Here is a 57,671-nt window from a genome sequence, read left to right on the forward strand (position 1 = left end):
GTTACTCACCCGTCCGCCGCTAACCATCAGGAGTGCAAGCACTCCATCAAGTCCGCTCGACTTGCATGTATTAGGCACGCCGCCAGCGTTCGTCCTGAGCCAGGATCAAACTCTCCAATAAAGTTGAAACTTTATTCGAAAGAGCAATTAGCTCAATCAGTTACTGACGAGAATTTTAATTCTCATTTAATACTCACTCGTTGTTCAGTTTTCAAAGATCAACTTTTTGCTATCAACCGATCTCTCGGCGACAACTCTTATACTATATCATGTCCGGCGTTATCTTGCAAGCATTATTTTTTTCTGCAATTTCTTAGCTGACTGTCATAATGCCTACGAATAACGACCGGATTTATAATATACCACCTTTTTCGGGATGGCGCAACCTATTTTAGGGCTTTTTATTCATGCAAATATATCCATACACCGTCACCCAAAAAAAAGGAGCCCGGCCATAGCCGAGCTCTTAGTCAAAACCAAAATCGATTAAACCTCTGACCGCATATGCGGGAACAGCAGCACGTCGCGGATGGAAGCCGAATCAGTGAGCAGCATAACAAGGCGGTCCACCCCGATACCAAGCCCGCCGGTTGGCGGCATTCCGTATTCCAATGCACGAATAAAGTCTTCGTCCATTTCATGAGCCTCGTCGTTCCCTTTTTCCCGTTCCAGCAATTGAGCCTCGAAGCGCTGGCGCTGGTCGATCGGATCGTTCAGCTCAGTGAACGCATTGGCATGCTCGCGCGCAACGATAAACAACTCAAAGCGGTCGGTAAAGCGCGGGTCCTGCTCATTTTTCTTGGCCAGCGGGGAAATTTCCACCGGATGTCCGTAAACAAACGTCGGCTGAATCAACGTCTCCTCAACGAATTGCTCAAAGAACGCATTCAGGATATGGCCAAACGTCATATGCGGCTCGACTGGAACTTTATGCTCCTTGGCCAGACGATGCGCTTCTTCGTTGCTCATTTGTACGCTGAAGTCGACACCGGTTACCTCTTTGACCGCATCGACCATCGAAACGCGGCGCCATTGCGGAGTCAAATTGACCTCTTGCCCCTGATAGTGAACCACTTGCGTTCCCAACACTTCCTGGGCGATATGGGCGATCATATTTTCCGTCAAAGCCATAATATCCTTATAATCGGCGTAAGCTTCATAAAGCTCGATCATCGTAAATTCCGGGTTGTGGCGCGTCGAAACCCCTTCATTCCGGTACACGCGGCCAATTTCGTACACCTTTTCCAAACCGCCGACAATAAGCCGCTTCAAATGAAGCTCAATGGCGATCCGCATGTAAAGCTGCATATCCAAAGCGTTATGATGCGTGATGAACGGCCGGGCCGCAGCTCCGCCGGCGATGCTGTGAAGGGTTGGTGTCTCCACCTCCAAATAGCCTAGCGAATCCAGGTAACGCCGCATCGATTGAATAATCCGCGAACGCTTAATGAACGTTTGCTGCACTTCCGGGTTTACGATCAGATCAACGTAACGCTGGCGGTAGCGGAGTTCGACGTCCTTCAAGCCGTGATATTTGTCCGGCAGCGGATAAAGCGATTTGGACAGTACCTCCAACTCTTTTACCTTGATCGTCGTCTCCCCGGTTTTGGTTTTAAATACTTCCCCGGTTACCCCGACGATATCGCCCAGATCGAGAATATTAAACGCCGCATATTTGTCTTCAGGCACGCTGTCCTGACGCACGTAAAGTTGAATTTTGCCGGACAGGTCCTGAATATGCGCAAAGCTGGCTTTCCCCATGACGCGTTTGGCCATAATCCGGCCGGCAACCGACACCTCTACGTTCTTTTCTTCCAGTTCTTCTTTGGAAAGCCCGTCATAGTCCCGGATAATGTCCCCGGCCATCGCGGTGCGTTCGTATTTTTTGCCAAAAGGATCGATTCCGAGTCCGCGCAGCTCGTCCAATTTATCGCGGCGAATCTGCAGCAGTTCGCTAACTTCTACGGTTTCCTGATTGTTGAGTTCCTCGCTCATGCCTATCGCTCCACTCCTTAAAAGAAACTTATATTTGATAGCGGCCAGAGGAAACAGTGAAAGAAGCTTCCGCGGGGGAAGCTTCTTTCGTCGCTAATTCCGGCTTTATTTCTTAATATCCACAATTTTGTATTGAATCACGCCCGCCGGAACGTTGACGTCGACGACTGCGCCTTTTTTCTTCCCGAGGATTGCTTTGCCCACAGGGCTTTCGTTGGAAATTTTGTTCTGCATCGGATCGGATTCCGCCGTCCCGACGATCGTATATTCCATCGTGTCGCCGAACTCCAAATCTTCCACCGTTACGATCGAACCGATGCTGACCGTATCCGTATCAATTTCATCATTATTGATGATCCGGGCGTTGCGCAGCATTTTTTCCAAAGTGATAATTCGCCCTTCAATAAAGGCCTGCTCGTTTTTGGCGTCTTCATATTCCGAGTTCTCACTGATATCCCCGTACCCGATCGCAACCTTGATCCGCTCCGCCACTTCGCGGCGTTTTACGGACTTCAGGTTCTCCAGTTCTTCTTCCAGTCTTTTAAGACCGTCTTGGGTAAGAATTACTTCTTTATCACTCATCTCAACCGATTCTCCTGTCATGGAAATAATTTTTGCACCTGGTGTAAGGCGCCCCTGCCTCTTCCGTTCTGGCAACATCCATGTGCATGCAAGCTTCACCCGAGTATATCTTATGCGATCTTATGGAATGGTCAGACCACCACAATTTACACATTGTGGCAGTTAACTCCTGAGGCGAATTTTATATTGTGAAATTATAGGTGAACGATCCCCAAATGTCAATGACACCAGCTTTTACAAATGTAAACGTTTTAAAAACGCCTATTCTATGTTCGCCCATAAAAAGCCCCTGAAAGCATAAACTTAAGCCGAAACCTCTTCGCGGGATGCGCCTTCGGACAATTCGGCGACAAAATTCTCAAGAATCCGGACCATTTCATCGCGCCGGGTTTCTTCCATGATAAGATCTTTGATGCTGGCCGAACCTTTGAGCCCTTTCAGATACCAGGCCAAATGCTTGCGCATTTCGCGAACGGCCACGTGCTCGCCTTTTAGCGCGGCCAAACGGTCCATATGGAGGATGGCGATCCGGATTTTTTCGTGCGCGTCCGGTTCCGGAAGCAGTGCTCCCGTTCTGAGATATTCTACCGTGCGGTACAACATCCAGGGATTCCCGAGCGCCCCGCGTCCAATCATAACCCCGTCACAGCCGGTTTCGTCCAGCATGCGTCTGGCATCCTCCGGCGTGACCACATCACCGTTACCGATGACAGGGATCGATACGGCTTCTTTGACCTGCCGGATGTAACTCCAGTCCGCCTTGCCGGTATACAGCTGCTCCCGCGTCCGGCCGTGCACACTGACGGCTTTGCCGCCCGCCGCCTCCACCGCTTTGGCATTGTCAACCACATAAATATGGTCGCTATCCCAGCCAATCCGCATCTTTACCGTGACCGGTTTGCTGACGGCAGCCACCACTGCGGACACCATCTCAAAGATTTTATTCGGTTCCAGCAGCCAACGTGCACCCGCATCGCATTTCGTCACTTTCGGCACTGGACACCCCATGTTGATATCAATGATATCGGCATTGGTGTCCTGGTCAACCACCTTAGCCGCCTCCACGAGGGATTCCCGATCACCGCCAAAAATCTGCAGGCTCAGCGGTTTTTCGCGCTCATCGACAAAAAGCATTTCCTGCGTGCGCTTGTTGCCATGTATGATCGCTTTATCGCTAACCATCTCCGCGCAGACAAGCCCGGTCCCAAATTCCTTGGCAATCAACCGGAAAGCCGGATTGCATACGCCCGCCATCGGGGCGAGCACGACCTGGTTTTTCATTTCAATATCGCCGATCTTCAGCAAGATGGTTCCCCCCTATACAAAATAATGTTGGTAAACTTCAAATGCTTGTTCAAAAAGGTCGGTTTTCAATTTATCCTTCCGCCAACAACTCAGCCAACTCGACGCCGAGAGCAGCGGAAATTTTGTTTAATAATGTCTCATCCGGCCGGCGGTTGCCCCGTTCTACAGCCCCAAGGACCGCGAGGGACACCCCGGTTTTCTCGGCAAGCTGCTGTTGCGTCAAGCCTTTCAGTTTTCGGAAAGCGCGGATGCGCAGTGCCAGGTGTAGGTTTTCCAAAACCGGACGCCTTCCTTTCCTTCTATGGAGTCCAAAGCCGTTTGCATGCGCTCATAAAGCCCGGAGGACTCCCCCTTCGGGACGATATCGGCAAGGGGAATCAGCACAAACGCCCTTTCCATCATGCGCGGATGCGGCAAAGTAAGCAGCGGCGTATTCATTTCCCTGCCTTCGACCCACAGCAGATCGAGATCCACTGTGCGCGGACCAAACCGGATTTTGCGCTCCCGTCCAAGCTGGAGCTCGATGTCCAGCATTTCCGACAGCAGCTGCTCAGGGTCCAGCGTCGTCTTCAGCGCCAGCGCCATGTTCAAAAAACAAGGCTGATCCAGATAGCCAACCGGATCGGTCTCGTACAGGTGCGAACAGCGCAGCACTTCGATCGCGGGATGCGCCTGCAGCCCGGCAATCGCCTGCGTCAAGGTCGCTTCGCGGTCGCCCAGATTAGCCCCTAAAGCAATATAAGCCTCTGAAAAGTCAGAGGGAGATGGTGTGTTCATAGCGGCTTCTCACTTTCTGGAACGGTACAACTCCACCGTCACGCCTTCAAAATGAATATCAAACGGAGGGTGCGGTTTCGTCACCTTTACCGTTAAGGCATCTACCATAGTATAAGTGTCCAAAACGGAGGATGCAATATGTTCAGCTAGCGCCTCGATCAATTTGAAGCTTTTTTGCTGGACAATTCCTTGCACGAGCTCATGGACCTCGGCATAATTTACCGTTTTCGCCAGATCATCGCCGGTTCCTGCCTCCCGCAAATCAAGCTCCAGCTCCAGATCAACGTAAAAACGCTGGCCCAGCTTGCGTTCTTCCGCGAACACCCCATGATATCCGTAATATTCCATGCCACGCAGCACTATTTTATCCATTCAGTATACTCCTTTTACTGGAAAATAAGTCAAGCATAAACGATCGCATCGCACATTAGTACGGTCCGTTTGATTTCTTTGACGTCGTGAACGCGGACGATTTGGCACCCTTGCGCGATGCCAAGCGCCACGGTGGCCGCGGTTCCGAGAACCACTTCGTCTACCGGCAAATCCAGGGCCGTGCGGATAAATCTTTTGCGGGAGGTGCCGAGCAGCATGGGATACCCCAACCGGACCAGTTCGTCCAGCGCCTGCATCACGCGCAAATTTTCCGTATAATCTTTGGCAAACCCGATCCCCGGATCGAGAATGATTTTGTCGTCGCTGATCCCCGCATTGCGGGCAAGTTGTACGCATTCACGCAAATCCGCGGCGACATCCTGCAGCAGATCGCGGTAATTCCGGTCGTGGCGATTGTGCATCAAAATGACGGGGCAAGCAAATTCCGCCGCCACCTGCGCCATTTCCCTGTCCGCCTTAAAGCCCCACACGTCATTGATGATATGGGCCCCTGCCTGCAGCGCTTCCCGCGCCACACTGGCTTTATATGTATCCACGGAAAGCGGCACCTGCGGCATTTCGCGATGCAGAGCTTCAACGACCGGAATGACCCGTTCAAGCTCCTCCTGCTCATCTACCGGTTCGTGCCCCGGACGGGTCGATTCCCCGCCGATGTCGATCAAATCCGCCCCGTCCTCCACCATTTGGCGGGCATGCTCCAGAGCCAGGTCCACGCGATTGTAACGGCCTCCGTCGGAAAAAGAATCCGGCGTTACGTTCAGGATCCCCATCACCAGCGTCCGTTCGCCCAGCGTAAGCTCCGCGCTTCCAAGCCGATAGCTCCGATGATACAACGTAGGCTTCATGTAAAATTCCTCGCTTTCTGTCGATACTTGTCCAACAGCCTTTGCGTGACCGGCCCGATTCGTCCGTTCCCGACCTTCACCGCGGGTGTTCCTGGGCCAATGAGCTCCGTCACCGGAACGATTTCCTGAATGGAGTTGGTCACAATAACCTCCTCCGCCTCAAGCAGCCTGTCCCACGTATAGTAGCCCTCTTCCCGTTCATGGCCGCATTCCGCAGCCAACTCCAGCACCACGGCGCGGGTAATTCCCGGCAGGATGCCCGTACCGATATCTGGTGTATATAATTTCCCATTTCGCACAAAAAATAAATTGCTGACGATCCCCTCCGCCAGCCAGCCTTCAGCCGTCAAAAGCAGCCCTTCTCCCGGGGCGGCGTTATGCGGCGCAAAAGCAGAAACTCCCGCCTCCCGTTCCAGGCGCGTAAGTTCACGTTTGGCCAAGATGTTGTTCATATAGTGCAGCGATTTAAAGCGGACCTCGCCTTCCGGCGTGTTCCGCCGCGTCTCGAGCCGCCAGAGCGGTTTGCCGGCGGAATACAGCGACGCCGGCGTTTCGGGGAGCGGCTTGACATAAATAATCGTCGCCGGCTCCCCGTAGTCTCCGGCCGGCAGCCCCAGCGGTCCTTCCCCGGCCGTAACCGTAATCCGGATGTACCCTTCGGTCAATCCGTTAAGCTCGAGCAGCTCGGCGATTTGCCCGCGAATGCGGTTTATGTCGGATTCTCCGGAGGCGCTGTCCAAGCGGATACCCAGCGCCTCGCATCCCGCCCGCAGCCGCTCCATATGCCGCTCCAGCAAAAAAGGCCGGCCGCCATACGTCCGAAGCGTCTCAAACAGGCCGATACCGTACATGAAGCCGTGATCCATTACGGATATCACGGCTTCGGCGGCTGGGGTGGGAACTCCATTAACCCCGATGTAGTTCATGCTTTCGCTTCCGCCTTCCGGCTTAGAAAATTGCGGAGCATTTGGTGGCCGTGCTCGGTAATGATCGATTCCGGGTGGAATTGAACCCCTTCGACGGCATATTCCTTGTGACGCAGTCCCATAATTTCGCCTTCCTCCGTCTCGGCCGTGATCTCCAGACAATCCGGGAGACTCGCACGTTCGACGATCAGCGAATGGTAACGGGTTGCGGTAAACGGCGACGGCAGCCCGGCAAACACCGACTCCCCGCGATGATAAATCGGGGACGTCTTGCCGTGCATCAGCCGCTCGGCGCGGATCACCTTCCCGCCGAAAGCCTGGCCGATCGCCTGATGGCCCAAGCAAACGCCGAAAATCGGAATTACGCCTTTGAAGCGTTCGATCAATTCGAGCGTTATTCCGGCTTCATTGGGCGTGCAAGGCCCCGGTGAAATCAATATATGATCCGGCTGCAAAGCCTCGATACCCGCAAGATCGATTTCGTCGTTGCGGCGGACAGTCACTTCCTCGCCAAGCTCGCCTAAATACTGTACTAGGTTATACGTAAAAGAATCATAGTTGTCGATAACCAAAATCATGTCTCGTCTCATCTCCTGTCCCCAGCTTTGCCCGGACGGTTCTCGCTTCTGCGAACCGCCAAAGCGACCGCCTTGGCTTTATTATGGCATTCCCTAAACTCGCGATACGGAACCGAATCGATTACGATGCCGGCTCCCGCCTGAATATAACCTACGCCGTCCTTCACGACCAGCGTACGTATAATAATATTTAATTCCATATTCCCGTTATAGTCAATCCATCCCATGGCTCCGGTGTAAGGACCGCGTGTGACCGGTTCAAGCTCTTCGATGATCTCCATCGTGCGCACCTTGGGAGCTCCAGTGATCGTCCCCCCGGGAAAGACGGCGGCAATCGCGTCATAAACCGTCTTGCCGGGCGCAAGCCGCGCCTCCACTTCGGATACCAGGTGCATCACATGCGAATAGCGTTCGATGGCGAACAGCTCGCTGGCCCGTACCGATCCGTAATCGGCGACGCGCCCCAAATCGTTGCGCAGCAGATCGACGAGCATGATATGCTCGGCCTGTTCTTTTTCATTTGTGAGCAGTTCTTCCTCCATTTTCCCGTCTTCTTCCGGCGTTCGCCCGCGCCGCCTCGTTCCGGCAATCGGCCGGGTACTCACCCTTCCCTGCTCGACCTTGACCAGCAGCTCCGGGGAAGCAGAAACTAGCTGAAAATCCGGGAACCGGAGCAGCCCCATGTAAGGAGAAGGGTTCAACCGCCGCAGCTGCTCATACACTCCCTCAGGCGTCCCTTGCATGGGGAAGGCATGCCGAAGGGACAAATTCACCTGAAACACGTCGCCCGCTGCGATGTAATCCTGTACCCGCGTTACGGCGGCCTCAAAAGCCTCCTGCGTCATGGACGCCCCGGCAGCCCCCAAATCGGCCTCGAGCGGGTCTGGGCAGGGTTGGCCGGTCCGTATCCCTTCACCGCCTGCTCGTCCCGCTGCCGCAGCCTCGGCACCAAGCTGGACAATCTCCGCCCAACGCCGCTCCATTTGCTCCGCTCGCTGTTCCGCCTCTTCGTACAGAACCGCCAGTTCGGCATCTCTGGCTCTCACGCCATCATCGTCTGTTTGAGCCGCACCCCGTTCTCTCGACAGATCTCCAATCCCCGGACACGCACGATGAACGATATAGTAAACGTCGCCCAGCTCCTGATCGATGACCCAAAGCTCCTCCACACGCATCCAGACGTAATCATCGAGGCTCAAGTCATCCTTGGCCAGCTGCGGCAGCCGCTCCAGCGAACGGAAGACATCGTAGGCAAGAAAGCCGACGGCCCCGCCGCAGAACTTGGGCAGCCCGGACAGCGCCGGAGACCGGTATGGAGCCATCCAGGCCTGCAGCAGCTCCAGCGGTTTGCCCTGAAGCTTAGTCTCGGCTGTTCCGGAGGCTATAGATCCAGATGCCGTAGACCTGGATGCCATTGATCCGAATGCCATATCAAGAACGACGGCCTCCACTCCTTTACCGCGAATAACCGAAACCGGCTCCAGTCCGAGAAACGTGTACCGTCCCCCTTTCCCGCTCTCCAGCACAAATGAATACGGATTGGCCCGCTTCCAGGCCTGCACCCAATCCTCCGGCAGCATCACCGCGCCCGCTTTGACTTTCCTGGCGTACGGCAGCAGCGTCCACGTTCCTTCCGCGGCCCAAGTCTGCCACTGCTCCCATGTCGTTATCGTCTCTATCATCAGCCGCCAATTCCTCCAGAACAAATTGCGTCTATTGGTAGCTAGTATACTAAAGAACCGTTGCAATTTTAAATATATTTCAAAAAAAATAATCCAGCGAAAAACATAAGGACAAAAAAGGTCGTTATTCCCGCGAGATCCCCCATTGAGCAAAAAATAAAGGAAATTGTTGTCGCTATTTTCTCGAATCGCTGGAAAACGCCCTCGATCTCCATCATTCACGGGAAAATAAGTACAAAAAGTTCCGCTAATGGGGTTAGACAACCTCATCTCCGGATAATAAGACCATAAAGTTCTGCTATTTTTGCAGGACGGGTGGTAGAGTGGGTTGAGACGACGGATAGTTGATCCAGTGCCGGCCGTAGCCGCCGATTTTTAGGATGAGTCTCTTTTTGCAAAAAAACACCCCGCCCCGTCCCTTCAAGGACGGCCGCGGGGCCTTGTAAGCTCCGAAACGGAGCTTTACGCTTCAAAGTTGTAAAGCGGCGTGCTGAGATAACGTTCGCCGTTGCTTGGAATGATGGCGACAACGCGTTTGCCTTTGCCCAGCTGTTTGGCCACTTTCAGCGCGGCAAATACCGCTGCGCCGGAAGAAATCCCCGACAGGATGCCTTCCTCCTTCGCCACAATGCGCGCTTGTTCGAACGCTTCCTCATTTTCGACATGAACGATTTCATCATAAATTTCCCGGTTCAAAATTTCCGGGACGAAGTTGGCGCCCAGCCCTTGGATTTTGTGAGGGCCCGGTTTGCCGCCCGACAAAATCGGGGATGCCGCCGGTTCAACCGCGTAAATTTTTACGTCTGGAAAGCGTTTCTTCAACACTTCGCCGGCGCCGCTGATCGTCCCGCCCGTACCGATTCCGGCTACGAACGCATCCAAACGGCCGTCCAGCGATTCGATCGCTTCGACGATTTCCGGACCGGTCGTTTCACGGTGGATTTTCACGTTCGCCTGGTTCCGGAATTGATCCGCCAGGAAGTAGTCCGGATTGGCCGCCAGCAGTTCCTCGGCTTTCTTCACCGCCCCGTTCATCCCTTCGGCTCCCGGCGTGAGCACCAGCTCGGCGCCATAAGCGCGCAGCAGATTGCGGCGTTCAAGGCTCATCGTTTCCGGCATCACGATAACGGCTTTATATCCTTTAGCGGCGGCTACCATCGCCAGTCCGATCCCGGTATTGCCGCTTGTCGCTTCAACAATCGTACCGCCAGGCTTCAGCTTTCCTGCCTTTTCCGCTTCCTCCACAATGCTTAACGCAATCCGGTCCTTAACGCTGGAGCCCGGGTTTTGGTATTCCAGCTTCACGTAGATTTCTGCGCTGTCTTCCGGAACAATCCGATTCAACCGGACCAGCGGCGTATCGCCGATCAGCTCCGTTACATTGTTTACGACCTTTGCCATATTCAATATCCTCCCTTTTGGATAAAAAGATAACCCTAATCATGTCGCGATGTGGCGCACCTGATGTCAATGATGTCCGATGTCATGCTGCGTGCTGCGCCTAATGAAAGCCGGTTCGAAACTATAGCATACGCCGATCCATCCGCTTTCATTTATTTCCGAGTAAATAAGTTGGTTTTATTACTATTATCTTAACAATCCCGACCTGTGTTGTCAAGAAAGTCACAAAAAATACTTTGCTTTCCCGGGCATTTTGACCCAGGTCCGCAAAGTATTCCATCGTATGATTAGAGGATATCGGTTATTTCTCCGTTTGAGCGATTAGTTGATCAAGATCCTGTGGAGTGAAATGATACACCTCATTGCAAAAATCGCACACGACCTCGGCATCCTTCCCCTCGTCCCGCAGCTCCATCAATTCATTTTTCCCCAAGCTGATCAGCGTACGCTCAACTCTTTCCCGGGAACAGCTGCAGGAGAACACAATATCCATCTCCTCCAGCACCTTGAAGTCGGGCACGAGCCGGCGCAGCAGCTCCTCCAGCTCCAGCCCTTCATCCAGCAGCTTCGTCACCGGCGGAAGCTGGCCCACGGCTTGCTCGATCGCATCGATTTCCCGGTCGGTCAAGCCCGGCAGCAGCTGAATGATAAAACCTCCCGCCACAATGACGGAATTGTCGACGTCGACCAGGACCCCCAGACCGACGGCGGAAGGCGTTTGCTCCGATACGGCAAAATAATATGTAAAGTCCTCGCCGAGCTCGCCGGAAATCAGCGGAACACTTCCTCTATACGGCTCTTTGAGCCCCAGGTCCTTCGTTACGTTGATAAAGCCGGTCGTACCGACCACGCCCCGTACATCAAGCTTGCCTTGGCTGTTGCTGGGCAAATGCACGTGCGGGTTTTTCACGTAGCCGCGCACTTCCCCCTTGGCGTTGGCATCGACCACGATCGGTCCGATCGGCCCGTCGCCCTTGACCTGAATGGTCAGCTTCTCCTCGCCTTTCAGCATGGCGCCCATCATCGCCCCCGCCGTCAGCGTTCGTCCGAAGGCCGCCGTCGCGGTCGGATACGTATCATGCCGGCGGCGCAGCTCCTCCACGAGCCGCGTCGTCCGCACGGCAAACGCGCGGACTTTGCCGTCCAAGGCGATGCCGCGGATTAACCGGTCTTGTTTCTCACTTATATCCATTTAACGAAAGCCCCCTTTCGACTAAGTATGCCCACCACAGGCTTATTGATTTCGCTCGTAAATAATCCGCAGCCCCTCCAGGGTCAGCCTCGGATTCACCTCTTCAATCGAGCGCGCCTCGCTTGCGATCAATTCGGCCAGCCCGCCGGTCGCAACAACCTTCGGTTTGACGCCCATCTCCGCCGCGATCCGCTCCACGATGCCGTCCACCTGGCCGGCGTATCCAAAAATGATCCCCGCCTGCATCGCGTTTACCGTGTTGCGGCCGATCACTTTTTTCGGCTTCTCCAGCTCGATCCGCGGCAGCTTGGAAGCCCGCTGATACAGCGCCTCGGTCGCAATGCCGATGCCCGGCACGATCGCGCCGCCCAGGTAATTGCCCTGGGCATCAATGCAGTCGAACGTCGTGGCCGTGCCGAAGTCGACGACGACAAGCGGCCCGCCGTACTGCTCGATCGCGGCCACCGCATTGACGATCCGGTCCGCGCCAACCTCGCGCGGATTTTCGTAGCGCAGGTTGAGGCCGGATTTGATCCCAGGCCCGACGACCAGCGGTTTGCGCCGCAAATATTTCTCGCACAGCGACTCCAGCACATGCATCAAAGGCGGCACCACCGAAGAAATAATCACCCCTTCGATGTCTTGCACCTGGATACGGGACATTTGAAACAGGTTGTAAATCAGCACCCCATACTCGTCCACCGTCGCCTGCCGGTTCGTGCCGATCCGGAAATGATGGAGCAGCTCCCGTCCCTTGTAAATCCCCAGTACGATATTCGTATTGCCTACGTCGACGACAAGGAACATTCGCTTACCCCTCCTTTTTACCGTTCAGGTCCAGACTGATGTCCAGGCTTTCAAAAGAATACGTCAGCCGCCCGACGGAAATGATGTCTACCCCGCTCTCGGCGATGCCGCGGATCGTCTCCAGCGACACGTTGCCCGAAGCTTCCGTCTTCACGTGCGGCGCCCGCGCTTTAATTCGTTTCACCGCTTCCTTCATCAGCTCCGGCGGCATATTGTCGAGCATGATGATATCCGCTCCGGCCTGCAGCGCTTCTTCCACCTGCTCCAGACTTTCCGTCTCCACCTCGATCGTCATCGTATGCGGAATGCCCGCGCGGGCGCGGCTGACCGCCTGGGCGATGCCGCCCGCCCCCTTGATGTGATTGTCCTTGATCATAACGGCGTCGTACAGTCCGAAACGGTGATTCGAACCGCCGCCGATACGGACGGCGTACTTTTCCAGCATCCGGTGGCCTGGCGTCGTTTTCCGCGTATCCACCAGCCGGGCCGGCAACCCTCCAAGCGCATCGACGAACGTTTTCGTCCGCGTCGCGATGCCCGACAAGCGCTGCAGCAAATTCAAAGCGAGCCGCTCCCCGGTCAAAATGCTGTGCGTGCTGCCCTCCACTGCGGCCAATATCGTTCCTTTTGCCACGAACTGGCCGTCTTGGACATGCGCCGTAAACGTAAGGCTCGGATCCACCACCTCGAACACGAGCTGAGCCACCGGCATCCCGGCGATCACGCCATCCTGTTTGGCATGGATGATCCCTTTGGATTCATGCCCGGACGGAATCGTCACCGCGGTCGTCACGTCCCCGGACCCGATGTCTTCTCTTAGCCAGCCACGGATCGCATCGATCAACCCTTCGTTATATCCGTTAAACATCATCGTTTGCTTCCTCCAACATTCCTTTTTCCCGCTGACACAAAAGATGCTTGCGCCATTCCCCGTCACTGCGCTCCGGAAAATCTTCGCGGTAATGGCCGCCCCGGCTCTCCTCGCGGGCCAGCCCCGAGCGCATTACGAGCAGTGCACAGGTCAGCATATTGGCGTATTCCCACTGTTCGCGCGTATCCAGCGCCTGGCTAAAAATCGCCTCAAGACGCTGCAGCTCCTCAAGCCCATGCGACAGTCCGGCCGCCGTCCGGCGTAATCCCGCACGGCGCACCATGACTTTTTGCAGCTCCAGGCGGCGCTCCGCGATCGAAGGCGCATCGGCAGCTTGGCGTTGCTCCCGATAGGCGATGCCTTCCCCGGTTTTGCCCAGCGGCGGCAGCTCCTGTATCCGCTGAATGATCCGCCGGCCAAACACGACCGCTTCGGAAAGCGAATTGCTGGCGAGCCGGTTCGCACCGTGAACCCCGGTCGACGACACCTCGCCGCAGGCAAACAGGCGGTATACGCTCGTTTCGCCGTGATGGCCGGTCCGCACGCCTCCCATCATATAATGCGCAGCCGGTGCAACCGGAATCCAGTCGGCCGTTAGATCAAGCCCATAGCCGATACAGGTTTCGTAAATCGTGGGAAACCGGCGTTTGACCGTTTCCGGATGTTCGTGCGTAATGTCCAGATAAACGAAATTAGCGCCAGCCCCTTCCATTTCGCTGACGATCGCCCGGGCCACGATATCGCGCGGGGCCAATTCCAGCAGCTCATGATATTTGCTCATAAACCGCTCGCCTTTGATATTCCGCAGCACCGCCCCTTCCCCCCGCACGGCCTCGGAGATTAGAAAACGGGGAGCTCCGGGGTAACAAAGGGACGTCGGATGGAACTGAATGAATTCCATATCGCGAATGACCGCTCCCGCGCGGTAAGCCATCGCAACGCCATCGCCTGTGGCGACCTCCGGGTTGGTGGTGTACCGGTAAAGCTGCCCCGCTCCGCCCGAACACAGGATGGTGGCGTTCCCCCGCAGGAAAATCCGTTCGCCATCAGGACGCTGCACCAGCGCGCCGAGACATTCGTTGTTTTCGGTAATCAAATCAATCACATAATGATTATCCCATATTTCGAGGTTCGGATGAACCGCTGTCTGTTCCGATAACGCCCGCGCAATCTCGTAGCCAGTAGCATCCCCGCCCGCGTGCAAAATCCGGCGGTGGCTGTGCGCCCCTTCTTTTGTCAACGCCAGTTCGCCGTTCTCGACATCAAACGCCGTGCCCAGCTCCATCAGCTCTTTAACGGCGTCCGGCCCTTCATGGACCAGAATGTTCACCGCTTCCGAGGAGCATAACCCCGCGCCGGCGAGCAGCGTATCCTCACGGTGGGAGGCCGGAGAATCGTCTTCGGAAATGACCGCCGCAATCCCGCCTTGCGCATATCTCGTGTTGCTTTCCAGCAGCGCTTTTTTGGTAATCATGATTACGCGCGATTTTTCACTAGCCTTGATGGCGGTGAACAGGCCGGCAATGCCCGAACCGATGACGATCACATCCGTATCGACCACCGGGAGCTTAGCCAACTCAAAATCAACCAAATATTGTGGTATCACAGTCGTCACCTGTCTTGAACAAGAGAGTAGCGCATGCTACTTGACTTGTAACATGCGCTCTAAAGAAAGTCTTGCTTTGTCGGCAACGACGGGCGGTACGTAAATCTGCGGCTGCATCGTTTCCAGACATTTGACCAGTTTTTTCAGATTATTTACTTTCATATTCGGACAAACGAGAAACTTGGTGGCAAAATGGAACGTTTTATCCGGGCTGTCTTTGCGCAATTGATACCCGGTTCCGTCTTCGGTCCCCACGATGAACTCTTGGGCCGGCGAGTTTTTGCAGTAGTCCAAAATCGCTGTCGTGCTGCCCACGAAATCGCCCATCTCCACTACTTCCGGACGGCATTCCGGGTGAACGACAAACTCGGCGTTCGGGTATTTGGCCTTCATCTCCACCACATCTTTGACCGTCAGCATGTCGTGCGTATTGCAGTAGCCTTCCCAGATGATCAGCTTCTTGTCCGTATGCTGCTGGACGTAGTGACCGAGGTTTTTGTCCGGCACCCAGATGATTTCGTCGGCGTCGATCGAATTGATGACCTTCACCGCGTTGGACGAAGTGCAGCAGATATCCGTTTCCGCCTTGATTTCCGCCGAGGAATTGATGTACGTCACCACTTTGGCATTCGGGTGCTGCGCTTTCAGCTTCCGCAATCCATCGACGTTCACCATGTCGGCCATCGGGCATCCCGCCCGTTCGTCGGGGATCAGCACCGTTTTGTCCGGCGCCAAAATTTTTGCACTTTCACCCATAAAATGCACCCCGCAGAACACGATCGTTTCCGCGTCGGTTGAAGCTGCCTTTTGGGCCAGCAAAAAGGAATCGCCGCGGAAGTCGGCGACCTCTTGAATTTCATCGCGTTGATAATAATGAGCAAGTATAATTGCATTCCGTTCCTTCTTAAGCTGGAACAGTCTTTCCTTCAGTTCCCGGTTCATTTCCGCTTTCCGCTCCAGCGCTAGAGCCTCCACCCGATTTCCTCCCCCTAGAACGTATCAAATTTCACACGGTGTTTACCAACTAATTTACACAAGCTGAAAGACGCTGTCAATGAGGCAGAGCGCCGAGCATAACGCCGAATCCCAGCGATTTATAAGGCAAATTCACCGTTAAAGGGAAGATTCGTTAAAATTTTAATTTTAAGAAAAACGTCTGTCGGCGTCCTTTAATGGCTCTGACTTCTACATTGGAGCAATTGGAGGGATGGGTACAGGTAGAACCTGGCTTCCCCTTCTTTCATGACCAGAAGCAGCGAGTACCTCGGCCCTTTCCAATTTGTGGACGCTGCTCTAACGGACACCAGCGACCTTATCCGCCCATTTCCCGGGTATTTCCCAACCTAACGGACCCACATGACCCTATTTGGCTCAAAACCCGTTCATCCGGGCCGATTTGAGGTAAATAGCGGCATCTCAGTCCGTTAAAATTTTCGCACCTCTGTTTTTCCGCAGATAAGGTCTCTGGTGTCCTTTAGCCTCTAGCTTCCTCTGCTTCTTCTTCTCCTCCCCTCCCTACCTGCGCATCATCCTCTACCCGCTGGAAATTTTATAATTTCTTATAAAGTTAAAAACCCCCGGGAAACCTTCCGTTTCCCAGGGGGCTGCATGCGTAATGCTAAGTTTACACGGTTGGCGGGTTGCCTCCGTTGTTGTCCGGGCCTTTGTCGGGCTCACCTTCATCGGATTTGCCCGGCGTGTCGCTGACGGTGCCTTGCGGCGCATCGACGACCGGATCGTTGGTGCGATCGTTTGCCGTACCGCTCGGCACATCGTTCGGGATATCCCCGACGATCGGACCGGATGGCGCCGGATCCTCGGTTTTGCCTTGGATGCGGACGCGAACATCTCCGATGTTGTCGACGGTCGCTTCGCCTGGCTCCGCAGGACCGCTGCCATTGCCGCCGTCTTCACCGGTTCCTTCCAGCGAGCCGGTTTCGATCAGCTGCTTGATTTGCTCAAGCTCCAGCGTTTCCACCTCAAGCAGCGTTTCCGCCACAAGGCGAACCTCACGCTCGTGCTCGGTCAGCAGCTTTCTGCATCGTTCATACGATTCGTTGATGAAGCGCTGCATCTCCTGATCGATTTCGTAAGCGATCTGATCGCTGTAGTTCTGCTCGTGCCCGATATCGCGGCCCAGGAACACCTGGCCCTGCGATGTGCCGAACTGCATCGGTCCGAGCTTCTCGCTCATCCCGTATTCGACGATCATGCTGCGCACGATGCTCGTCGCTTGCTGGAAGTCGCTGTATGCTCCGGTGCCGATTTCACCGATGTATATCTCCTCGGATACACGTCCGCCAAGCAATCCGGTGACTTTATCCAGCAGCTCGTTTTTGGTAACGAGCATCCGGTCTTCCTTCGGCAGCATAATGACGTAACCGCCGGCGCGGCCGCGCGGAACAATCGTCACTTTGTGGACCATATCGGCATGCTCCAAATAGTAGCCGACGATCGTATGCCCCGCTTCGTGATAAGCGACGATCCGTTTCTCGCGTTCGCTGATCACGCGGCTGCGTTTCTCCGTACCGACGATGACGCGGTCGATCGCTTCGTCCACTTCGCGCATGGAAATATCTTTGCGGTTCCGCCGTGCCGCAAGGAGCGCCGCTTCGTTCAGCAGGTTCTCCAAATCGGCCCCGGTGAACCCGGTCGTACGTTTCGCGATGACGTCCAGACGGACATCCTTCGTCAGCGGCTTGTTGCGGGCGTGAACCCGCAGCACCGCTTCACGGCCTTTGACGTCCGGACGGTCGACCGTAATCTGCCGGTCAAAACGTCCCGGCCGCAGCAAAGCCGGATCAAGAATATCGGCGCGGTTCGTGGCCGCGATAATAATGATGCCTTCGTTGCCGCCAAAACCGTCCATTTCGACGAGCAATTGGTTCAGCGTCTGCTCGCGTTCGTCATGCCCGCCGCCGAGACCGGCGCCGCGCTGACGGCCCACCGCGTCGATTTCGTCGATAAAGATGATACACGGTGCGTTTTTCTTGGCGTTTTCAAACAAATCCCGTACGCGGGACGCCCCGACCCCAACGAACATTTCCACGAAATCGGAACCGGAAATGCTGAAGAACGGAACGCCGGCCTCGCCGGCCACCGCGCGAGCAAGCAAAGTTTTACCGGTACCCGGAGGGCCCACGAGCAAAACGCCTTTCGGAATCCGCGCGCCCACGGCGGAAAATTTCCGCGGATCCTTCAAAAACTCAACGACTTCAACAAGCTCTTGTTTCTCTTCGTCTGCCCCCGCCACGTCCTCGAACGTGACCTTTTTCTTCTCTTCATTATAGAGACGGGCCCGGCTCTTGCCAAAGTTCATCACTTTGCCGCCGCCGCCCTGCGCCTGGTTAAACAGGAAGAAGAACAAAATGAACATGATCGCAAGCGGTACGATGGAAGTCAGGAAGGTGACCCAGATGCTTTCGCCCCGCATCTTCTCCCATTTCACCTCAAACCCCTTCTGCTCGCTCAGGTCCGTAATTTCCTTCAGGACATTCGTGTCGTAAGGAATATAGAGAGAGAAGTTCTTCGTCTTTTCGTTCCCGACGACATCTCTATACTTACCGGTTACCAGATAAGCGTAACCGTCGAATTTACCGGTGATTTCAGCAACCTTGTTATCCTTGAGCTGCTGGCGCAATTCCGTGTAACTAGGGGTGACGGTTGCTTCTTGTCCGCCGTTGAGGAATTGGACGATGCCCACCACGACTAAGAAAAGTATCAAATAAAAACCAGAATTCCGGATGAACCGACTCATCCCCTACCTCCTCTCAGAACCTTAAGTTATTTTACCATAGCCGCACACGCCATTTCAAAAATCAGGCGAGGTGGTCTTTCGTCCGAAACGGGACGACGAAATTAACTGGTGTAAATTTCCGGCTTCAGTACTCCGATGTATGGGAGGTTGCGGTATTTCTCGGCATAGTCCAGACCGTATCCCACAACAAAAGCGTCCGGCAGAACAAATCCCGATAAATCAGCTTCCAGTTTCACCGTACGCCGAGCGGGTTTGTCAAACAGCGTAACGATTTTCACCGATTTCACTTTCCGCCGTTCCAGCACATCGATCAAATAACTGAGCGTCAGCCCGCTGTCGATAATATCCTCCACGATCAGGATATCCCGCCCTTCGACGGAGTTATCCAAATCCTTGATGATTTTCACTTCACCGGAAGAACGGGTCGAAGCGCCGTAGCTGGAAACCGCCATAAAATCGAGTTCGATCGGCACGGTAATTTCCTTCACCAGATCCGCCATAAAAATAAAGGCCCCTTTAAGTATACAGATCACAAGGGGATTGCGTCCCTCATACTCTGCGCTAAGCTGTTTTCCCAGCTCCTTGACCTTGGCTTCGATCTGTTCCCGGGTAATCAATATTTCCTGAATATCGTTCTGCAAAATAAGTAAACCTCCTACGTTATACTATGAATGCCGGTCTTTCGCTAAACCTTAGGGAGTTGCCAGATTTGCCGATTTAATCCCAAACCATGTGCAACGCCACGGACGTGTGCCGGCTCACTGCGGCATGCGCGGAACGGCGAACGCCGGGAATCCATAATATCCGGCCATCGGCATCCGTCACCAGCGGGATGCGGGAGCGAAGGGATGGAGGTATTTTCTCGTCGATGAAAATATCTTTTACCTTTTTGCTACCGTTTAGTCCCATGACTTTCATCGCGTCTCCCGGGAGCCGGGAACGCACTGTAAGCGGACAGACCAGCTCATCCGCGTCAAATAAAGCTTCATCGTTGCCTGCTGCCTTTGCAATAGCGGTATTCATGCCGGCCGGCAGCCGCGTGATCCGCAGCGTCCGGCCTAAGCCCGGAATCGTCACTTCCGCAGGGAATTGCTCCACTGAATATGTATAGTGAGGAATCTGACTTTCCGCAGCGCCGGAGACAAAACGGATCGTGCCGTACTCGCGCATGGCACGCCAGCCGCCGCCAAGATCAAGGCTCCATGTCGTGGGCCGGTCCTGAACCGCCCCGTTGCGAACCGCTTCAATCTTGATAAAATCGCTTTCTTCCGTGCTTAAAGGCAGATAATTTAATATTAGTTTAATCAACCTCCGTTGTAAAGCGACATGTAAAGAGGCAAAAGGCGCAATTTCGAACAATGCCCCTCCTTTGTCCGCACGGACGATTTCGGCGTAAGCCTTGGAGGCTTCTTGGACCAAAAAATCATCCTCCGCCCCGGCCACCTCGGCCAGCCGGTTCAGCGATACCGCCAACTGATCATTATATTGCCCCAAAAAAGGCAACACATCCAACCGCAGCGAATTTCGCGTATATTCCGTGGACAGGTTGCTGCTGTCGGTCATATATGGGATGCCGGATTCCTCGCAGGCCCGGAGCAAATCCGTCTTGTATATACGCAGCAGCGGACGGATGAGTTCCACATTTTTTTCCCGGCGCTTGAACCGCATTCCCGCCAGCCCCGAAGGACCGCTCCCCCGCAGCAAACGCATGAGGACCGTCTCTGCCTGATCGTCGGCATGGTGGCCCACGGCAATCGATGTTGCCTCGTACCCCACGGCGGTGCGCCGCAGGAACTCGTATCTTTTTTCCCGCGCCGCCAGCTCCAGGCCTTTACCCGATTCCTTCATATAAGTAAGCACGTCGGCATAGCCGAGTTCAAACGGGACGTCAAGCCGCAGCGCCAGCTCCCGGACGAAGTCCGCATCGCGGTCCGCTTCGCTCCCGCGCAGGCCGTGGTTCAAGTGAGCGCAAATCAGCTCCAGCCCCTCGCCTGCGGCAATTTCTTTCATTATATGTAAAAGAGCCGTCGAATCCGCTCCCCCCGACACGGCCACGACGATCCGGTCCCCGCGGGACCACAGCCGTTCCTGCCGCCCGGTGCGCCGAACGAGCTCCACCAGGCGATGCAACGTTCGTTCTTTCATATAAATTCCTTCTCCCATCAAAACCGCAGCGTCAAATATAGCGCGCAAGCCAGTAACGTCAACGAAACCGCAAACGCGCCCACGATCCAGCGCGGCGTGGACGGCCTCGTCTTCCGCCTGGGGCTGAAATTCGCCGAAACCAGCTCTTTCCATTGCCGGCACGCCTCCTGCGTATCCGTAAACTCGCCGTTAATCGCTTTTTGCAGCCAACCGCGATATGAGGCCAGCGCCGGCGTTTGGTTGACGATGGCCAGCAAATCGTGGCGGCTGCGCGTTTGCGGCAGCTGAATGGCCGCTTTTTTGAGCGGCTGCTCGGCCAGCAGGTGGATGCATACAACGGCAAATGAAAACAAGTCGTACGCGGGATCCGCCGACCGGCTCCCCGCATCCCAAAAACCGCGGTCATACCACTCGGTAAACTGCTTAATGCTGTGGCCGATGGCGGTCACGCCGCCGTAATCGATCAGCTCCACCTCGCCGTAGGCTGCGACCAGGACGTTTTCCGGCTTCAGGTCGCCAAACACCCACCCCGAGCCATGCAGGCGCCGCAACTGCTGCAGCAGATTGTAACCGGCGACGTCCAGCCACCGGCTCCCCCGGCGCGCCAGAAAAGCGCTGAGTGGCTCCCCTTGCACATACCGCATCACGTAGAACGGAATCTCCCTGCCCCGGTAAGCAAAGTCGTCCACCTCGACCAGATAAGCAAGATCCCCCTCTGCGGCCCCTCTCCGCCGCCGTTGGCGCTGCAGCGCTTTCAGCACGTTAATTTCCGATTGGATGTCCAGTGTGTCGAAGCCGAGTTTCAGCGCATATAATTTCGTGTTTTTCTCCTGTTTCACCAGGTACACGACGCCATTGGCCCCTTTGCCCAGCAGACGCTGGACCACATAACGGCCGCCCTTCCAGCGGCCGCTGATGCGCGTCCCTTGCGGCAGATTCAGTTTAAACGACGTAGTCTCCGAGAATTCCATCTCTTCCATCCGTCTCCTCGCGCCAAGACTTTCCATGTCCATCCAGTGTACCATATCGCATGAAATCCATCACCTTCAAGATGGCCGGACCGGTTGGCGTCGCCCCCCGCATGACGAGACGCTGAAAAATCGACCGCGCCGTCCCCAAATCGCCGGTCCAATCCACATCAAGAACAGCATCCTCCCCGCCGTGCGCCCCGGGAAAATGAAAAACCGCCAGTTTACTTTCTCCTTTCCTGGCTCCCAGGCTGAGCATCATATCGCGAATCGCCTCTTCCACCGCACGCAGCTTCGGCTTCATGCTGGCGCTGGCATCGATCAGCAAAGCGACCTGCAGCGGGCTGCTCTCGCTGAGCTCGTCGATCACCTCGACGACTTGCGAGCGCGTCTCTGGCGGCAAATCGCCCACCGTTTGATCCCCGAGAATTTGGCGAATCTCCTTATTAACCGCCTGCTGGATCGTTTGCACCACCGTTTTCCGCGTCATCATCTGCATCGTTTGCGCCAGGTTTTCCGTGCCGACGATCCGGCTCATCCCCCCGCCGGCCTTGGCGATTTCGGCGATCTCCACGCTTCCGAGCTCTCCGATCGTCCCGTAATCCACAATCCCGACAACATTGACGGTGATCCCTTCCTGCTTGGCCAGCGCCGCCGCCATCACCGGGCTTTCCCCCACATTGGAGCACCCGTCGGTAATCAGCATAATCTGTTTCATTCCTTATCCCGCCTTCCAAATTATATAAGTTGAACTGTTGATTGTACGGATCAGGGCAGCCGTGTGAAATGTTCTTACGATCGCTGTTGTTCGCTGATTTCTATGATTTTATAGATTCCAACAAGGAAGAAATCTGCTCACAAAGGCGACCAAGCATATGCTTCCGGTGTAGCTTTCTTCCAGAAAGCTTTTAGTTTCTTCAGAATCATTTCACCTCGGTTCAATATTCTAAAATGTGCACTCTTTTAGAATATTGAACACTCTTGCCTAACTTCCGCATTTCTTTAGTTCAACTTATATAGATTCATAGTCTTTCTTTCTAGCATTTCCAGAGAGGCGGAAGTATAAACTGCAAGGAGGAGACAGGGGGGCCACATCTTCGTAAAAAAAGAAAATCGCCTTTTATGATTCTGATTTTTACGTCAGAGCGATTAGAGGGATGGGATAGGGCAGGTTCCTGTGGAATTTACTTTGAAGGTAGAACCTGACTCTAAAGGCGCCATAAACTTCCGGCTTTGAGTTTATTTATACATTATATTACAAGCAGGGAGTGGAGGACGATACTCAGGTTAGGGAGGAGAGGAGTAGAGAAGAGGAGTCTGGATGCTAAAGAACCTCAGAGACCTTATCTGCGGAAAAACGGAGGTTTGAAAAATGTAACGGACACAGATGACCTTATTTACCTCAAATTGGCCCGAATGTGCTGGTTTTAAGCCAAATAGAGTCACGTGTGTCCGTAAGGCTGGGAAATACCCGGGAAATGGGCGGATAAGGTCGCTGGTGTCCGTTAGAGCAGCGTCCATGGATGTAGGCTACACAGTTTGGAAAGAGCCGAGGCACTCGGTGCTTCGGCTCAGGAAAGGTTCTCGGAGTAGAACTGAAGCGGCAAATGGATATTAGTATGGCCCCAAGTTCTGGTTTGGACATGTACAACCTTATCGAGATATAAACTCCCTTTCATCAGACCAGATGACAAGCCACAAAGTGTCCCCCGCCCGCATCGCGGAATTCCGGGACGCGTTCCTTGCATTCGGCGAGGGCAAACGGGCAGCGCGTATGGAATTTACAGCCGGAAGGCGGATTGGCCGGACTCGGGATATCTCCTTTCAAGATGATCCGCTCACGCTTTAATCTCGGGATGGGCAGCGGCACCGCGGACAGCAGCGCTTTGGTGTACGGGTGCAGCGGATGAAGGAACAATTCGTCCCGCGAGGCCGATTCGACCAAGCCGCCAAGGTACATCACGCCGACCTGCGTACAGAGATGCTCGACCACGCTCAAATCGTGGGAAATGAACAGATAGGTAAGCCCCCGGGTCTCCTGCAGCTTGCGGAACAGATTGATGATCTGCGCCTGAATCGACACGTCCAGGGCGGACACCGGTTCATCGGCAATCATTAGCTCGGGATTCAGGATCAGCGCCCGGGCGATCCCGATCCGCTGGCGCTGCCCGCCGGAGAATTCATGGGGATAGCGCTCGATATGATAGGAGGACAAGCCGCACGAAGCGAGCACTTCCAGCACACGGTCGCGGATTTCCGCCTTGGGCAGCAGCCCGTGGTCGAGCAGCGCTTCCCCGATCGCGTCGCCCACCCGAATGCGCGGATTCAGCGATCCGTACGGATCCTGGAAAATCATCTGGAGCTTCGGGCGCAACCGGCGCAGTTCGGCGTCCGGAAGGCCGTACAGGTTAGTGCCTTTGAACAGAATCTCGCCGTCCGTTTTCTCGGTGAGGCGGACGATGCTGCGGCCGACCGTGCTTTTGCCGCTGCCCGATTCCCCAACCAGGCCAAACGTTTCCCCAGCCCGGATCGTGATGCTGATGTCGTCCACCGCTTTAATCTGTCCGGTTGTCCGCTGCAGCAGCCCCGTTTTCACCGGAAAATACTTTTTCAAACGCCGTACCTCCAGCAGCGGTTCAGCCATGAAGCTCTCCCTCCTCATACAGCCAGCAAGCGGCTTTCTGCCCGTCTCCGATCCGCCCTAGCGCCGGTTCCTTCGTCCGGCAAACATCCATGCAATGGGCGCAGCGGTCGTGAAAATAACATGATGGCTTTAGCTCCAGCAGGTTGGGCACCTGCCCTGGGATCGAAAACAGTTCATCCCGGCGCTGTCCCATAATCGGCTTGGACTTCAGCAGTCCTTGCGTGTACGGATGCTTGGGCGACGCGAACAGCCGGTTCACCTCGCCTTCCTCGACGATTTTCCCGGCGTACATAACGACGACATAGTCGGCCATTTCGGCCACGACGCCCAAGTCGTGGGTAATCAGCAGGATCGCCATGTTCGATTCTGCCTTGATCTGCCGCATCATGTCGAGGATCTGCGCCTGGATCGTCACGTCGAGCGCCGTCGTCGGCTCATCGGCGATGAGCAGCTTCGGCCCGCAGGAGATTGCCATCGCGATCATGACCCGTTGCAGCATCCCGCCGCTCAGCTCATGCGGATAATTGTTCATGATCTGCCCGGGCCGGGGGATGCCGACCTGCTCGATCAGCTCCACAGCGCGCCGGCGGGCTTCCTTCTTGCTCAGCTTCAGATGCAGGGCCATCGGCTCGATCATTTGCTCCCCGATTGTCAGGACTGGGTTGAGCGAAGACATTGGCTCCTGAAAAATCATCGCGATCTCATGGCCCCGAATCGTTCGCATATGGTGCTTGTCGAGAGACAGCAATTCGGTATCCCCGAATTTGATTTTCCCGCCGATTTCGACGCCGGCCTCTTGCAGCAGGCCCATAACCGACATCGCCGTCACGCTTTTGCCGCAGCCGGACTCGCCGACGATGCAGACGGTTTCCCCTGGCAATATCCGCAGGCTCACCTGGTCAACCGCCTTGATCGTTCCTTCTTCCGTCGTAAAATGCGTACTCAGTCGCTCTATCTCCAGCAAAGCTGACATTTATCGTTCACCTACCTGTTCATTTTGGGGTCCAGCACATCGCGCAAACCGTCGCCGAACAGATTGATGGCGATGACGGTGGCGAAAATCGACAACCCCGGCGGAATCCACAGCCAGGGATGCTGCTGGAAGTCGATCATATTGTTGGCGGCGTCGATCATGTTGCCCCAGGTGGGCGTCGGCGGCATGACGCCAAGCCCGAAGAAGCTCAGCACCGATTCGCTCAAAATCGCCCCGCCGATGTTCAGCGTCGCCATAACGATGATCAGCGGAATGAGATTCGGCAGCAGGTGGCGGATCAGCTTACGCCGGTCGCGCAGTCCCAGCACTACCGCCGCCTGCATGAATTCCCGCTCCCGCAGGCTGAGCATCTGGCCGCGGATCATCCGCGCTAGCCCCGGCCAGTTGACCAGGCTGAGCATCAGCATAACGATGTACATGCGGTAATCGGTCGGCACCTTCCATTCCGACAGCAGCGCGCCGGAGATGAACAGCAGCGGCAAACCTGGGATCGTCAGCAGCAGGTCGGCCAGCCGCATGATGATCTGGTCGACGATGCCGCGGTAATACCCGGCGATAGCTCCGAGCAGCGTGCCGAGGAACACGGACAACACCATCGAGGCCAAGCCGACGGTCAGCGAAATGCGGCCCGCCTGCAGCACCCGGACGAGCACGTCCCGGCCCAGCTTGTCGGTGCCCAGCCAATGCTGCCAGCTCGGCGGCTTGTTCATGAACGCCATGTTGATTTTGTTGTCAGCGTAAGGCGAAAACAGCGGTCCTAAGAAACAGGCGATAAACATGAAGGCGACGACAACGAAACCGGACACGGCCAGTTTATTGCGAAGCAGCCGACGCAGCGACTGCCGCCACAGCGACGGCTGCTTGAGTGCGGAAGCGGGGACGGCCGCTTGGCCCGGCTGCGATATTTTTTCCTGGAATAAGGTCATTTCACTTAGCCCCCTTAATGCAGCCGGACGCGCGGATCGGCGACGCGGTACAGCAGATCCGACAGCAGCGTTCCGATGACGGTCAAAATCGCAATCAGCATCGTAAAGCCCATCAGCAGCGGATAATCTCTAAGCGAAAAAGAGGACATATACAGTTGCCCGATGCCCGGCCAGTTGAAAATCTTCTCAATGATCAGCGAACCGCCGAACAAGGCGGGCAGTTCGAAGCCGACCAGCGTGATCGCCGGCAGCAGCGCGTTGCGCAGGGCGTGTCGGTAGAGCACCTTGCTCTCTTTCAGCCCTTTGGCACGGGCGGTCCGGATGTAATCCTGCTTGATGACGTCGATCATGTTGGTGCGGAAATAACGCGTCAGCGAACCGACGCCCAAAATGGTCATAACGATCACCGGCAGTGTCATATGATGGATCACTTCCTTGACATAAGCCAGTCCGGTGGCGTTGCTGCCGGTCGTAATCATGCCGCCCGGCGGCAGCCATTTGAAGTCGACGGCGAGAATCTTGATCAGAAACAGGCCGATGAAAAACGACGGCAGCGACATCGCGGCAAAAATCAGCAACAGCACCAACGTATCAAACCAGGAATACTGCTTGTAGGCTGAAACGACGCCAACGACGACCGCGATGAACCAGGTCAGAAACGTCGACACCGCCGCCAGCAGGAACGAATTCCAGATGTAGTCGTTGAACAGTGCCAGCACTGGCTTTTGCTGGGCCAGCGAGTAGCCGAAGTCGCCGTGGAAGGCGTTTTTCATCCAAACGGCGTACCGTTCCAGGACCGGCTTGTTCAAGCCGTAGATTTCCCGCAGCTCGGCCTTCCGCTCCGGCGTCAGCTTGATGTTGCCGCTGATGAAGTCGCCGGGCGTCAGCGCGTACAAGCAGAAGATCAGCAGCGAGGCGGCGAGCAGGATCGCCGCCATGTAAATCAATCGTTTGGCGATATATGTGCTCATTGCTCTTATTGCAGCGTCCAGTTCGGCAGACTGGAGGACAGGCCGGTAAACGGGCTGACGGACAGATTTTGAATGCGGCCGTTATAGGCGTATACGGTCTTTTTGTTTCATCCTTCTCCCTCCCATTTGCCTGAAAACAGATCGTGGCTTATCATACTCTTAAATTCCGATAAGATAACTCGACTATATGCTTTTACCATTATACGGATGACAATTTGTTCTGTAAATAGAGAACTTATTTGTTTTTCTTTATTCAGAGAATTTCAAAATATAACTGCAAAATAAAAAAACAGGCCGATCATGGTGGTGTTTGACCATAATCGACCTGCCCGTAAGGGCCGGCTCTTCTTCTTTGGGAAAAACAGAGACATTTTGGAGATCAAAATCAGGCTACCTAAGCGACTCCTGACTGAGAAAAACATAAGGATAAAAAACGTCGCTATTTCGGCGATATTCGTCCATTTGAGAGAAATAGAGGAAATTTATGTCGTTATTTTTTAGGATCGCAAAAAAATACCCGCTTTCCGGACCATTCTTGGAAAATAAGTCCATAAAATGCCGCTAATGGGGATGAACATGCTAAGCACCGGATAATAAGTGCATAAAATGCCGCTATTTTAAAGGCCGGCGGTTCGTTGCAAAAAGTCTAACGGTTGTGATCGACGCTATTGGGGTAAAAACGAGCGGATTCAAAATGTAACGGTTGCCAGCGAGCCTATTCCCGCTTTAATTGCAGTAATGGGGCGGTTTCGCCTAAATAAGCGCGAATACAACCGTTAGCGCAGAAAATGTCCCGGATTGCCTGATCAGTCGAGATCATTCGAGATTAACCGTAAGTTAAGCGCCGATTTCCCGAGGTTGAGCTCCTTTTGCCGTTTTACCGTCACTTTTGCGGCCTAATATAATCAACCAGCTTCCGGTGCATCACATCCAGCATCTCCGCACGCAGGCTGTATTCGGTGACCGTCTCTCCCTCGAAGTGGGCCCGGAGGAAGCCGCCGCTACGCAGCTTGGACACGTGATCGTGCGTTATCCCTTTCGACAATTGCAAATGGCGGACAATTTCGGTAAACGTTCGCGGGCCCTCGCTTAAGTAACGGAGGATTTTCAGCCGGCTTTGCTCACCGAGCGCCCGGATCATGCGGTATTCCTGCGGCGGAAAATCCGTTTCCTCGGCGAAGTAGATTCGCGCCGCATAATGGCATAACGTTACCTTACCAAAGTGATAAATGACGTTCATCGGCTGAAAATGATACTGCGGCACCAGCACCAGTTGCTCCAGCCCTTCCTTCGGTGCAAACGCCAGCCCATTGGTCGTCTGTTCAACAAACGCCAACGGGTCGGCGGCACCGTCCAGTTCCGCTCTGCGATGTCCGGCTTCCGCCCGCAGCGCGCCCGGCACCGCCGGATCCAGCCGGCGGAAATACTGCTCGTTCCACATGGACAACACCTCGAGCGTCCGTGAGCGGTAAAGCCCCATATCCTTGGGGAACTGCTGGGTGTATCCGGCGGTCAGCTCATATAAATCGCCCGGTGTCTTGGCCTCCAGCCAAGCGAGGAAGGCTTCCGGCGCCAGTCCGTCCGGACACAGATAGGTCAGCAGGTAGGTGATTTTCCAATCGCTGTCGACTTCCATCTCGTTCAGCATGAAGGCGAACTCGGGCGTCAGAAGGTTTAAAGTTTCCTTGACCCAGGCCGGGGCAAGGTCGATTTTTTTATGCGACTTGCGGCAAATAATTGTATGTAGACTGCTCAATAGCTCATACCGGGGTTCAAATGTTATGTTCACGCGGTAATCCAATTCCACACGCCCCTTTCTCTCTCTATTATAGCGTGCTTCCCCCCAATTCAGGCAAAACATCAAATCAAGCAACACAACAATTCGAGTAAGAAAAACGTCTGATGGCATCCTTTAATGGCTCTGACTTCTACTTTGGACGTTACTCTAACGGACACCAACGACCTTATCCGCCCATTTCCCGGGTATTTCAAAGCCTAACGGACACAGGCGACCCTATTTCGCTCTAAACCCATTCATCCTGGGCGTTTTGTGGTAAATAACGTCATCTGTGTCCGTTACATTTTGCAAACCTCCGTTTTTCCGAAAATAACGGCTCTGGTGTCCCTTAGCCCCCAAATTTCTCTTCTTCTCCCCTCTCTACCTGCGCATCGTCCTCTACCATGACCGAAATTTTATAAATTATAAGGTCAAAAAAAAGAACCTGAGGTTCTCACCTCAAGTCCTCCCCTAACTGACTGTACGCGGCCTTTCCAACCGGCTGATCCCGGGGATGTGCAGTGTGGACCACTGCGGCCGCAAATGGTCGACGGTGGCCACCGCGACGGTCATGTCGTCGTGGATGACGTTTTTCTGATAGCGGATGACCGATTCAAGCAGACAATCGGCGATTTCCTGCGGATCGTCGGCCCCGATCTCCTGGATCAGCCGCTTGATCCACAGCTCTTTGTTCACGGCCGGTCCAGGCGCATCGTAAATGCCGTCAGTCATCATGATCAGCGTATCGCCGGGATACAGCTGCACCGTCACCAGATCGACCTCGATGTCCTGGATAATCCCAATCGGCAGGTTGCTCGCCGAAACTGGGATCACCTCCTTCCCGCGTTTGATAAAGCTTGGGGAGGACCCAATCTTCATAAAGATCGTACGCGCCGTATATTGGTCGATCAGCGCCATATCCACCGTGGCGTACACCTCGTCCGGCGAGCGCAGCATCAGGATCGAGTTAACCGATTTGATCGCCAACGTCTCCTCCATGCCCGACTGCAGCAGCTGTTCGAGAATGCTGAGCGCCGTGCTGCTTTCCAGACGCGCCCGCTCCCCGTTGCCCATGCCATCGCTGATGGCTACCGCATAGGTGCCGTTGCCCAGCTCCTTGGCGCTGAAGCTGTCGCCGGACAGCAAATCGCCCCCTTTTGCCGTGCCGGCCACCCCGGTCGTAATTTCAAACGCTTTGGCCGAACCGAACGTAACGGTCGCAAGCCCCTCTTTTCCCCCGTGCATCGTCTCGTTTATCACCGCGATATGCTCGCCCAAGATATCTGACAGCAGCGGAGCAATAATTTTCCGGCATTCATCAAACCCGCGCGTGTAAGCATGCACGATTTCGATCTCCACGTTGCCGTGATCCAAATTGACGATATCAATGCTGTGGATCGACAAGCCCATTTTTTCCAAAGCCTCGCGGATTTGCTCCTCCTGCCGGTACATGGCTTGTCCTTCCCGCTTGATTTCCTTCGCCAGGTCCTCCATCACCTGGGACACCCCGGACAATTGCTCGGCCACCAGCTGCCGGCTGTCGTATATTTGCTGTTTCCAGTGCATATCATGTTGGTAGAGTTCATATTCCCGCTTCATCACGTCCAGCACCTGGTCGGTTTTGACGCAAAGCTTGCCCCACCGCGGCGGCAGCTCGTCCGAAAGAATGTCCGGCTTCTCTTCAATGGCCGTCATCATCTCCGTCATCAATTTATAGGTCTGATAAAATTTGCCGTCCCAGCACGTGCCACGGCGGTAACAGGTGGCGCAAGCTCCTTCCGTTACGGCATTCATGAAATGGTCGATTTCCTCGCCGCGCTTGGCGATTTCACCCGAACTGGAAACTTGGCCAAAGCTTCGGGACAGCTGCTTAAAGACTTGGGAGAACTGCGCCACCCGCTCGGCCGTAATGTCGCGCACCCGCTTGGCATATTCATGCTGCGTTTTCACATGCTCCTGCGTGCCGGGAACATATTTGGCGATCATATTCACCGTTTTTTTGGGGGTCAAAAGAAACAGCAGTACCGCAGCGCAGCTCTCCCAAGTCGAGGACATGACGTCCGCAGGTCCGGCAATGTAAATAGAAAGAATCGAGGAACCGAGCAGCATGCCGAAGCCGACGGCCCATTTTCGCCCTTCCCGCATCATGCCGGCGAGCATGCCGGAAAAGGCCAGTAAGCTCATTTGATAGAGCGCCGACGTATCGGCCAAGCTTAAGATAAGCCCGGTTATGACGCCAACCGACGCGCCAAGCGGAGCGCCGCCCACGAAAGCGAACAGCAGAATCAAATAGCGGGACAGCACGTGCTCAGCGGACAACCCGGAAATTTCCCATCCGACCGTGCCGGTCATAACCGAGGCAAGCAGGATGACGAGACATAAAATTTCCTCGCCCCGCAGGTGGTAGTGTCTTTTGCGGTAGGTAAAGACGGGGACCGCCTGGATAAATACCAGCGTGAGTACGAAACTGAGCAGCGCGTCCATCACGGTCATCGTCAGCGCGTACCAGGTCAGCGACGGCCCGATGACCGCACCGAACAGTCCGACGAAAAACGTGCTTGTAAACACCATGATCGGCGCATAGGAAATGTCCGCCCGCTCAAACGCTTCCAGTCCTTTTTGCAGCAAATAAAAAATGAGCAGCTCCACCGCAATCTGGGCGGCATGCACCTGTGCTCCCGGCGTGAACATGGCCCCCGCCACCATCACCGCCGCCGTTACCATAGCTATGTCCCGCCGCATGAACACCATGACAGCAAAAAAAGCAACCGCGAACGGCGCCAGCTCGTCCAATATCGTCGCCCGCCCCAGCAGGAAACTCATCAGGATCAGCAGCCCGTTCCATTTGCTCGCCGCAAGAAAACGAGCGGCCCGCCCAATGACCGGCAGATTTAAAATTTCGTTCCACCACGCCTCTTTATTCCACGCCTTTTCCTTTTTCAATCCTGGAAACAGAGTGACATTCCACTTGTTCAACATCCTGGCACCGCCTTTTCCAAATTTGTAAGGTATGTCCCATTATAGGAGCGCGGAAGCGGAAAGTTTGTCAGATACCGGAGGAGCGTCCAAAGAAATTTCCGACAAATTGAGAGGGGTTTACGAAACGGCGCGAATGCAGGCCCGCCATGGCGATGGTTGCCCCGAAGCGTCCCTATGTTCGCATGGACTTTGCAATGCGGACGCCGCCAAGGGAGCATAATCCTCGTAAAATTGCGTAAGAACCTGTCGGCAAAAGCGGACAGCCGACAAAACCTCCTTTGCTCCAGCAAAAGCTACGGATTCGCCGGGGATGGCCGCAAAAAAGCGCACAAAAAACCGCAGGCGCTGATCACCTGCGGTGGGTCTGAAGTTTTTGATCACTTTAGGGTTACATTCGTTTGGCACCGCGTCCGCCGCGTTTGCCTTCCGTGTTCTTCTTGAGCGATGAAATCCGCTCCTCGCTGTCCTTAAGGAATCGAGATACTTTGTCTTCGAAGGAAGATTTGTTGGCTGGGGGCTTGAAAGAGCGTCCTCCACGGTCCCGATTGAATCCGCCGCCCGGACGGTCTCCGTCTCTTCCGCTTGGCCGATCCGGTCTTGGTGCGCGAGGCGGTCTGGCCTCTACCGGTTTGTCAACAGCCTGTTTGATGGAAAGTCCGATCTTACCGTCCTTATCGACATTGATTACCTTGACGGTAACCGTGTCGCCAATCTTCAGATGATCGTTAACGTCTTTAACGTAATTGTCGGCGATCTCCGAGATGTGAACGAGACCCGTGACACCTCCTGACAGATCCACAAATGCTCCGAAATGCGTGATGCCTGTCACTTTTCCCTCTAACTTGGTGCCCACTTCAATTGCCATAAAATAAAATGATCCTCCCTTAAAAATATACAGCCAGGCCTCGAAATTCATGACTGCGGTGATTTGATTATACCGAATGACTGAAACAAGGTCAACAGACGTATATCCCGCATGGGGTCAGTTATTTCCGGTTTCGGATTCCGATACCCTAACCGGAATTTCCCCGGGTTTATACAGCCCGTATTTCTTCATGGCAATTTGACCGATATATTCGGGGTCCTTCAGACGGTTCACTTCATATTTAAGCTGGTTCAAACTTTCTTCAGTTTGCTCCTTGGAGGCCTGCGTCTTGGCAAGCTGCTGCGACTTTCCGCCGATCTCTTCGGATTGGGAAATATACGTATACGCCGCCCAGCCGAGGAATACGATCATAAAACCTAGCCACAACCGGAGCCGCCGCCGTCCCCCGACGCTTCCGGGTTTTTGAGAATTCCGAGGATTTTTTGACATCTTTGGATTTGTCGTAACCGCACGCATCAGGGACACCTCCTTAAAGCATCACTCTTTGATAAACCAGCGTAACAAACGCATAATACGTTTCTTCCAGGCATCCAGCCAACTCCTAAGTCTGCTCAGCCCTTCCGGGATCCGTAGCCGCTTCCACATAGGCCTGAAGGCCCAGGCAATTATCTTCCATAACGGCAGCAGCGTGATCCGCCCGAGAAACAGCAGCACGATCCAGACAAAACCGAACAGAAGCTTGGCTCCTTTAAACAACCAACGGAGCGGAGCAATGATGAACAGCTGGATAATCCTTACGATAAATCGGTAAATTTGGGTAGTTATCCATATTAACATTAACACAAATCGTTCCGTTAGAACACTAAGGAGCAAAAAATAAATCCAAATACCTAGAAACAACCCGAGAAAAACATAGAACCTTAGTTCCCCGTGGTTGCTGTGGTATAACATGCGGAATACAAACAAGGCGGCTGCCGCCCAATACACCAGGTCAAGGGCATGGACGCTCCAGCGGGGAAAACGGAATTGTCCCGAGACGACGCGATAGCTGTCAAAGACGATCCCCATAATCCCCCCGGAGGCAAACATCCATAGAAGGGTTACCCACTGCGTTTCCAGGTTCATCGGAACAGTTTGCCGAGCAAACCCTTGCCGGACGGATGAGAGCCCTGTTCCAAATACGACAAAGTGTTGACCAGGCCTTCAATGCTGACAAGCCCTTGCTCGAGGTTCAGGTTTTTAATATGTAAATTTTGTCCGCGGATCGTCAAATGCCCTAATTCGGTCTGCAGCAGAAACTCCTCATTGTCGAAGCTTTCCACATTGAGGACTCCCGAAATCTCCAGCAGCTTGCGATTCATTAAATGCAGCTCCTGGTGTTTTCCTTTCATTTGTTCGACCATGGCATGTACCCCTCCTTCTTACCAATAGCTTATGGACGAATTGTCGGCTTTAGAACCGGATAACTTCACAAGACTTCAACCTGATTTCAACATGCTTAAGTGACTTTCTTTACAGGATTTGGCAGGCTGTTTTTTTACGATAATTACGGATGCAATAAAAGCGGCTTTTGGAGGCGAATCCTGATGGAGCAAGATAGCAAAGAAGGGGCCGAACATGAGGGAAAATACCGCTGGGAATCCGATCCCCTTGGCAAAAAAGCGATTCCCGCGGACGTTTATTACGGGATTCATACGGCGCGGGCCATGGACAATTTTCCGGTCAGCGGAAGGCCGGTCAACCGCCGCCTGATCGCGGCGCTCGTGCTGGTGAAAAAAGCGGCCGCCGCCGTAAACGGCAAGCTGGGCCTGATTCCGGCGGGAGTGGCGGAAGCGATCGTTTGGGCGTGCGACGAAATCACCGCAGGCGCGCTGCAGGACCAGTTTACGGTTGACGCGCTGCAGGGCGGGGCGGGCACCTCCACCAACATGAACGTCAACGAGGTTGTGGCCAATCTGGCCATCGAACGGCTTGGCGGGCAAAAAGGCGACTACGGGCTGGTTCATCCGCTAAATCACGTCAATTGCTGCCAGTCGACCAACGACGTGTACCCGACCGCGCTGCGCATCGCCGCGATCCGGCTGCTGCGCCCGCTCAGCGAGGCTTACGCCTCCTTGCAGGAAGCGCTGCAGGAGAAGGAGCGGGAATTCGCGGACACGCTCAAGCTGGGCCGCACGCAGCTGATGGACGCCCTGCCGATGATGGCCGGACAAGGGTTCGGCGCCTATGCCAAAGCGGCCGCGCGCGACCGGTGGCGGTTGTACAAGGCGGAGGAGCGGCTGCGCGAGATTCCGCTCGGCGGCACCGCCATCGGGACGGGGCTTGGGGCTCCGCGGTCATACAGCTGCCAGGTCGCGGAGATGCTGCGGGATTTGTCGGGGCTGGGTCTCGCCCAAAGCGAATATCCAATGGACCTGACGCAAAATTGGGACGTCTTTGTCGAGGTGTCCGGCCTGCTGAAGGCGGCGGCCGTCACCCTGCTCAAAATCGCCGGCGATTTACGTTTGCTGGCCTCCGGCCCGGCCGGCGGCATCGGCGAGTACGTGCTGCCCGCCGTTCAGGCCGGCTCCTCGATCATGCCGGGCAAGGTCAACCCGGTCATGGCCGAGATGGCCGGGCTGACCGCCATGCGGGTGATCGCGAACGATGCGGCGATCACCCTGGCGGCCGCCGGCGGCCAGCTCGAACTCAACGCGTTTGGCCCGCTGATCGCCGATTCCCTGTTGGAATCGCTGGAGACCCTGCAGCGTGCCGTGGAGCTGTTCGAGCGGCGCTGTGTGCGCGGGATCGCCGTGAACGAGGCGGCGTGCCGCGCGCATTTGCAGCGCTCCACCGTGCTGGCGACAGCCCTCGTCCCCCATTTGGGGTACGAGCTTGCCGCCGAAATCGCGGGTGAGGCCAGCCGGGAAGGCAAAACCGTGGAGCAGGCCGCCCTGGAACGCGGGCTGCTGACCGCCGAGCAAGCGGCCCGGATTCTGAACCCGCTTGAAGTGACCAAGCCGGGGATTCCCGGCAAATAGAAGGAGGAACGCGAGATGAGCTTAAACGCTACGCCGCGCGGAGAGCGGACGCATATTACGGTGTTGGGACGGACGAATGCCGGAAAATCCAGTGTGGTTAACGCCATGACGGGTCAGGATATTTCCGTGGTGTCCCCGGTTCGGGGGACGACAACCGATCCGGTATATAAAGCGATGGAACTGCTCCCGCTGGGACCGGTCGTGCTGGCCGACACCGCCGGACTCGATGACGAGGGCCTGCTCGGCGGACTGCGCAAGCAAAAAACGCGGGAACTGATAGAGCGCACCGATCTCGCTTTGCTGGTGATCGATGCGGCGGAGGCCCTGCTGACAGGAGCCGATGGTTTTTATCCGGACCTGCTCGCTGAGTTGAAGAAGAAAAACATTCCGGTGGTCGGGGTGCTGAATAAAATCGACACCATCGATGAGGTGGATAGGGCGCGGGCCCGGGTGAAGGGACAATTGGGGCTGGAGTGCGTACCGTTCAGCGCCACGGCGGGGACGGGCGTGACCGAGCTTACGAAAGCGATCACGGGCGCGCTCCCTCACGATGACGACCGTTTCCGGATTGTCGGCGACCTGCTCTCCCCCGGTGACGTCGTTGTGCTGGTCGTGCCGATCGACAAGGCCGCCCCTAAAGGCCGGCTGATTTTGCCGCAGCAGCAGACGATCCGCGATATTTTGGAGAGCGACGCCATCGCCGTCGTAACCAAGGAGCATGAGCTGCGGGCAACGTTGGAGCGATTGAAGGGCAACCCGCGGATGGTCATCACTGACTCGCAGGTTTTTCTTAAAGTGGCTGCTGATACCCCAAAAGAAGTGCCGCTGACCTCGTTTTCCATTTTGTTCGCCCGCCATAAAGGCGATTTGGGCGAGCTGGTCAAAGGCGCGCGGGCCGTCGAAAATCTGCGCGACGGGGATCATGTGCTGATCGCGGAAGCCTGCACCCACCATCGGCAGTCCGACGACATCGGCTCCGTCAAAATTCCGCGTTGGCTGCGCCAGGTGACGGGGAAACAGCTGCATATCGAGCAATTCTCCGGCCATAGTTACCCGCCGGACCTGACCCGCTATGCGCTGATCGTCCACTGCGGCGCCTGCATGCTGAACCGCCGCGACATGCTGCATCGCCTCGACGAGGCCCGAGCCGCCGGCGTGCCGATCGTCAACTACGGCGTATTGATCGCCTACATCCACGGCGTGTTCCCGCGGGCGATCGAGCTGTTCCCCTCCGCCATGATGGCGTGGGAGGAGTCGGCGGTTTTGTAGGTGCGAACCCATACTTTAGGCGCGTGTTAGGTTCGTGCGCGGGGAAGGGATGGACAATGGGGGCACGCGTATAGGGGATGGGAAATGGGCGTACGCCTCCGCTGACGGAAATAGCGGTAATTTGGGGTGTTATTCCGGGACCTGCCCTCTCCCCGCGCAAAATAGCGGAGCTTTTCGGCCCTATTTGGCGATCAAGCCTGGAAATGACCCTCTTTATCGTCATGTTGCTAAAATAACGCCAAAAAATCCCCCTATTTCTGCAGAACTCCCTTTTTTGGCGAGAATAGAGACCTTTTTTACCGTTATTTTCCCCAACCCGGGTAATAAGAAAGACGCCTGACGGCGTCCTTTTTATTCTAGCTCAATTAATGGCTCTGACTTCTACTTTGTACGCTGCTCTAACGGACACCAGTGACCTTATCCGCCCATTTCCCGGGTATTTCCCAGCCTAACGGACACACATGACCCTATTTCACTCTAAACCTGTTCATCCAGGCCGATTTGAGGTAAATAAGGGCATGTGTGTCCGTTACATTTTGCAATCCTCCGTTTTTCCGAAAATAACGGCGCTGGTGTCCCTTAGCACCCACGCCCCTCTTCTCCTTCTCTCTCTACCTGCGCTTCGCCTTCTACCTTGCCCGAAATTTTATAAATTCTAAAGGTTAAAAAAAAAGCATGCCCCGCCTAAACGGGACATGCTCATGGCCTACCGCGAATCAGGTCCAATCCAGACCGTTATCCTTCGCGATCGGCTCTTCCTTAATCAAGGTATACAAGGTCGCAGCTTCATCCTTGCGAGTTGTTTCGGCCAGGCGTTCAACGCGGACGGTAACCAGCTTTTGGCCGAACTGCACCGTAATTTCGTCGCCCACCTTTACTGTGCTGCTCGGTTTGGATTCGCGTCCGTTGATGAGAACTCTTCCTTGTTCGGAGACATCTTTTGCAACCGTACGCCGCTTAATTAACCGTGATACCTTCAGGAATTTATCAAGACGCATTATTTTACAGCTTCTTTAAGTTTGTTGCCCGCTTTGAATGCCGGAACATTGGATGCCGGGATTTCAATCGTTTTGCCCGTTTGCGGGTTACGGCCCGTGCGGCCGGAACGTTTGCGGGTTTCGAACGTGCCGAAGCCGATCAATTGTACTTTGTCTCCGCCAGCAAGAGCTTCCGTGATTTCACCGAGAAAACCGTTCAATACGGATTCCACGTCTTTTTTCGTCAAACCGCTTTTGCTGGAAATGTTGTTGATCAGATCTGTTTTGTTCATTAATAATGCCTCCCAATAAATAAAAAAATAGGTGATACCTTGGCACTACAGGCAAAAGGCCTGCCCTTAAGCCATAACGATATCTTTGTAACAGTATTCTTGCTTCGTATTGAAATTCCTGCCCGCACGGGAACTTTTTTTTGGTTTTTTCGCAAAAAAACCGAATTTTAGGCCTTTTTTCCCATCATTCCCGTTCTTTCGACTTAGCTTCCTCCCAAAATGCGTCCATTTCTGACAAAGTGCTATCACCGGGCGTTTTTCCCTGGGCTTTCAGCCGTTCCTCCACATAATGAAACCGCCGGGTGAATTTGGCGATCGTCCGCGCCAGAGCCTGCTCCGGGTCTACACCAATATACCGCGCGGCGTTGACCACCGAGAACAACACGTCACCCAATTCGAGCTCCTGTGCCTCTGGATCCTGCTTGTCCTCCACCGCCTGCTTCAGCTCGGCGATCTCCTCCTCCAGCTTGTCCCATACCCCGTCGATGTGCTCCCAGTCAAAGCCTGCCTTAGCGGCTTTCTTCTGCAGCTTGTAAGCCTTCATCAAAGCCGGCAAATCGCGCGGCACGCCGCTGAGAGCCGACTGCTGCTCGGGTTCTATGCCTTTGCGCCGCTTTTCCTCCGCTTTCATCGCTTCCCAGTTGTTCAGCGCCGCCTCGGCATCCTCCGCGCTCAAATTGCCGAATACGTGCGGATGGCGGTAAAGCAGCTTTTCGTTCAATTCGCGGATGACATCGTACACCGTAAAAGTGCCCAGCTCTTCTTCCATCTGGGAATGGAGCATGATTTGCAGCAGCAGATCGCCCAGTTCCTCACGCATATGGTCGGGATCGTCGTCATCGATCGTTTCGAGCACCTCATACGTTTCTTCGATGAGGTTTTTGCGGATCGACTGATGCGTTTGCTCGCGGTCCCAAGGGCATCCGCCGGGGCTGCGCAGAATCGTCACGATTTCGTGCAGGCGCTCGAAGCTGCGGATGCGTAAGGACTCGTCCTCGCTGGCCGGCACGTAAACGAGCGACAGATTGCCGTAGCCGTCGACACGGTCCAGCTCATACAGCGGAATGCGCCGGATCTGCTCCTGTCCGCTGACGCCAAGGGCATGTCCGACGACAACTGGATAATCGTCGGGGAACACCTCCATTAGCCCGAGCTTCACCTCAGACGCGGTAAGCTGGTCATACACCTGACCGATCAGCGTATGCCGGCGGGAATCGATCCGTCCCACGCCAACGTCAGTCGCGTCAAGCAGCGCAAACCCTTCGATCGGGTCAAACCCGAGGCGGACAAACGCTTCGTCCAGGAAGCTCTCGCCCCCAATGATCTCCAGCGCGATTCCCGCCTGCGGGCAGCGCTCGCGCAGCAGCTTGACCGTCGCCTCGGCAACCATCGGGTGCCCGGGCACAGCATAGACGATTTCCATGCCTGCCGGGCCATATTCGGCCCGTCTAAGCAGCCGTGCGGCGATTTCCTCATAGACGGAAGGAAAATCCTCCTTCGCTTCGTATACGTCGTCAAACGAAACGAACGACACTCCCGTCTCCTCCAGCCAGGCTACGACCGGATGGTCTTTCGTCCGCACGTACACCTCTCCCGCCCCCTGAAGGCGTTTCAGGCTTCCCAAGGTCAGCTTGTCGGGATCGCCCGACCCGAGCCCGACGACCGTAATGCGAGCGCTCATGCTCTCTTCCTCCCTCTGCTTCAGTCCGTTTCTGCATGTACCTAATATACCACTGCCGGGGCAAAATATGAAATCAGGCCGGGCAAGCAAAACCGCGCTGCGGACAACGCCGCACTCTAACGGACTGAGAAGACGCTAAAAGGAAATTTCCGCATTATTTCCCGAGCTAACGGACACAGGAGACGCTATTGCCGGAAAATTGGCTGTTTTGGCAGCCATTTTGACTAATTAACGTCTCTCATGTCCGTTAGAGCGGAATATGGCGGGAAATTGGGCGCTTAAGGGCTCTGGTGTCCGTTAGCCTGGTGGCCGGGGACGTTCGTGCTTCAGTGGTCTGCAGCGAGCAGCGGCCGCCATGGCCTGAGGCAACGATCGCGGTTAGGCCTCTGGCGGGCAGCACCGGCCGCGGCAGCGAGCGCCTACGCCGAACGCGCTACGGCAGCAGCCGCAGCTTCCGAAGCCGCGCCAGCAGCTTCGGCCCGATCCGCGGCAGAGCGCCGAGCTCTGCCGCGCTGAGCAGCCGCGTGCGCAGCACCGCGGCGGCAAACACGGCTGCGCCAAGCAGCACGCCGAGCAGGCTCTCCGCCGCGGCCGCCATGCGGCCGGGCGGCAGCAGCTCGGCGACGGCGAGGCGCAGCGCCGTCACCGCGGCGGCCAGCGCCAGAAGGGCCGCCGCCGGGCGCAGCAGCGCGTCCCGCAGGCGCGGACGCAGCCCCACGCGGCGTAGCAGCAGCGCGGCGTTAAGCGCGGCGGCCGCGCCGTAGGCGGCGATGCTGGCGATGGCCGCGCCGGTGATGCCGAGCTGCGGCACGAGCAGCGCGTTCAACGCCGCCTTGAGCAGCGCCGCCGCGAGCAGGTGCAGCGCCGGCGCACGCTGGGCGCCAAGCCCCTGCAGCAGCGCGCTAGTCACGACCATAAGCGCGCTGGGCGCAGCCGTCCAGGCGATCCAGGCAAACGTGGCGCTGCCAGCCGCATCCTCATAGAGCATCACATTGATCGGCTGCGCGAGCAGCGCCAGCCCCACGGAGGCCGCCAGCCCGATCAGCCAAAACCAGCGCAGCGCGGTTTGCGTTTGCCTGCGGATGGCGGCGATGTCGGATTTCATCCGCAGTTCGGCCATCGCCGGGATAAACAGCACCGACAAAGAAGTAGCCAGCATGGTCACGAGCTGAACAAGCGGGATGCCCCGGTTGTATATGCCTACCTGCCCCATAACGCGAATCTCGTCCCCATGGACATTCAACAGCCGTGGCAGCGAGAACGTGTCCACCAAGCTGATTAACGGGACCGCTAAAGCGGCCAAGCTAATCGGAATCGCGTATTTCAGCAGCGCCCGGAGAAGCTCACGTCTAGCCTTTGACGGCAGTCCCGTGTTACCCGGATTGCCCGCCCCCGGCAGTCCTTCCCTTCGCACATAAACCCGCCAATATAACAACATGACCAGCAGGCTGGCCGCCGCTCCCGCCGATGAGCCGGCCAGCGCACCGCCGGCCAACGCGGGGTCGCCTACCGGAATCCGGCTCAAATAGAGCAGCAGCGCGATCATGACGGTGACCCGCACCGCTTGTTCGGTAACCTGGGACACCGCCGTCGGCACCATATTTTGCAGGCCTTGATAATATCCCCGCAGCGCGGCGCTGACCGGGTAAAACAGCAATGCCGGCGCAGCCGCCTGCAAGGCCGGGACGATCAAGCTGCTGCCGATCAAACGGGCCAGCAGCGGAGCTCCAAAGTACAGCAGGATAGCTCCCGCCACGCCGAACACCGTCATCATGGCCGCCGCCAGCCGCAAAACCTCCCGTTGTTCCGGTTCATTCCCGACCGCATGGCGTTCCGCCACAAAACTGGATACGGCGGCCTGAAAACCCGATGTAGTCAACGTAATAAGCAGCGTATAAAAAGGATAGACGGTGTTGTAAATGCCAAAAACCCCGTCGCCTCCGATGTTTTGCAGCGGTATTTTCTGCAAAGTGCCCAGCAGCTTGGTCAAAATCGCCGCCAGGCTTAAGATGGCCGCTCCCTTCAGGAGCTTGGAAGCCAAGGTTCCGCTCGGTTCTTTCATGGTTTCCCTTTCTGTGCAATTCAGATAATGGACATGCCACAGCTTGCAGGTTCCATTATATGACGAAACCAAGGGTTACGGCTAATTTTGTGCTCAACGCAAAAAACTTACACATCCGCTCCGAACGGCTGGCCGCCGCGTAAATCGGGGGTGTGTAAGTTTGAGAATAGCACAGGTGAGAGGAGTCCTGGTTATTGTTCCATTTGCTTGGCCAGAAAGCCGGCGGCCGTTTCCGCCATTTTCGACTCCAAATCCGACATCTTCACGGAATTATCCTTCGTTAACAAAATGACAGTCCCGATCGGGTCGCCTCCGGCAATAATCGGTGCGATTACGAAAGAAGAGATGTTCTCCGGATGGTCCTTCGTAATTTCGTATTCGCCGGATTCCGTTTCCATTAAGATTTTGCGTCCATCCATGCTGTTTTCCAGCAGCGTACTGATCGGCTTGTCCAAATATTCTTTTTTCGAAGCCCCCGCCACCGCAATGAGCGTATCCCGGTCAGAGATCAGCGTAACATGTCCCGTACTTTCGTACAGAGATTCGGCATATTCCTTGGCAAAATCACCCAATTCCCCGATCGGCGAATACTTTTTCAAAATGACTTCTCCGTCGCGGTCCACAAAAATTTCCAACGGATCTCCTTCGCGAATCCGCAAGGTCCGGCGAATTTCCTTAGGGATGACGACGCGGCCCAAATCATCAATACGGCGTACAATACCAGTAGCTTTCATGTCACATGTTGCCCCGCTTTCTTAGAAGTTTTGAACTACTGCTTCCTCGGATATAGCCTAATCAAAAACCAGTTCTATATACGATCTCTTATGCAAAAATCTGCCGGACGCAGACGAAAGTGCGATCCAAGCTTGCGGAATGCCGCTGACCGATGCCTGAGGCGAACAGGGGATTGGCTGTACCTGTGATTCTGTGCTTAGTATTCATCCCTGAGGAGCACCTTATTCATCATAATCAACCATCATTTTTAAAAAATAGCCCTGCCCCCCCATAAATGTTTGGTTAAGAAAAACCGTCGGAGACATACACTCCGGCGGTTTGTTTGATGTGCTGCATGGGGAGGAGGGGAAAGGAGGCAACCTCCTGTAGCGGAAATAGCGGTAATTTATGTCGCTATTTTGAGACTATGTCCATTTTGGGCAATATAGCGGAACTTTTTACCTCTATCTGGGGAGCCAGCTTGAAAAAAAGCATCTTTTGCCCTCATCTCCCTATAATAGCGGTAAAAAAATCCTCTATTTCAGGTGTATCCCTCTTTTTGCCGAAAATAAGGCCCTTTTTTACCGCTAATTCCGCGACCGCTCAGCCGCCGCCCTCCTCATGCCATCGTCACGTTATTTTCCGGCATTGCCGCTGCCGGTTCCGCTCGTGCCACCATTATTGGCAGCTCCGCCGCCGCTGTTCCCCGACACCCCGGCATTACCGGACCCATCGGTTCCCGCGTTTGTGCCCGTACCTGTGCCAGCATTCGTACCGGTACCAGCCCCGTTTCCGGCGCCTGCGCCGTTATCCGTCGCGTTGCCGCCATTATCCTTCGGGGTTTCCACTTTCGGAAGATTAATTTTCTTGATGATCTTTTTCTCGAGATCCCCGGTCATGAACTCGTCCACTTTTTTTGAGGCGGCCGACATTTTAAGTTGGTCCTTTTCATCTTGCGTCAAATCCTCGTATTTTTTCTCGTTACGTGATTCAACGCGGATAATGTGGTAGCCGTAGCTCGTTTTGACCGGATCACCGATTTTGTTGATCGGTTGCGTCAAGGCAGCCTGCTTGAACTCCTCAACCCACCCGCTGACGTTGGCATTTTCATATAATCCGCCGTTGTCCTTGGAACCCGGATCCTCGGAGTATTGCTTAGCCAGGGTGGCGAAATCCTCGCCCTTGTCCAAGCGGGCTTTGATGTCTTTGGCTAATTTAAGCGTTTCTTCTTCGGAGCGTTGTTTGCCGCCCGGATCGGTAAACCCGATTAGGATATGGCGAACCGAAGCCGTCGTGAAGTTTTCCTTCATCGCTTCGAATTCCTTTTTCATATCGTCTTCCGTAACTTTGTTCTCCTCGTTTTCCATAGCGATGTAAAGACGGTTGAAATAATCTTTGACTTCCGCCTCGGACACCTTCTGGGCGTCCAGCATTTTTTTGAACGCATCGGCGCCACCGTATGATGCCTTCATCATTTCAAGCTGCTGCTCCGCCTTTTTCTTCCCGGCTTCCGCCGTCTTCTCATCGGCTTTCGCTGCCAGATACTTGTAAGCAATTTCCTGTTTGAGCAGATACTCGCGGAATTGATCCACCTGCATCAGTTGTGCCGCTTGCGGCGAAACCGCCAGCAAGATGCGTTGGTCCAAATCAAATTCCTTCGCCGTGATCTCCCCGCCCTCGTAAGTGGCGACAACATCCTTCTTCCCGCATCCCGCCATGATGGAAAAAGCGAGCACCGCCACAAGGGCAATCAGCAGCGTTCGCCAGGAACGCCTTTTACTTTGAAACATCTTGTAGTTCCCCTTTCGCTTTGAACGCATCCTTCAGGGCGGTCAGAAATTGCTCCAACAGGCCCATCAAAGCTTTATCGTCCATACCTTTGATATTGATCCGGATCAGCATCACGGACCCTTGAATAAATTGTACACGTCTTCCGAACAGATTGCCAACTTCCGCGAGCTTAGCAGGCACGATCGTCTGCTCCCGGCCTTCGTGGAACTTGACGGTAACTTCCTCTCCACGCAATGCGATCGATTCGATGCCGTACTTCTTGCCGTACAACTTCACCCTGGCCACGGACAGCAGGTTCTGCACCGCTTCCGGTAATTCGCCGAAACGGTCAAGCAGCTCGTCCTCCAGCTCCGCCACGTCCTCGAACGAGGCCACGGAGGCCGTTTTTTTGTAAATTTCAATTTTTTGCATGCTGTCGTAAATATAATCCGAAGGCAAATAAGCGTCGATGCCGAGATCAATTGTCGTATTCCAGTGCGCTTCCGCAGGTTCGGCCTCTCCGAGCATGGTCACTTTGCGCTTCTGAATTTCTTCGGCCAGCATCTGCGAATACAGGTCAAAGCCGACGGAAGCGATGAAGCCGTGCTGCTCCGCCCCCAGCAAATTGCCCGCGCCGCGGATGGCGAGGTCGCGCATGGCGATCTTGAAGCCGGAGCCGAGCTCGGTAAACTCCTTGATCGACTGCAGGCGCTTTTCGGCCACTTCGGTCAACGATTTGTCCTTCTGATAGGTGAAGTAAGCATAGGCAATCCGGTTGGACCGGCCAACCCGGCCCCGCAGCTGGTACAGCTGCGACAAGCCCATTTTGTCGGCATCGTGCACGATCAGCGTGTTAACGTTCGGAATGTCGACGCCAGTCTCGATAATGCTGGTGCTGACCAGCACGTCATATTCCCCGTCGAGGAAGTCGAGAATCGTCTTCTCCAGCTCCTGCTCGGACATCTGCCCATGGCCGACGCCTACACGGGCATCCGGGACGAGCGCCGAGATTTGCCCCGCCATCTCATGAATTCCCTGTACGCGATTGTACAGGTAGTAGATTTGCCCGCCCCGGGCCATTTCGCGTTCGATCGCTTCCCGCACCAGCGCCTGGCTGTATTCGACCACATAGGTTTGCACCGGGAAGCGGTTTTCCGGAGGCGTCTCGATGACCGACAAATCCCGTACGCCAAGCATCGACATATGCAGCGTTCTCGGGATTGGCGTTGCTGTCAGGGTAAGCACGTCCACATTCGTTTTCAGCTTCTTCAGTTTCTCTTTATGCGTTACGCCAAACCGCTGCTCTTCGTCGACGATCAGCAGGCCCAAATCCTTGAACACCAGGTCCTGGGACAAAATCCGATGGGTCCCGATCACGATGTCCACCGTACCCTGCCGGATTCCCTTGATCGTCTCGTTCTGCTCCTTGCGGCTGCGGAACCGGCTCAGCGTCTGGATGTTGATCGGATAGCCGGCAAACCGTTCGCGGAATGTCTCGTAATGCTGTTGCGCCAAAATCGTGGTCGGCACCAGCACCGCGACCTGCTTGCCTTCGATTGCCGCTTTGAAAGCGGCCCGGATCGCGACCTCCGTTTTTCCGTAGCCGACATCGCCGCAGAGCAGGCGGTCCATTGGCCGGCTTTTTTCCATGTCCTTCTTGATTTCTTCGATGGCCCGCAGTTGGTCCGGCGTCTCCTCGTAAGGAAACATTCCTTCGAACTCCTGCTGCTCCGGCGAGTCCTTCTCAAAGCCATACCCCGGCGCCGCCTGCCGCTCGGCATACAGCTTGATCAGATCGTCGGCGATATCCTGAACGGAGGAGCGGACTTTGTTCTTCACCCGCTGCCATTCATTGCCGCCGAGCTTGTAAACCTTCGGCTCCTTGTCTTCGGAGCCGACGTATTTCTGGATCATGTCGATCTGTTCGATCGGAACGGACAGCTTGTCGCCGCCGGCATACATGATATGCATGTAGTCTTTGTGGATCCCGCCGACCTCGAGCGTACCGATCCCCATATATTTGCCGATCCCGTGGTTTTGGTGAACGACATAATCGCCGACTTTCAGCTCGGTATAGCTCTTGATCCGTTCGGCGTTGTCCATGCTTTTGCTGGCGACGCGGCGCGCTTTGCGCTGCTTCTGGGAGAACATCTCCCCTTCGGTAATGACGACCAGATGCACGGAAGGCAGCTCAAAGCCCGACTGCAGATTGCCCTTCAGCAGCGTTGGCTCCTCGATCCCGTAATCCTGCAGCACCCGCCGCATCCGGTCCATGCGTTCCTCGCCGCTGGCCAGCATGATAACGTTGGCGCCGCTTTTTTTCCAGCGTTCCATTTCCGCCTTTAATACGTTCATTTGCCCATGGAAGTCCTGCATCGTCCGGCTGACGAAGTTGAGAATGTTCTGCGGCTGGGAATGCGGAACCTGGCGCAGAAACAAGGACAGGAACAACGTTTGGAATGGACGGTGGTACAGCACATGGTCGGTCTCTACCGCCAGCGGCAGCTCCGGAAGGCTTTTGCCGTTTTGCAGCAAATGCAGATTCCACTCCGATTCATCGCGCTCCAGCTGCTTGGCCGTCTCCAGCAGGCGCGCCGGCTCGTCAAGAATGAGCAGCGTGTCGCTGGGCATGTAGTTATACAACGTTTTTCTCTCAGGGTAGATCAAAGAAATATATTTATAGATTTCCGGAAAATAGACATGCTCCCGCAGCAGCTCAATCTCCTTGGAGATTTCCTCCTGCAGCTTGTTTTTCGCCTGGCGGTCGGCCATTTTTTCAAGTTGCCGCTCCAGGCGTTCGGACGCACCTTGAGCCGCCATCGCCAACCGGTCCGGAGAAGCGATCAATTCCTTGCAAGGGGGAACGAATACTTCCTTGACTTGGTCCACCGAACGCTGGTCGGACGGATCGAAGGTGCGGATAGAATCGACTTCGTCATCGAATAATTCCACCCGGTAAGCCGTTGCCGAGGTCAGCGGGAAAAAGTCGATGATTCCTCCGCGCAGGCTCATTTCCCCGCGGGATTCAACCCGTTCGACGCGCTCATAACCGAGCTCGATCATTTTGTTCAGGAAGTCGCCATGCTGGATCGTCCCTCCGAGGGTGATCGTCAGCCCGGCCTCCGCCATCACTTCCGGCGTTGGGATAAAACGGCGGATGCCGGAATAAGGCACCACCACAACGCCCCGAAATCCACGGGAGCATTGCAGCAGCACCTCGATCCGCTGGGCCAGCGTTTCCGGGCTGGATACGGCCGATTCGGCGGCAACCAGCTCATTGGCGGGATACAGCAGCACCTCGTTCGATGAGAGCGCTTCCTGTAAGTCTTCATAAATTTTTTGGGCGGCGAACATATTGTGGGTCACCACAAGGATCGGCCGCTTTACCTCCTGGTGCAGCGCGGCCAGCATCACCTGTCTCGTTGAACCGGATAATCCCGAAATCAACTGCTCCTTCATACCGGAGTTGACGCCGGCGACCATCGAAGCAAAGTCGGTATCCCGTGAAAAAGCTTCTATTAGCGCTTGTAGCAAAGTGTGGCACCTCTCTTACTGCTTATTCAATCTATTTACCTAGCCGGGCAGGACAATGTATTTACACGAACCAAAAAGGAGCCTCAGCAAACGTGCCAAGGCTCTATAACCGCTTTAACCGGTAAATTTATCGTTCTTCATCGGCCTTTGCCCCCGCTCATTGCAAGGGACTCGCGAGCAGCATCAGCTCCGGGTTTTGCTCCAGCGCTTCCCTGCAGTAATCGCAGATCACCCGAACCGTCATTTCGCCATTCGAATCATACGCTATTATATCTCGCCGTTCCTCGGGGGTCAAGGAATGAAAGCCTAGTTGGGCTTCCGTGACCTGAGGGGCCTCTATTCTACCAATCACCGTCCGGCAGTGCCGGCAGACGTAATTTATAGCCATCTATATGCCTCCTGAAGATTCATTATGTCTTCAGTATGCCCCAGACTGACTCCTTTTAGCCCTGATTCTGAACGGCAGCAAGACACGACTTGGCTTCTAACCGGCTTGCTCGCCTTAAGCTTTATCCGTTAAACTTGGCCATGGTCTGCTCAAACGTGTGGTCCAAGCTGTACTCCAGCGCGTCGCATGCCGCTTCGATCGATTGCTGCAGCAGCGGCTGCTCTTTTTTGGCAAACCCGGAAAGCACATAGTCCACCACCGCGTAACCGGGCTCCGGGCGGGAGATGCCCATTCGTATCCGGTTAAACGTCTGTGTCCCGGTATGCTGGATAATCGATTTAATTCCGTTATGGCCGCCCGAACTGCCCTGGTAACGCAGCCGGTTGCGTCCAATCTCGGTATCGAGATCGTCGTATACGACGATCATATCCTCCAGGGACGCTTTGTAATAATCCATATAGGCGCGAACCGCCTCGCCGGACAAGTTCATGAACGTCATCGGTTTGATCAATACGACCTTGCCGCCCGGCAGCACGCCTTCGCCGATCAAAGCCTTGCATTTGCTCTGTTTGATCTCGATGCCGTGCCGCCGCGCCAGTTCATCCACGGTCATGAAACCGATGTTGTGCCTCGTTTTCTCGTATTGTTTCCCCGGGTTTCCGAGGCCTACGATCCATTTCATTTGTTCCAATCCCTCCTACGTTTGTGACAGCTGGCAGCACCTTAAGGCTCGTTCCTCCGCCCTTCATTGGAAAAATCCAATAGATCACGGGAACCGACCGCCCCCACCCCCGGCAAACACGCCGATAGGGGTTACACCCCCCGGCGGGAGGATGCAACCCCTGTGTGCAGTAGCCTTACCTTATTCGATCTCGAACAGCTTGCTGATCGACAGCTCCTCGTGCACGCGAATAATCGCTTCGCCCATAAGCGGAGCGACGGAAAGCACCTTCAGCTTGCTGGTCGGATTGGGATGCGTAATCGGAATCGTGTCGGTCACAATAACTTCTTTCAACGGAGAATTCTCCAGCCGCTCCATCGCCGGACCGGACAACACGGGGTGCGTACAGCAGGCGTATACCTCTTCCACGCCGCCCTCCTTCAGCGCATTCGCGCCAAGCACGATCGTTCCGGCGGTATCGATGATATCGTCAACGAGAATCGCCGTTTTGCCTTCGATGTTCCCGATAATGTTCATGACTTCGCTGACGTTGGGCTCCGGACGGCGTTTATCGATGATTGCCAGCGGCGCGTTCAGGAAATCCGCCAGTTTGCGGGCACGCACCACCCCGCCGTGGTCCGGTGACACAACGACCGGATTCGGGATATGTTTGGACCGGAAATACTGGGCCAAAATCGGCACCCCAAGCATATGGTCAACCGGGATATCGAAGAAGCCTTGAATCTGCATGGCGTGCAGGTCCATCGTAATGACGCGGTGAGCGCCGGCCTTCTCGATCAAATTGGCAACCAGCTTAGCCGTAATCGGATCGCGCGAACGGGCCTTACGGTCTTGGCGGGCATAACCGTAATATGGGATAACCACGTTTATGCTTTTGGCTGAAGCTCTTTTCAAGGCATCCACCATAACGAGCAGCTCCATCAGATTGTCGTTGACGGGAGCGCATGTCGATTGAACGACATAGACGTGGCAGCCCCGGACACTCTCGGACAGCTTGACCTGAATTTCGCCGTCGCTAAAACTGGTCGTGTCCGAATCGCCCATCGGGATTCCGATATAATCCGCGATTTGATGCGCCAGCTTAGGATTGGAGTTACAGGTGAATATCTTTAATTTAGAATCACAATAAGTCATAAAATTAAAACCCTCCGTGCTGTGTAGATAGCGAAAGGGATCAAACCGCTGAACCCGCCTTCGAGCTACCCCGTCATTAGAAATCGTCACTGCATCCACATTCCGAAACATTGAATCCGGCAATTGCTACTACATCCTATGATAAAACGGCTTAAGAGTCCTGCTTATTCTGTTTTTTGGCCTTTGCGCGGCCGCGGATTTTTTCGGCGTAACCCGACTTGTTTTCCTGACGCTGTCTTGCGATCGCCAAATCGCCTTCCGGGACGGAATGCGTAATGGTCGAACCGGCGACCACATAAGCGCCTTTCCCGACCTTCACCGGCGCAATCAGATTGACGTTGCTGCCGATAAAAGCTTCGTCCTCGATCTCCGTAATGGATTTATTATAACCATCGTAATTGACGGTAATCGCGCCGCAGCCGATATTTACGTTTTTGCCGACTTTGGCGTCGCCGATATAACTCAGATGCGAAACTTTCGCTCCGTCGTCCAAGGTCGCATTTTTGATCTCGACGAAATCACCCACTTTGACGTTTGCACCAAGTTTAGCCCCCGGACGCAAATAAGCGAAAGGTCCCACCGCCGTTTCTTTGCCGACTTCCGCCTGGCTTAGAACCGAATGCTTCACCTTCGCACCGTCATAAATCACGCTATCCTCGATTTGGGACGCCGGCCCGATCACGCAATCTTCGCCGATGACGGTCCGCCCCAAAAGCACGGTTCCCGGATAAATCACCGTATCCGAACCGATGGTCACATCAGCCCCGATATAAGTCGACGCCGGATCGATCACCGTGACGCCGCCCAGCATATGCTGCCGAACGATCCGTTCGCGCATAACCGCTTCCGCTTCGGCCAGTGCAACGCGGTCATTGACGCCAATCGATTCCCGGTGGTCCTGCGCCGCATAACCTTCCACAATTTCGCCGGCTTGTACCAAAATGCCGATGACATCGGTCAGGTAATACTCCTGCTGCGCGTTGTCATTGGTTACTTTCTCCAAAGCAGCAAACAATTTAGCATTATCAAAACAATAAGTGCCTGTGTTGATTTCCTGTACCGCTGCTTCTTCCGGCGTGCAGTCCTTCTGCTCGACGATGCGCTCGACCGTACCGTTCTCTCCACGGATCACCCGGCCATATCCTTGAGGATTGTCCATTTTGGCCGTGAGCACGGTAGCCGCTGCGCCCTTGCGGGTATGAAGTTCGAACAGGGCTTCAAGCGTCTCCGCGGTCACCAGAGGGGTATCGCCGCAAATCACTACGGTCGTGCCTTCCTCTCCGGCGAGCTGCGGACCTGCCTGCTTCACCGCATGCCCGGTTCCCAGCTGCTGCTCCTGCAGCACGTACTCCGCCGATGATCCAAGGTATGATTTTACCGCTTCGGCACCATGGCCGACAACGACGATGGTTCGTTCGCAACCGGCTTGCTGCACAGCGTTTAAGACATGCCCGACCATCGGTTTGCCGCACACAGGATGGAGCACTTTATAAAGCTTGGACTTCATGCGTTTCCCCTGACCTGCGGCAAGAACAATCGCTAATCTTTTCAAGGCCCTGGCCTCCTTCACTCAAAGAGGTAGTAACTCTCACTTAAACCCATTACTGAATATATCTCATTTACCGCAAAAAGAAAAGGGAGCCATGTGCCCATGGCTCCCTTTTCCTCGAACCCCAATTGGTCAAGAATTAAAAATGCGACTTACGCCCCTTCTTCAATAGCTTCCTCTTGGTCGGCCGCACGTTCGTATTCAGCCAAAACTGCGGCTTGAATCTTCTCGCGAGTGCCAGAGGAAATCGGATGCGCGATATCCCGGAACTCCCCGTCCGGTGTGCGCTTGCTCGGCATAGCTACAAACATTCCATTGTTCCCGTCGATCACGCGAATGTCGTGAACGACAAACTCGTTATCGATGGTAATGGATGCTATGGCCTTCATTCTGCCTTCAGAGCTGACTCGGCGGAGTCTTACATCCGTAATTTGCATATGTGTTCACCACCTTTTTCCATCAGAGACTTGGTGTAATATTCCACATAGCAAACGGAAATCCTTTTTTTTTGGAGAACAAAATGCCTTAAAATCTCGATTTTTTTTGATATGACGGGCTTTTCGACACATTTCGTCGCAAAACTTTCGGTTTTGCGGTTTTATCGACAGATTTCAACTTACCCCGAATTTGGAGAAATAATTTCCAGGCTCCACGGAGATTTCTTTGCCTTTCGCGTCCACCGCCCGAAGCGTCGCCAGCGATACATAATCGCGCAGAAGCCGCTGTTCGGAATCCACTTCCCCCGATTCGACCAGGACGCCTACGCCCGCAACCTTCGCGTTGAATTCGTCCAACAGGTCGACCATCCCCTGAATGGTGCCGCCGGCCTTCATGAAATCGTCAACGATCAGCACGCGCGAATGTTCTTTGAGCGCCCGGCGGGACAACGTCATCGTATGCAGGCTTTTGTGCGATCCGGACACATAATTGATGCTTACGGCCGACCCTTCCGTGACCTGATGGTCTCTTCGCACCAGGACGACCGGCAGATTCAGCTCCGCGCCCGTCGCGTAAGCAAGCGGTATCCCTTTCGTTTCCACGGTCATGATGCAGTCGATCTCCAAATCCCCAAACGCGGTGGCGAACATTTTGCCCGCCTCATTCATCAAAGCCGGCTGCCCAAGCAGGTCGGACATATACAAATAACCGCCCGGCAAAATGCGGTCGGGCTGAGCGAGCTTGTCGCACAGCTCGCGGATAAAGACAAGCGCCTGCTCGCGGCCCACCCGCGGGATATATTTCACGCCTCCGGCGGCTCCGGCCAGCGTCAGCAAGTCGCCGATCCCCTCTTCTTCAAATACCTCTTTAATAATGCCCAAATCCTCGCTGATGGACGATTTCGCGGCTCCGTACCGCTGGGCAAAGGTCGTCAGCGGAATCAGATGATGCGGCCGGGCCAATAAGTAGTGGGTCATCTCCACCAAACGAGCGCTTCTTTTTAATTTTTTCACGAAGTACCCCTCGCTAAAATCCGAATATTTTATTGAAACTATAACATTTTTGTACGGATTTGTCCAAGCATGATCTGCGTTTTCATGTGGGGTGGGAATGCTTCGTGCTTAAGAACCAAACCGTTACCAATCAGGTCAGAAGACGCACCGCGTAAACCTCTTTGCAAAACCCGCGCAGCCCGTTATAAATACGGGACACTTTCGCTTCTTTGGAGACCAGCCCGAACACCGTTGGACCGCTTCCCGACATCAGCACGCCGTCCGCCCCCAGGCGCAGCATCGTTTCTTTCAAATGGGCGACCTCGGGATGCGTGTGCAGCGTCACGCTCTCCAGAACGTTGCCCAGCTCCCGGCACACCTCCGGAAAAGACCGGCTTTCCAGGGCCGCCCGCATCCGCTCGGCCGAGGGATGCTTCTCGATCCGTTCGTTACGGTACCGTCCGTATACCTCGGCCGTAGATACGTTAATCGGCAGCTTCGCCAGAACGACCCAACATTGCGGCGGGTTCGGCAAAGGCATCAGCACCTCTCCACGCCCCGTGGCCAGCGCCGTTCCGCCCGTCACGCAAAAAGGTACGTCCGATCCCAGCTCCGCCCCCAGCTTCTTCAGCTCTTCCGCGGAAATGTTCAGTCCCCAAAGCCGGTTAAGCCCCCTCAGCGTTGCCGCCGCATCGCTGCTTCCGCCGGCCAGACCGGCCGCGACCGGAATCTTTTTGTCGAGATGGATATACACCCCGCTGTGCACGTTATACCGTTCCTTGATCAGTTTGGCGGCCTGAAAGGCCAAGTTCTTCTCATCGAGCGGAATATATCCGGCTTGGCTCGATATAATAATCGTATCTCGCGGGAGGGCGTTCATTTCCAACCGATCGGCGAGATCAACCATCGTCATGATCATCTCGACCTCGTGGTAGCCGTCCGGACGTTTATGTAATACGTCGAGCATCAAGTTGATTTTTGCCGGCGCTTTCTCGTAAATTTTCAAGGCCCTCACCCACCTTCAGCAATCCTTACCGTTTCTTTATTTTAAAAAATACTCCGCAGTCCGTCTATGTACAAAAGATCAACATTCATCTTACACTATCTTACTTCATCCCGGCAAAAAAACGAAGCTCCCCGTAAGGGAAGCTTCGTCCGCCAAATATTATTGCTGTTATTGCTGCTGTTTTGCTGCGGCCTGTTCAGCGAGCTGAATCGCCCGCTTCACCATATTTCCCGCATCCTTCGCCTTGATGCCGCCCCAGCCTTCCTGCTTCACGGTATCGTAAAATCCCAGATCCTTGGCTAATTCGACCTTCAGGTCCTCCGACATTACGCTTCGTCTTCTGCGCGACACGGTCAGCCCTCCTTTGGGGTCTTGGATATGGAACCATGGTTAGTATGCGTGGAGCCGCATCAGTTCATACGGTGACGGCGGCAAACCTGTCCGCCAAAAAAAGCCTGCCGGTCCCGCACTGGATGGACCTTGCCCGTTCGTGCCCGTCGTTAGCCGCTTGTCCATTCGTTAGCCGCTTGTCCATTCGTTAGCCGCTTGCCCGTTCGTTAGCCGCTTGCCCGTTCGTTAGCCGCTTGCCCGCGCCTTGCCTCTGCTTGCCCTGCAGCCCATAAGAAAAACGCCTGACGGCGTCCTTTAATGGCTCTGACTTCTACTTTGGAGCGATTGGAGGCTCTTCCTAAACTTTGGGCGTTGCTCTAAGGGACACCAGCGACCTTATCCGCCCATTTTCCAGGTATTTCCCAGCCTAACGGACACAGGCGACCCTATTTCGCTCTAAACCAGTTCATCCAGGGCAATTTGAGGTAAATAACGTCATCTCTGTCCGTTACATTTTGCAGACCTCCGTTTTCCCTCAAATAACGGCTCTGGTGTCCCTTAGCCCCCCACGTCCCTCTTCTCCCCCCCTCTCTCCCTGCGTATCGCCCTCTACCGTGTCCGAAATTTTATAAATTATTTAAAGTTTAAAAAACGGCTCCGCTGATGGCGGAAGCCGTTTACTGAATTCATCATGATGTTCACGGTTTAATATACGAAATCCGCACCTCGTTGTTGTCGTCGCAAATCATGACCTCAACAGATTCGGTTAGTATATCGGCATAACTGTAAGACACACGCTTAAATGTCTGATGCTCCTGGTCCAGCTTCACGATAAAGACCGAAGGATAGGTTTCCTCCAACACTCCGGTGCGTTCGATGGTCTTTCGGCGACCTCCGTTTGCCCGTAGCATAATTTTTTGTCCAACGTGGGCGTCGAGACTATGCTTGATTTCCGACAGCGCATTTTTAGCCATTACCTGTGACCACCTTCTTTCTCAAACCATTATACAGGAAACGATAACCTTTGTCAAATCAAAATAATTAATTATATCAGCATGGAAAAACTCATGTCAATGAATTTTTTTCGACACGACCTGACTTCCCCTTCCCGAAAGAATTAATCTGCCGGTACAACCGACTGTCGGCCTGCAAAATAGCGGCACTTTATGTACTAATTATTCGGAGACCCAGCATGTTCATCTTCATTAGGGGAATTTTATGTACTTATTTCCCTACGAATGGTCCGGAACGTAGGCATTTCCTTGCGACAGGGGAAAATAACGACAACAATTTCCTCTATATCTCTCAAATGATCGGATACTGCTGGAATAACGGCATTTTTTGCCCCTATTTGTTGGCACAACCTAAAAATAGGAGCTTTCAGCTTTGAGCCTTTTTATTGCCAAAATATACGCGCTCCCTCGCATAATGCAAAAAACCGGAGGCCCAAAAAACTTTGGAACTTCCGGTTTAATACGCTCGCTATCACATGGAAGGCACAACTTTAAGCGTGGACAAATCTTTCAGCTTGGGCAGGCCAATCCGGTAGCTGCCGCGCGTTTCAATGCCCCCGACGCCCTGCGCACCGCTGATCGTATGGTTCAGGACATCCGTAATTTGAATCGTATCGCGTATGGATGTCAGCGAGGCCTTGGCGGCGATATACACAGGGTCCAGGGCGTGGATCAGCACGCGACCCGGGGAACTGGCAAAATTGGCCCCCGCCTGCAATAACGCTTCGAAATGCGACTGGCAGGCGCCGGCCACGATCGTTAACGTATCGAAATTGCGTTCGAATTGTCTGGCCGTCTGAATGGCTTCCACGAAATGTTTGGAATTTTTATAGCTGGTCAAATTGTACAGGTCGCCGGTAGGCCGCTGCTTCAAAACGCCGTCATGGCCGGTCAGCACCACGATATCCGGGCGGACCGTCGGCAGCAGCCGGTACAAGGCATTAGCCATCTGCGACTCCGAGACATAGTAGCCTTGAGCGGGCACCCGCAGCTTCTCGTACAGGCTTAAGCTTTTTTGTAAATATCTTTGATCCCCGTCCAGATGCAACACCTTGCCCGGCACTTCAAAATAAGCTGGCTCCCCCAGCGAGTACCATTCCCCGCCAATGGTCATCCGGTTGCGCTCCGCCAGCTGCTTCCGGTCCTCGGCCAACCGCTTCAGCGACTCCGTCGCCTTGATGCGCGCGCGCTGCGTTGTTTCTCCGGGGGCATCCCGGTCTATACGGATCAAATCGCTTAAAGGCGCATCCGCCAGCAGCCGGAATTCCGTTCCCTTGATGATCGCTTCACTCCGCGCGATGCTTGCTACCCGGAACGTAACATCCCCGCCATAAGATTTGCGGACGACCAAGTCTCCCAAATTCGTCAAGTTGATCACCTCTATCCCATGGTATGGGCAAAAGGTGGGATTGGTTACTGCGGCGGCCCCCTGCTACGGCCGCTTCAATCCGGCTTGCAGCAAGGTGTTGCTCAGCCCCGCAAACTCCGCCAAATCCAGTGTTTCGGCGCGGCGCGACGGGACGATCCCGGCCTCCTCCAGCAGTTGCTCCAGCCGTTCCCGGCCTTCGCCCGGGAAGAAACGGCTTTTCAGATTGTTGGAAATCGTCTTGCGCCGCTGGGCGAAGGAGGCCTGCACCACCTCAAAGAAAAACGCCTCATCCTCAACCGACACCGGCGGCTCCTTGCGCACCGACAGGCGGATGACAGCCGACTCCACGTTCGGCTGCGGGATGAACACGCTGTGCGGCACCGTGCAGACCAACTCCGGCACGCTGTAGTACTGAACCGCGATGCTGAGGCTGCCGTAGTCCTTGCCGCCCGGCGAAGCGGCCATCCGCTCTGCCACTTCCTTCTGGATCATCACGACGATAT

General features: G+C 55.0%; 51 protein-coding genes and 1 rRNA gene (1 of these 52 running past the window's edge). 2 read left to right on the plus strand and 50 right to left on the minus strand.

What is annotated here, in order from left to right:
• The 32 genes from ACLD72_RS29485 to yabP all read right to left on the minus strand — a co-directional run.
• Nucleotides 1-121 (minus strand): 16S ribosomal RNA (locus ACLD72_RS29485); the annotation flags it as partial.
• Nucleotides 122-486: 365 nt separating this feature from the next.
• Nucleotides 487-1,995 carry a lysine--tRNA ligase gene (gene lysS, locus ACLD72_RS29490; protein WP_411002791.1) on the minus strand — a complete coding sequence of 503 codons (1,509 nt, stop codon included), beginning with the start codon at nt 1,993-1,995 and terminating at the stop codon, nt 487-489.
• A 105-nt stretch (nt 1,996-2,100) separates the two neighbouring features.
• Nucleotides 2,101-2,577 carry a transcription elongation factor GreA gene (gene greA / locus ACLD72_RS29495; RefSeq protein WP_128630943.1) on the minus strand — a complete coding sequence of 159 codons (477 nt, stop codon included), beginning with the start codon at nt 2,575-2,577 and terminating at the stop codon, nt 2,101-2,103.
• A gap of 303 nt (nt 2,578-2,880) precedes the next feature.
• Nucleotides 2,881-3,882, minus strand: a complete 1,002-nt coding sequence (gene dusB, locus ACLD72_RS29500; protein WP_411002790.1) for a tRNA dihydrouridine synthase DusB — start codon at nt 3,880-3,882, stop codon at nt 2,881-2,883.
• A 70-nt stretch (nt 3,883-3,952) separates the two neighbouring features.
• Nucleotides 3,953-4,159 (minus strand): helix-turn-helix domain-containing protein, encoded by a 207-nt coding sequence (locus ACLD72_RS29505; RefSeq protein ID WP_411002789.1) that lies wholly within the window; start codon nt 4,157-4,159, stop codon nt 3,953-3,955.
• Nucleotides 4,111-4,659, minus strand: coding sequence for a 2-amino-4-hydroxy-6-hydroxymethyldihydropteridine diphosphokinase (folK, locus tag ACLD72_RS29510; RefSeq protein ID WP_411002788.1), 549 nt, complete (start codon nt 4,657-4,659; stop codon nt 4,111-4,113). The genes ACLD72_RS29505 and folK overlap by 49 nt, the downstream gene beginning before the upstream one ends.
• Nucleotides 4,660-4,668: 9 nt before the next feature.
• Nucleotides 4,669-5,031 carry a dihydroneopterin aldolase gene (folB, locus tag ACLD72_RS29515; RefSeq protein WP_251597041.1) on the minus strand — a complete coding sequence of 121 codons (363 nt, stop codon included), beginning with the start codon at nt 5,029-5,031 and terminating at the stop codon, nt 4,669-4,671.
• 29 nt (nt 5,032-5,060) lie between these two features.
• Nucleotides 5,061-5,897, minus strand: a complete 837-nt coding sequence (gene folP / locus ACLD72_RS29520; RefSeq protein WP_411002787.1) for a dihydropteroate synthase — start codon at nt 5,895-5,897, stop codon at nt 5,061-5,063.
• Nucleotides 5,894-6,823 (minus strand): aminotransferase class IV, encoded by a 930-nt coding sequence (locus ACLD72_RS29525; protein ID WP_411002786.1) that lies wholly within the window; start codon nt 6,821-6,823, stop codon nt 5,894-5,896. Before ACLD72_RS29525 ends, folP begins: the two co-directional genes overlap by 4 nt.
• Nucleotides 6,820-7,401, minus strand: coding sequence for an aminodeoxychorismate/anthranilate synthase component II (gene pabA, locus ACLD72_RS29530; RefSeq protein ID WP_251597047.1), 582 nt, complete (start codon nt 7,399-7,401; stop codon nt 6,820-6,822). Before pabA ends, ACLD72_RS29525 begins: the two co-directional genes overlap by 4 nt.
• An 8-nt stretch (nt 7,402-7,409) precedes the next feature.
• Nucleotides 7,410-9,083 carry an anthranilate synthase component I family protein gene (locus tag ACLD72_RS29535; RefSeq protein ID WP_411002785.1) on the minus strand — a complete coding sequence of 558 codons (1,674 nt, stop codon included), beginning with the start codon at nt 9,081-9,083 and terminating at the stop codon, nt 7,410-7,412.
• Between the two features lie 462 nt (nt 9,084-9,545).
• On the minus strand, nt 9,546-10,484 hold the full coding sequence (gene cysK, locus ACLD72_RS29540) for a cysteine synthase A (protein WP_411002784.1): 939 nt from the start codon (nt 10,482-10,484) through the stop codon (nt 9,546-9,548).
• 301 nt (nt 10,485-10,785) lie between these two features.
• On the minus strand, nt 10,786-11,670 hold the full coding sequence (gene hslO / locus ACLD72_RS29545) for an Hsp33 family molecular chaperone HslO (RefSeq protein WP_411002796.1): 885 nt from the start codon (nt 11,668-11,670) through the stop codon (nt 10,786-10,788).
• 48 nt (nt 11,671-11,718) lie between these two features.
• Nucleotides 11,719-12,483, minus strand: a complete 765-nt coding sequence (locus ACLD72_RS29550; RefSeq protein WP_411002783.1) for a type III pantothenate kinase — start codon at nt 12,481-12,483, stop codon at nt 11,719-11,721.
• Between the two features lie 4 nt (nt 12,484-12,487).
• Nucleotides 12,488-13,354 (minus strand): carboxylating nicotinate-nucleotide diphosphorylase, encoded by an 867-nt coding sequence (nadC, locus tag ACLD72_RS29555; protein WP_411002795.1) that lies wholly within the window; start codon nt 13,352-13,354, stop codon nt 12,488-12,490.
• Nucleotides 13,344-14,960: an L-aspartate oxidase gene (gene nadB / locus ACLD72_RS29560; RefSeq protein ID WP_411002782.1), complete on the minus strand. Its 1,617-nt coding sequence runs from the start codon at nt 14,958-14,960 to the stop codon at nt 13,344-13,346. The genes nadC and nadB overlap by 11 nt, the downstream gene beginning before the upstream one ends.
• Before the next feature lie 36 nt (nt 14,961-14,996).
• Nucleotides 14,997-15,935: a quinolinate synthase NadA gene (gene nadA / locus ACLD72_RS29565; protein WP_411002781.1), complete on the minus strand. Its 939-nt coding sequence runs from the start codon at nt 15,933-15,935 to the stop codon at nt 14,997-14,999.
• 649 nt (nt 15,936-16,584) lie between these two features.
• Complete coding sequence (gene ftsH, locus ACLD72_RS29570) at nt 16,585-18,717, minus strand: ATP-dependent zinc metalloprotease FtsH (protein ID WP_411002780.1); 2,133 nt, start codon at nt 18,715-18,717, stop codon at nt 16,585-16,587.
• 101 nt (nt 18,718-18,818) lie between these two features.
• Nucleotides 18,819-19,358, minus strand: coding sequence for a hypoxanthine phosphoribosyltransferase (gene hpt / locus ACLD72_RS29575; protein WP_036618088.1), 540 nt, complete (start codon nt 19,356-19,358; stop codon nt 18,819-18,821).
• Between the two features lie 76 nt (nt 19,359-19,434).
• Nucleotides 19,435-20,862: a tRNA lysidine(34) synthetase TilS gene (gene tilS, locus ACLD72_RS29580; RefSeq protein ID WP_411002794.1), complete on the minus strand. Its 1,428-nt coding sequence runs from the start codon at nt 20,860-20,862 to the stop codon at nt 19,435-19,437.
• A gap of 17 nt (nt 20,863-20,879) precedes the next feature.
• Complete coding sequence (locus ACLD72_RS29585) at nt 20,880-21,833, minus strand: serine/threonine protein kinase (protein ID WP_411002793.1); 954 nt, start codon at nt 21,831-21,833, stop codon at nt 20,880-20,882.
• Nucleotides 21,805-22,548, minus strand: coding sequence for a hypothetical protein (locus ACLD72_RS29590; RefSeq protein WP_411002779.1), 744 nt, complete (start codon nt 22,546-22,548; stop codon nt 21,805-21,807). The genes ACLD72_RS29585 and ACLD72_RS29590 overlap by 29 nt, the downstream gene beginning before the upstream one ends.
• Nucleotides 22,549-23,508: 960 nt before the next feature.
• Nucleotides 23,509-24,474 carry an ABC transporter ATP-binding protein gene (locus ACLD72_RS29595; protein WP_411002778.1) on the minus strand — a complete coding sequence of 322 codons (966 nt, stop codon included), beginning with the start codon at nt 24,472-24,474 and terminating at the stop codon, nt 23,509-23,511.
• A complete protein-coding gene (locus tag ACLD72_RS29600; protein ID WP_411002777.1) occupies nt 24,467-25,447 on the minus strand; it encodes an ABC transporter ATP-binding protein in 981 nt (326 codons plus the stop codon). Before ACLD72_RS29600 ends, ACLD72_RS29595 begins: the two co-directional genes overlap by 8 nt.
• An 11-nt stretch (nt 25,448-25,458) precedes the next feature.
• Nucleotides 25,459-26,394 carry an oligopeptide ABC transporter permease gene (gene opp4C / locus ACLD72_RS29605; RefSeq protein ID WP_411002776.1) on the minus strand — a complete coding sequence of 312 codons (936 nt, stop codon included), beginning with the start codon at nt 26,392-26,394 and terminating at the stop codon, nt 25,459-25,461.
• 14 nt (nt 26,395-26,408) lie between these two features.
• Nucleotides 26,409-27,365, minus strand: coding sequence for an ABC transporter permease (locus ACLD72_RS29610; RefSeq protein ID WP_411002775.1), 957 nt, complete (start codon nt 27,363-27,365; stop codon nt 26,409-26,411).
• A gap of 883 nt (nt 27,366-28,248) precedes the next feature.
• Nucleotides 28,249-29,154 (minus strand): ArsR/SmtB family transcription factor, encoded by a 906-nt coding sequence (locus ACLD72_RS29615; RefSeq protein ID WP_458476464.1) that lies wholly within the window; start codon nt 29,152-29,154, stop codon nt 28,249-28,251.
• 459 nt (nt 29,155-29,613) lie between these two features.
• Complete coding sequence (gene spoIIE / locus ACLD72_RS29620; RefSeq protein WP_411002773.1) at nt 29,614-32,121, minus strand: stage II sporulation protein E; 2,508 nt, start codon at nt 32,119-32,121, stop codon at nt 29,614-29,616.
• Between the two features lie 388 nt (nt 32,122-32,509).
• Entirely contained in the window at nt 32,510-32,986 is a 477-nt protein-coding gene (locus ACLD72_RS29625; protein WP_128630921.1) for a S1 domain-containing RNA-binding protein, read from the minus strand.
• A 117-nt stretch (nt 32,987-33,103) separates the two neighbouring features.
• Entirely contained in the window at nt 33,104-33,436 is a 333-nt protein-coding gene (locus tag ACLD72_RS29630; RefSeq protein WP_458476466.1) for an FtsB family cell division protein, read from the minus strand.
• 48 nt (nt 33,437-33,484) lie between these two features.
• Nucleotides 33,485-34,072 (minus strand): spore cortex biosynthesis protein YabQ, encoded by a 588-nt coding sequence (gene yabQ, locus ACLD72_RS29635; RefSeq protein WP_411002771.1) that lies wholly within the window; start codon nt 34,070-34,072, stop codon nt 33,485-33,487.
• Nucleotides 34,069-34,350 carry a sporulation protein YabP gene (gene yabP / locus ACLD72_RS29640; RefSeq protein ID WP_251596961.1) on the minus strand — a complete coding sequence of 94 codons (282 nt, stop codon included), beginning with the start codon at nt 34,348-34,350 and terminating at the stop codon, nt 34,069-34,071. The genes yabQ and yabP overlap by 4 nt, the downstream gene beginning before the upstream one ends.
• A gap of 183 nt (nt 34,351-34,533) precedes the next feature.
• On the opposite strand from yabP, the gene ACLD72_RS29645 reads away from it, so the two are divergent.
• Complete coding sequence (locus ACLD72_RS29645) at nt 34,534-35,967, plus strand: aspartate ammonia-lyase (protein ID WP_458476469.1); 1,434 nt, start codon at nt 34,534-34,536, stop codon at nt 35,965-35,967.
• A gap of 15 nt (nt 35,968-35,982) precedes the next feature.
• A complete protein-coding gene (hydF, locus tag ACLD72_RS29650; RefSeq protein ID WP_411002770.1) occupies nt 35,983-37,236 on the plus strand; it encodes a [FeFe] hydrogenase H-cluster maturation GTPase HydF in 1,254 nt (417 codons plus the stop codon).
• A gap of 716 nt (nt 37,237-37,952) precedes the next feature.
• On the opposite strand, the gene ACLD72_RS29655 is transcribed toward hydF, so the two are convergent.
• The 18 genes from ACLD72_RS29655 to rsmA all read right to left on the minus strand — a co-directional run.
• Nucleotides 37,953-38,234, minus strand: coding sequence for an RNA-binding S4 domain-containing protein (locus tag ACLD72_RS29655; protein WP_128630914.1), 282 nt, complete (start codon nt 38,232-38,234; stop codon nt 37,953-37,955).
• On the minus strand, nt 38,234-38,506 hold the full coding sequence (locus tag ACLD72_RS29660; protein WP_018753532.1) for an HU family DNA-binding protein: 273 nt from the start codon (nt 38,504-38,506) through the stop codon (nt 38,234-38,236). Before ACLD72_RS29660 ends, ACLD72_RS29655 begins: the two co-directional genes overlap by 1 nt.
• A gap of 184 nt (nt 38,507-38,690) precedes the next feature.
• On the minus strand, nt 38,691-40,187 hold the full coding sequence (gene yabN, locus ACLD72_RS29665) for a bifunctional methyltransferase/pyrophosphohydrolase YabN (protein ID WP_411002769.1): 1,497 nt from the start codon (nt 40,185-40,187) through the stop codon (nt 38,691-38,693).
• A gap of 433 nt (nt 40,188-40,620) precedes the next feature.
• A complete protein-coding gene (locus ACLD72_RS29670) occupies nt 40,621-42,249 on the minus strand; it encodes an oligosaccharide flippase family protein (RefSeq protein ID WP_411002768.1) in 1,629 nt (542 codons plus the stop codon).
• Nucleotides 42,250-42,440: 191 nt separating this feature from the next.
• Entirely contained in the window at nt 42,441-42,983 is a 543-nt protein-coding gene (gene spoVT, locus ACLD72_RS29675) for a stage V sporulation protein T (protein ID WP_411002767.1), read from the minus strand.
• A gap of 615 nt (nt 42,984-43,598) precedes the next feature.
• On the minus strand, nt 43,599-44,753 hold the full coding sequence (locus ACLD72_RS29680) for a peptidylprolyl isomerase (protein WP_411002766.1): 1,155 nt from the start codon (nt 44,751-44,753) through the stop codon (nt 43,599-43,601).
• Entirely contained in the window at nt 44,740-48,267 is a 3,528-nt protein-coding gene (mfd, locus tag ACLD72_RS29685) for a transcription-repair coupling factor (RefSeq protein WP_411002765.1), read from the minus strand. Before mfd ends, ACLD72_RS29680 begins: the two co-directional genes overlap by 14 nt.
• Nucleotides 48,268-48,424: 157 nt before the next feature.
• Nucleotides 48,425-48,655 (minus strand): anti-sigma-F factor Fin family protein, encoded by a 231-nt coding sequence (locus ACLD72_RS29690; protein ID WP_251596945.1) that lies wholly within the window; start codon nt 48,653-48,655, stop codon nt 48,425-48,427.
• Between the two features lie 121 nt (nt 48,656-48,776).
• A complete protein-coding gene (gene pth, locus ACLD72_RS29695) occupies nt 48,777-49,337 on the minus strand; it encodes an aminoacyl-tRNA hydrolase (RefSeq protein ID WP_411002764.1) in 561 nt (186 codons plus the stop codon).
• A gap of 180 nt (nt 49,338-49,517) precedes the next feature.
• On the minus strand, nt 49,518-50,471 hold the full coding sequence (locus tag ACLD72_RS29700; protein WP_128630906.1) for a ribose-phosphate diphosphokinase: 954 nt from the start codon (nt 50,469-50,471) through the stop codon (nt 49,518-49,520).
• A 151-nt stretch (nt 50,472-50,622) separates the two neighbouring features.
• Entirely contained in the window at nt 50,623-52,023 is a 1,401-nt protein-coding gene (gene glmU, locus ACLD72_RS29705) for a bifunctional UDP-N-acetylglucosamine diphosphorylase/glucosamine-1-phosphate N-acetyltransferase GlmU (protein WP_411002763.1), read from the minus strand.
• A 149-nt stretch (nt 52,024-52,172) separates the two neighbouring features.
• Entirely contained in the window at nt 52,173-52,457 is a 285-nt protein-coding gene (gene spoVG, locus ACLD72_RS29710; RefSeq protein WP_036618134.1) for a septation regulator SpoVG, read from the minus strand.
• A 174-nt stretch (nt 52,458-52,631) separates the two neighbouring features.
• Complete coding sequence (gene purR, locus ACLD72_RS29715; protein WP_251596941.1) at nt 52,632-53,471, minus strand: pur operon repressor; 840 nt, start codon at nt 53,469-53,471, stop codon at nt 52,632-52,634.
• 130 nt (nt 53,472-53,601) lie between these two features.
• Nucleotides 53,602-54,456 carry a 4-(cytidine 5'-diphospho)-2-C-methyl-D-erythritol kinase gene (gene ispE / locus ACLD72_RS29720; RefSeq protein WP_411002762.1) on the minus strand — a complete coding sequence of 285 codons (855 nt, stop codon included), beginning with the start codon at nt 54,454-54,456 and terminating at the stop codon, nt 53,602-53,604.
• 168 nt (nt 54,457-54,624) lie between these two features.
• Nucleotides 54,625-54,807 (minus strand): small, acid-soluble spore protein, alpha/beta type, encoded by a 183-nt coding sequence (locus ACLD72_RS29725; protein ID WP_036618137.1) that lies wholly within the window; start codon nt 54,805-54,807, stop codon nt 54,625-54,627.
• A 677-nt stretch (nt 54,808-55,484) separates the two neighbouring features.
• Nucleotides 55,485-55,760, minus strand: coding sequence for a biofilm formation stimulator Veg (gene veg / locus ACLD72_RS29730; protein WP_036618138.1), 276 nt, complete (start codon nt 55,758-55,760; stop codon nt 55,485-55,487).
• A gap of 511 nt (nt 55,761-56,271) precedes the next feature.
• Nucleotides 56,272-57,168, minus strand: a complete 897-nt coding sequence (gene yabG / locus ACLD72_RS29735; RefSeq protein ID WP_411002760.1) for a sporulation peptidase YabG — start codon at nt 57,166-57,168, stop codon at nt 56,272-56,274.
• A gap of 63 nt (nt 57,169-57,231) precedes the next feature.
• A protein-coding gene (rsmA, locus tag ACLD72_RS29740; RefSeq protein ID WP_411002759.1) for a 16S rRNA (adenine(1518)-N(6)/adenine(1519)-N(6))-dimethyltransferase RsmA crosses the window boundary here: on the minus strand, nt 57,232-57,671 show its 3' end. 451 nt of this gene lie beyond the right edge of the window; the window shows 440 of its 891 coding nt (coding positions 452-891); its start codon lies beyond the right edge, outside the window; its stop codon occupies nt 57,232-57,234.

It is taken from the genome of Paenibacillus lacisediminis (assembly GCF_046567315.2).

Excerpts from the sequence above, each read along its gene's own strand:
- ACLD72_RS29645 (WP_458476469.1), top strand. The coding sequence starts at position 34,534 with ATGGAGCAAGATAGCAAAGAAGGGGCCGAACATGAGGGAAAATACCGC.
- yabP (WP_251596961.1), bottom strand. The coding sequence starts at position 34,350 with ATGGTCGAACAAATGAAAGGAAAACACCAGGAGCTGCATTTAATGAAT.
- yabN (WP_411002769.1), bottom strand. The coding sequence starts at position 40,187 with ATGAGCGCTCGCATTACGGTCGTCGGGCTCGGGTCGGGCGATCCCGAC.
- ACLD72_RS29700 (WP_128630906.1), bottom strand. The coding sequence starts at position 50,471 with ATGACTTATTGTGATTCTAAATTAAAGATATTCACCTGTAACTCCAAT.
- nadC (WP_411002795.1), bottom strand. The coding sequence starts at position 13,354 with ATGATGTTTAACGGATATAACGAAGGGTTGATCGATGCGATCCGTGGC.
- veg (WP_036618138.1), bottom strand. The coding sequence starts at position 55,760 with ATGGCTAAAAATGCGCTGTCGGAAATCAAGCATAGTCTCGACGCCCAC.
- cysK (WP_411002784.1), bottom strand. The coding sequence starts at position 10,484 with ATGGCAAAGGTCGTAAACAATGTAACGGAGCTGATCGGCGATACGCCG.
- folP (WP_411002787.1), bottom strand. The coding sequence starts at position 5,897 with ATGAAGCCTACGTTGTATCATCGGAGCTATCGGCTTGGAAGCGCGGAG.
- tilS (WP_411002794.1), bottom strand. The coding sequence starts at position 20,862 with ATGAAAGAACGAACGTTGCATCGCCTGGTGGAGCTCGTTCGGCGCACC.
- folK (WP_411002788.1), bottom strand. The coding sequence starts at position 4,659 with ATGAACACACCATCTCCCTCTGACTTTTCAGAGGCTTATATTGCTTTA.
- ACLD72_RS29670 (WP_411002768.1), bottom strand. The coding sequence starts at position 42,249 with ATGAAAGAACCGAGCGGAACCTTGGCTTCCAAGCTCCTGAAGGGAGCG.
- hydF (WP_411002770.1), top strand. The coding sequence starts at position 35,983 with ATGAGCTTAAACGCTACGCCGCGCGGAGAGCGGACGCATATTACGGTG.
- ACLD72_RS29660 (WP_018753532.1), bottom strand. The coding sequence starts at position 38,506 with ATGAACAAAACAGATCTGATCAACAACATTTCCAGCAAAAGCGGTTTG.
- pabA (WP_251597047.1), bottom strand. The coding sequence starts at position 7,401 with ATGATTTTGGTTATCGACAACTATGATTCTTTTACGTATAACCTAGTA.
- opp4C (WP_411002776.1), bottom strand. The coding sequence starts at position 26,394 with ATGACCTTATTCCAGGAAAAAATATCGCAGCCGGGCCAAGCGGCCGTC.
- ACLD72_RS29630 (WP_458476466.1), bottom strand. The coding sequence starts at position 33,436 with ATGTCAAAAAATCCTCGGAATTCTCAAAAACCCGGAAGCGTCGGGGGA.
- ACLD72_RS29550 (WP_411002783.1), bottom strand. The coding sequence starts at position 12,483 with ATGTTCCTTGTCGTCGACGTAGGCAATACGAATATCGTACTGGGGATT.
- ACLD72_RS29680 (WP_411002766.1), bottom strand. The coding sequence starts at position 44,753 with ATGTTTCAAAGTAAAAGGCGTTCCTGGCGAACGCTGCTGATTGCCCTT.
- spoVG (WP_036618134.1), bottom strand. The coding sequence starts at position 52,457 with ATGCAAATTACGGATGTAAGACTCCGCCGAGTCAGCTCTGAAGGCAGA.
- folB (WP_251597041.1), bottom strand. The coding sequence starts at position 5,031 with ATGGATAAAATAGTGCTGCGTGGCATGGAATATTACGGATATCATGGG.
- ACLD72_RS29690 (WP_251596945.1), bottom strand. The coding sequence starts at position 48,655 with ATGGCTATAAATTACGTCTGCCGGCACTGCCGGACGGTGATTGGTAGA.
- ACLD72_RS29535 (WP_411002785.1), bottom strand. The coding sequence starts at position 9,083 with ATGATAGAGACGATAACGACATGGGAGCAGTGGCAGACTTGGGCCGCG.
- ACLD72_RS29610 (WP_411002775.1), bottom strand. The coding sequence starts at position 27,365 with ATGAGCACATATATCGCCAAACGATTGATTTACATGGCGGCGATCCTG.
- ACLD72_RS29585 (WP_411002793.1), bottom strand. The coding sequence starts at position 21,833 with ATGGAATTCTCGGAGACTACGTCGTTTAAACTGAATCTGCCGCAAGGG.
- spoVT (WP_411002767.1), bottom strand. The coding sequence starts at position 42,983 with ATGAAAGCTACTGGTATTGTACGCCGTATTGATGATTTGGGCCGCGTC.
- ACLD72_RS29625 (WP_128630921.1), bottom strand. The coding sequence starts at position 32,986 with ATGGCAATTGAAGTGGGCACCAAGTTAGAGGGAAAAGTGACAGGCATC.
- ACLD72_RS29655 (WP_128630914.1), bottom strand. The coding sequence starts at position 38,234 with ATGCGTCTTGATAAATTCCTGAAGGTATCACGGTTAATTAAGCGGCGT.
- ACLD72_RS29600 (WP_411002777.1), bottom strand. The coding sequence starts at position 25,447 with ATGTCAGCTTTGCTGGAGATAGAGCGACTGAGTACGCATTTTACGACG.
- ACLD72_RS29590 (WP_411002779.1), bottom strand. The coding sequence starts at position 22,548 with ATGAAACAGATTATGCTGATTACCGACGGGTGCTCCAATGTGGGGGAA.
- greA (WP_128630943.1), bottom strand. The coding sequence starts at position 2,577 with ATGAGTGATAAAGAAGTAATTCTTACCCAAGACGGTCTTAAAAGACTG.
- yabQ (WP_411002771.1), bottom strand. The coding sequence starts at position 34,072 with ATGAACCTGGAAACGCAGTGGGTAACCCTTCTATGGATGTTTGCCTCC.
- spoIIE (WP_411002773.1), bottom strand. The coding sequence starts at position 32,121 with ATGTTGAACAAGTGGAATGTCACTCTGTTTCCAGGATTGAAAAAGGAA.
- lysS (WP_411002791.1), bottom strand. The coding sequence starts at position 1,995 with ATGAGCGAGGAACTCAACAATCAGGAAACCGTAGAAGTTAGCGAACTG.
- ftsH (WP_411002780.1), bottom strand. The coding sequence starts at position 18,717 with ATGAGTCGGTTCATCCGGAATTCTGGTTTTTATTTGATACTTTTCTTA.
- ACLD72_RS29525 (WP_411002786.1), bottom strand. The coding sequence starts at position 6,823 with ATGAACTACATCGGGGTTAATGGAGTTCCCACCCCAGCCGCCGAAGCC.
- ACLD72_RS29595 (WP_411002778.1), bottom strand. The coding sequence starts at position 24,474 with ATGGCTGAACCGCTGCTGGAGGTACGGCGTTTGAAAAAGTATTTTCCG.
- pth (WP_411002764.1), bottom strand. The coding sequence starts at position 49,337 with ATGAAATGGATCGTAGGCCTCGGAAACCCGGGGAAACAATACGAGAAA.